At 76.9% G+C, this 54301-nt stretch carries 60 protein-coding genes (2 of these 60 only partly in view); 32 read left to right on the plus strand and 28 right to left on the minus strand.

Going from position 1 to position 54301, the window contains the following annotated elements:
* The 10 genes from OSB71_RS07785 to OSB71_RS07830 form a co-directional block, all read left to right on the plus strand.
* Positions 1–52, plus strand: the 3' portion of a protein-coding gene (locus OSB71_RS07785; protein WP_265945702.1) for a tape-measure protein. It extends 1265 nt beyond the left edge of the window; 52 of the gene's 1317 nt are visible here — the last part of the coding sequence; its start codon lies beyond the left edge, outside the window; its stop codon occupies positions 50–52.
* 22 nt (positions 53–74) lie between these two features.
* Positions 75–1013: a phage distal tail protein gene (locus OSB71_RS07790; protein ID WP_265945704.1), complete on the plus strand. Its 939-nt coding sequence runs from the start codon at positions 75–77 to the stop codon at positions 1011–1013.
* Positions 1014–1064: 51 nt separating this feature from the next.
* Positions 1065–2192, plus strand: coding sequence for a hypothetical protein (locus tag OSB71_RS07795; RefSeq protein WP_265945706.1), 1128 nt, complete (start codon positions 1065–1067; stop codon positions 2190–2192).
* Entirely contained in the window at positions 2189–3289 is a 1101-nt protein-coding gene (locus tag OSB71_RS07800; RefSeq protein ID WP_265945708.1) for a hypothetical protein, read from the plus strand. The genes OSB71_RS07795 and OSB71_RS07800 overlap by 4 nt, the downstream gene beginning before the upstream one ends.
* Before the next feature lie 3 nt (positions 3290–3292).
* Positions 3293–4006 carry a hypothetical protein gene (locus OSB71_RS07805; RefSeq protein ID WP_265945710.1) on the plus strand — a complete coding sequence of 238 codons (714 nt, stop codon included), beginning with the start codon at positions 3293–3295 and terminating at the stop codon, positions 4004–4006.
* An 89-nt stretch (positions 4007–4095) separates the two neighbouring features.
* Complete coding sequence (locus OSB71_RS07810; protein WP_265945712.1) at positions 4096–5553, plus strand: phage tail protein; 1458 nt, start codon at positions 4096–4098, stop codon at positions 5551–5553.
* A 115-nt stretch (positions 5554–5668) separates the two neighbouring features.
* Complete coding sequence (locus tag OSB71_RS07815) at positions 5669–6523, plus strand: peptidoglycan-binding protein (protein WP_265945714.1); 855 nt, start codon at positions 5669–5671, stop codon at positions 6521–6523.
* Between the two features lie 93 nt (positions 6524–6616).
* Complete coding sequence (locus OSB71_RS07820) at positions 6617–7522, plus strand: peptidoglycan-binding protein (RefSeq protein WP_265945716.1); 906 nt, start codon at positions 6617–6619, stop codon at positions 7520–7522.
* A 35-nt stretch (positions 7523–7557) separates the two neighbouring features.
* Positions 7558–7809 (plus strand): hypothetical protein, encoded by a 252-nt coding sequence (locus OSB71_RS07825; protein ID WP_265945719.1) that lies wholly within the window; start codon positions 7558–7560, stop codon positions 7807–7809.
* Positions 7802–8065, plus strand: a complete 264-nt coding sequence (locus tag OSB71_RS07830) for a hypothetical protein (protein ID WP_265945721.1) — start codon at positions 7802–7804, stop codon at positions 8063–8065. Before OSB71_RS07825 ends, OSB71_RS07830 begins: the two co-directional genes overlap by 8 nt.
* 66 nt (positions 8066–8131) lie before the next feature.
* Here OSB71_RS07830 and OSB71_RS07835 read toward each other — a convergent pair whose 3' ends face one another.
* Positions 8132–8968 (minus strand): DUF3027 domain-containing protein, encoded by an 837-nt coding sequence (locus OSB71_RS07835; RefSeq protein WP_265945723.1) that lies wholly within the window; start codon positions 8966–8968, stop codon positions 8132–8134.
* A gap of 394 nt (positions 8969–9362) precedes the next feature.
* On the opposite strand from OSB71_RS07835, the gene OSB71_RS07840 reads away from it, so the two are divergent.
* From OSB71_RS07840 to OSB71_RS07855, 4 genes are read left to right on the plus strand one after another with little or no spacing between them, the layout of a single operon-like run.
* Positions 9363–10706, plus strand: a complete 1344-nt coding sequence (locus tag OSB71_RS07840) for an MFS transporter (protein WP_265946069.1) — start codon at positions 9363–9365, stop codon at positions 10704–10706.
* 26 nt (positions 10707–10732) lie between these two features.
* Positions 10733–11245: a DUF2771 domain-containing protein gene (locus OSB71_RS07845; protein ID WP_265945726.1), complete on the plus strand. Its 513-nt coding sequence runs from the start codon at positions 10733–10735 to the stop codon at positions 11243–11245.
* Between the two features lie 7 nt (positions 11246–11252).
* Positions 11253–11954, plus strand: a complete 702-nt coding sequence (locus OSB71_RS07850; protein WP_265945728.1) for a futalosine hydrolase — start codon at positions 11253–11255, stop codon at positions 11952–11954.
* The gene (locus OSB71_RS07855; protein WP_265945730.1) at positions 11951–12832 is read left to right on the plus strand and encodes a 1,4-dihydroxy-6-naphtoate synthase; all 882 of its coding nucleotides are present in this window, start codon (positions 11951–11953) and stop codon (positions 12830–12832) included. Before OSB71_RS07850 ends, OSB71_RS07855 begins: the two co-directional genes overlap by 4 nt.
* Positions 12833–12895: 63 nt before the next feature.
* Here OSB71_RS07855 and OSB71_RS24460 read toward each other — a convergent pair whose 3' ends face one another.
* Positions 12896–13279: a cold-shock protein gene (locus tag OSB71_RS24460; protein ID WP_323055257.1), complete on the minus strand. Its 384-nt coding sequence runs from the start codon at positions 13277–13279 to the stop codon at positions 12896–12898.
* A 191-nt stretch (positions 13280–13470) separates the two neighbouring features.
* On the opposite strand from OSB71_RS24460, the gene OSB71_RS24595 reads away from it, so the two are divergent.
* Positions 13471–13842, plus strand: a complete 372-nt coding sequence (locus OSB71_RS24595; protein ID WP_416237216.1) for a hypothetical protein — start codon at positions 13471–13473, stop codon at positions 13840–13842.
* Here the strand turns inward: OSB71_RS24595 and OSB71_RS07870 are convergent.
* Together OSB71_RS07870 and OSB71_RS07875 are read right to left on the minus strand one after the other, a co-directional pair.
* Positions 13797–14453: an HAD family hydrolase gene (locus tag OSB71_RS07870; RefSeq protein ID WP_265945732.1), complete on the minus strand. Its 657-nt coding sequence runs from the start codon at positions 14451–14453 to the stop codon at positions 13797–13799. The genes OSB71_RS24595 and OSB71_RS07870 overlap by 46 nt on opposite strands.
* Before the next feature lie 96 nt (positions 14454–14549).
* Complete coding sequence (locus OSB71_RS07875) at positions 14550–16991, minus strand: helicase C-terminal domain-containing protein (protein WP_265945734.1); 2442 nt, start codon at positions 16989–16991, stop codon at positions 14550–14552.
* A gap of 44 nt (positions 16992–17035) precedes the next feature.
* On the opposite strand from OSB71_RS07875, the gene OSB71_RS07880 reads away from it, so the two are divergent.
* The gene (locus OSB71_RS07880; protein WP_265945736.1) at positions 17036–18070 is read left to right on the plus strand and encodes a hypothetical protein; all 1035 of its coding nucleotides are present in this window, start codon (positions 17036–17038) and stop codon (positions 18068–18070) included.
* 107 nt (positions 18071–18177) lie between these two features.
* Here the strand turns inward: OSB71_RS07880 and OSB71_RS07885 are convergent, their stop codons facing one another.
* From OSB71_RS07885 to OSB71_RS07910, 6 genes are all read right to left on the minus strand, one after another.
* Complete coding sequence (locus tag OSB71_RS07885; RefSeq protein ID WP_265945738.1) at positions 18178–19014, minus strand: hypothetical protein; 837 nt, start codon at positions 19012–19014, stop codon at positions 18178–18180.
* Between the two features lie 191 nt (positions 19015–19205).
* Positions 19206–20219, minus strand: a complete 1014-nt coding sequence (locus OSB71_RS07890) for a serine hydrolase domain-containing protein (RefSeq protein WP_265945740.1) — start codon at positions 20217–20219, stop codon at positions 19206–19208.
* Positions 20216–21136: a DUF6895 family protein gene (locus OSB71_RS07895; RefSeq protein ID WP_265945742.1), complete on the minus strand. Its 921-nt coding sequence runs from the start codon at positions 21134–21136 to the stop codon at positions 20216–20218. The genes OSB71_RS07890 and OSB71_RS07895 overlap by 4 nt, the downstream gene beginning before the upstream one ends.
* Positions 21133–22083, minus strand: a complete 951-nt coding sequence (locus tag OSB71_RS07900) for a DUF6895 family protein (protein ID WP_265945743.1) — start codon at positions 22081–22083, stop codon at positions 21133–21135. The genes OSB71_RS07895 and OSB71_RS07900 overlap by 4 nt, the downstream gene beginning before the upstream one ends.
* On the minus strand, positions 22080–22826 hold the full coding sequence (locus OSB71_RS07905) for a hypothetical protein (protein WP_265945745.1): 747 nt from the start codon (positions 22824–22826) through the stop codon (positions 22080–22082). Before OSB71_RS07905 ends, OSB71_RS07900 begins: the two co-directional genes overlap by 4 nt.
* Positions 22827–22836: 10 nt before the next feature.
* A complete protein-coding gene (locus OSB71_RS07910; RefSeq protein WP_265945747.1) occupies positions 22837–23025 on the minus strand; it encodes a hypothetical protein in 189 nt (62 codons plus the stop codon).
* Between the two features lie 150 nt (positions 23026–23175).
* On the opposite strand from OSB71_RS07910, the gene OSB71_RS07915 reads away from it, so the two are divergent.
* Positions 23176–24822, plus strand: coding sequence for a DNA repair helicase XPB (locus OSB71_RS07915; protein WP_265945749.1), 1647 nt, complete (start codon positions 23176–23178; stop codon positions 24820–24822).
* Between the two features lie 118 nt (positions 24823–24940).
* Here OSB71_RS07915 and OSB71_RS07920 read toward each other — a convergent pair whose 3' ends face one another.
* A complete protein-coding gene (locus tag OSB71_RS07920; RefSeq protein WP_265945751.1) occupies positions 24941–27043 on the minus strand; it encodes a HelD family protein in 2103 nt (700 codons plus the stop codon).
* Between the two features lie 340 nt (positions 27044–27383).
* A complete protein-coding gene (locus OSB71_RS07925) occupies positions 27384–27956 on the minus strand; it encodes a helix-turn-helix domain-containing protein (RefSeq protein ID WP_265945753.1) in 573 nt (190 codons plus the stop codon).
* 202 nt (positions 27957–28158) lie between these two features.
* Between OSB71_RS07925 and OSB71_RS07930 the strand changes: the two genes are divergently transcribed.
* The 4 genes from OSB71_RS07930 (at position 28159) to OSB71_RS07945 (ending at position 31148) form a co-directional block, all read left to right on the plus strand.
* Positions 28159–28965: an aldolase gene (locus tag OSB71_RS07930; protein WP_265945755.1), complete on the plus strand. Its 807-nt coding sequence runs from the start codon at positions 28159–28161 to the stop codon at positions 28963–28965.
* Entirely contained in the window at positions 28965–29903 is a 939-nt protein-coding gene (locus OSB71_RS07935; RefSeq protein WP_265945757.1) for a dihydrodipicolinate synthase family protein, read from the plus strand. The genes OSB71_RS07930 and OSB71_RS07935 overlap by 1 nt, the downstream gene beginning before the upstream one ends.
* 108 nt (positions 29904–30011) lie before the next feature.
* Complete coding sequence (locus tag OSB71_RS07940) at positions 30012–30539, plus strand: flavin reductase family protein (protein WP_265945759.1); 528 nt, start codon at positions 30012–30014, stop codon at positions 30537–30539.
* A 378-nt stretch (positions 30540–30917) separates the two neighbouring features.
* A complete protein-coding gene (locus OSB71_RS07945) occupies positions 30918–31148 on the plus strand; it encodes a hypothetical protein (RefSeq protein WP_265945761.1) in 231 nt (76 codons plus the stop codon).
* 95 nt (positions 31149–31243) lie between these two features.
* Here the strand turns inward: OSB71_RS07945 and OSB71_RS07950 are convergent, their stop codons facing one another.
* On the minus strand, positions 31244–31945 hold the full coding sequence (locus OSB71_RS07950; protein WP_265945763.1) for a copper homeostasis protein CutC: 702 nt from the start codon (positions 31943–31945) through the stop codon (positions 31244–31246).
* A gap of 58 nt (positions 31946–32003) precedes the next feature.
* Here OSB71_RS07950 and OSB71_RS07955 point away from each other — a divergent pair, with 58 nt between their 5' ends.
* Both OSB71_RS07955 and OSB71_RS07960 read left to right on the plus strand, forming a co-directional pair.
* Positions 32004–32666 carry an HD domain-containing protein gene (locus OSB71_RS07955; RefSeq protein WP_265945765.1) on the plus strand — a complete coding sequence of 221 codons (663 nt, stop codon included), beginning with the start codon at positions 32004–32006 and terminating at the stop codon, positions 32664–32666.
* A 95-nt stretch (positions 32667–32761) separates the two neighbouring features.
* The gene (locus tag OSB71_RS07960) at positions 32762–33325 is read left to right on the plus strand and encodes a TIGR03086 family metal-binding protein (RefSeq protein ID WP_265945766.1); all 564 of its coding nucleotides are present in this window, start codon (positions 32762–32764) and stop codon (positions 33323–33325) included.
* Positions 33326–33413: 88 nt separating this feature from the next.
* Here OSB71_RS07960 and OSB71_RS07965 read toward each other — a convergent pair whose 3' ends face one another.
* Positions 33414–34010, minus strand: a complete 597-nt coding sequence (locus OSB71_RS07965) for an HD domain-containing protein (protein ID WP_265945768.1) — start codon at positions 34008–34010, stop codon at positions 33414–33416.
* 413 nt (positions 34011–34423) lie between these two features.
* Here OSB71_RS07965 and OSB71_RS07970 point away from each other — a divergent pair, with 413 nt between their 5' ends.
* Positions 34424–35905, plus strand: a complete 1482-nt coding sequence (locus tag OSB71_RS07970; RefSeq protein WP_265945770.1) for an amidase — start codon at positions 34424–34426, stop codon at positions 35903–35905.
* Positions 35906–35909: 4 nt separating this feature from the next.
* Here the strand turns inward: OSB71_RS07970 and OSB71_RS07975 are convergent, their stop codons facing one another.
* On the minus strand, positions 35910–36185 hold the full coding sequence (locus OSB71_RS07975; RefSeq protein WP_265945772.1) for a DUF4031 domain-containing protein: 276 nt from the start codon (positions 36183–36185) through the stop codon (positions 35910–35912).
* A complete protein-coding gene (locus tag OSB71_RS07980; RefSeq protein WP_265946072.1) occupies positions 36182–36517 on the minus strand; it encodes a DUF8819 family protein in 336 nt (111 codons plus the stop codon). The genes OSB71_RS07975 and OSB71_RS07980 overlap by 4 nt, the downstream gene beginning before the upstream one ends.
* 286 nt (positions 36518–36803) lie before the next feature.
* Here OSB71_RS07980 and OSB71_RS07985 point away from each other — a divergent pair, with 286 nt between their 5' ends.
* Both OSB71_RS07985 and murQ read left to right on the plus strand, forming a co-directional pair.
* The gene (locus OSB71_RS07985; RefSeq protein ID WP_416237219.1) at positions 36804–37772 is read left to right on the plus strand and encodes a MurR/RpiR family transcriptional regulator; all 969 of its coding nucleotides are present in this window, start codon (positions 36804–36806) and stop codon (positions 37770–37772) included.
* 109 nt (positions 37773–37881) lie between these two features.
* Complete coding sequence (gene murQ, locus OSB71_RS07990) at positions 37882–38826, plus strand: N-acetylmuramic acid 6-phosphate etherase (protein WP_265945776.1); 945 nt, start codon at positions 37882–37884, stop codon at positions 38824–38826.
* A gap of 114 nt (positions 38827–38940) precedes the next feature.
* Here the strand turns inward: murQ and OSB71_RS07995 are convergent, their stop codons facing one another.
* A complete protein-coding gene (locus OSB71_RS07995) occupies positions 38941–39414 on the minus strand; it encodes an RICIN domain-containing protein (protein WP_265945778.1) in 474 nt (157 codons plus the stop codon).
* A 542-nt stretch (positions 39415–39956) separates the two neighbouring features.
* Here OSB71_RS07995 and OSB71_RS08000 point away from each other — a divergent pair.
* Positions 39957–40946, plus strand: coding sequence for a winged helix-turn-helix domain-containing protein (locus OSB71_RS08000; protein WP_265945780.1), 990 nt, complete (start codon positions 39957–39959; stop codon positions 40944–40946).
* Positions 40947–41106: 160 nt separating this feature from the next.
* Here the strand turns inward: OSB71_RS08000 and OSB71_RS08005 are convergent, their stop codons facing one another.
* The 4 genes from OSB71_RS08005 to OSB71_RS08020 form a co-directional block, all read right to left on the minus strand.
* A complete protein-coding gene (locus OSB71_RS08005; protein WP_265945782.1) occupies positions 41107–41484 on the minus strand; it encodes a hypothetical protein in 378 nt (125 codons plus the stop codon).
* A gap of 137 nt (positions 41485–41621) precedes the next feature.
* Positions 41622–41864 carry a hypothetical protein gene (locus tag OSB71_RS08010; protein WP_265945784.1) on the minus strand — a complete coding sequence of 81 codons (243 nt, stop codon included), beginning with the start codon at positions 41862–41864 and terminating at the stop codon, positions 41622–41624.
* Positions 41861–42403: an NUDIX domain-containing protein gene (locus OSB71_RS08015; RefSeq protein ID WP_265945786.1), complete on the minus strand. Its 543-nt coding sequence runs from the start codon at positions 42401–42403 to the stop codon at positions 41861–41863. Before OSB71_RS08015 ends, OSB71_RS08010 begins: the two co-directional genes overlap by 4 nt.
* 78 nt (positions 42404–42481) lie before the next feature.
* The gene (locus OSB71_RS08020) at positions 42482–43291 is read right to left on the minus strand and encodes an AAC(3) family N-acetyltransferase (RefSeq protein WP_265945788.1); all 810 of its coding nucleotides are present in this window, start codon (positions 43289–43291) and stop codon (positions 42482–42484) included.
* A 206-nt stretch (positions 43292–43497) separates the two neighbouring features.
* On the opposite strand from OSB71_RS08020, the gene OSB71_RS08025 reads away from it, so the two are divergent.
* Complete coding sequence (locus OSB71_RS08025; protein ID WP_265945790.1) at positions 43498–44181, plus strand: YqeB family protein; 684 nt, start codon at positions 43498–43500, stop codon at positions 44179–44181.
* 54 nt (positions 44182–44235) lie between these two features.
* On the opposite strand, the gene OSB71_RS08030 is transcribed toward OSB71_RS08025, so the two are convergent.
* Complete coding sequence (locus OSB71_RS08030; RefSeq protein WP_416237217.1) at positions 44236–45129, minus strand: RNA polymerase sigma factor SigF; 894 nt, start codon at positions 45127–45129, stop codon at positions 44236–44238.
* A gap of 150 nt (positions 45130–45279) precedes the next feature.
* Here OSB71_RS08030 and OSB71_RS08035 point away from each other — a divergent pair, with 150 nt between their 5' ends.
* Together OSB71_RS08035 and OSB71_RS08040 are read left to right on the plus strand one after the other, a co-directional pair.
* The gene (locus OSB71_RS08035; RefSeq protein WP_265945792.1) at positions 45280–45771 is read left to right on the plus strand and encodes a hemerythrin domain-containing protein; all 492 of its coding nucleotides are present in this window, start codon (positions 45280–45282) and stop codon (positions 45769–45771) included.
* Positions 45772–45972: 201 nt separating this feature from the next.
* Positions 45973–46482, plus strand: a complete 510-nt coding sequence (locus OSB71_RS08040) for a MarR family winged helix-turn-helix transcriptional regulator (protein WP_265945794.1) — start codon at positions 45973–45975, stop codon at positions 46480–46482.
* Positions 46483–46774: 292 nt separating this feature from the next.
* Here the strand turns inward: OSB71_RS08040 and OSB71_RS08045 are convergent, their stop codons facing one another.
* The 5 genes from OSB71_RS08045 to OSB71_RS08065 form a co-directional block, all read right to left on the minus strand.
* Complete coding sequence (locus tag OSB71_RS08045; protein ID WP_265945796.1) at positions 46775–47263, minus strand: MarR family winged helix-turn-helix transcriptional regulator; 489 nt, start codon at positions 47261–47263, stop codon at positions 46775–46777.
* 108 nt (positions 47264–47371) lie between these two features.
* Entirely contained in the window at positions 47372–48544 is a 1173-nt protein-coding gene (locus tag OSB71_RS08050; protein ID WP_265945798.1) for a PP2C family protein-serine/threonine phosphatase, read from the minus strand.
* 169 nt (positions 48545–48713) lie between these two features.
* A complete protein-coding gene (locus tag OSB71_RS08055; RefSeq protein ID WP_265945800.1) occupies positions 48714–49160 on the minus strand; it encodes a response regulator in 447 nt (148 codons plus the stop codon).
* Positions 49157–50953: a sensor histidine kinase gene (locus tag OSB71_RS08060; protein WP_265945803.1), complete on the minus strand. Its 1797-nt coding sequence runs from the start codon at positions 50951–50953 to the stop codon at positions 49157–49159. Before OSB71_RS08060 ends, OSB71_RS08055 begins: the two co-directional genes overlap by 4 nt.
* On the minus strand, positions 50950–52266 hold the full coding sequence (locus tag OSB71_RS08065; protein WP_265945805.1) for a PP2C family protein-serine/threonine phosphatase: 1317 nt from the start codon (positions 52264–52266) through the stop codon (positions 50950–50952). The genes OSB71_RS08060 and OSB71_RS08065 overlap by 4 nt, the downstream gene beginning before the upstream one ends.
* A 197-nt stretch (positions 52267–52463) precedes the next feature.
* On the opposite strand from OSB71_RS08065, the gene OSB71_RS08070 reads away from it, so the two are divergent.
* A complete protein-coding gene (locus OSB71_RS08070; protein ID WP_265945807.1) occupies positions 52464–52892 on the plus strand; it encodes an ATP-binding protein in 429 nt (142 codons plus the stop codon).
* A gap of 36 nt (positions 52893–52928) precedes the next feature.
* On the plus strand, positions 52929–53348 hold the full coding sequence (locus tag OSB71_RS08075; protein ID WP_265945809.1) for an STAS domain-containing protein: 420 nt from the start codon (positions 52929–52931) through the stop codon (positions 53346–53348).
* Between the two features lie 144 nt (positions 53349–53492).
* Here the strand turns inward: OSB71_RS08075 and OSB71_RS08080 are convergent, their stop codons facing one another.
* Positions 53493–54301, minus strand: partial view of a hypothetical protein gene (locus OSB71_RS08080; protein ID WP_265945811.1) — the 3' portion only. Its footprint extends 718 nt past the window's final position; only the last 809 of its 1527 coding nucleotides appear in the window; its start codon lies off the right edge, out of view — the gene reads right to left on this strand; its stop codon occupies positions 53493–53495.

Genomic DNA, 54301 nt, shown 5'->3' on the forward strand with positions numbered 1-54301 from the left:
CCGCGCGGAGCGGCAGCGCTGGGCGCCCACCCCGCTCGGAGCCGCCGTGTGAGAAGAAAGCGAGGGATCAGCCCGTGATCGACATCCAACAGAAGAACGCACCGGAAGCCACCCCCGGCTCACTGATCACCCAGGACGGGCAGATCCAGTGGGCCGGGGTTCTTTTCGGCCCCGGCACGCCCTACCAGGTGGACATGAAGGGCGTCACCGGCTGGGACGACCTGCCGGAGCTGGAGACCGGCGACGTGGCCCGGCCCGACCAGCACGGCGCCTGGCCGGGGGCCCGCTGGGCCAAGCCGCGCACCGTGTCGGCCACGGTGTGGCTGCTCCCGCCCGGCCGCGAGGAGGCGCGCGGCACCATGCGCGGCTTCCGGGCGGCCACCACGCCCGACGGCGGCGAACGGTGGCTCGCGGTGCGGCTGCACGGCGAGACGCTGGCCTGCCGCGCGCGGGTCAGCCGGCGCGTGGTCCCGCAGGACCGCAGCTACGTGCTCCAGGGCGCGGCCAAGGCCGAGGTGCAGTGGGTGGCCACCGACCCGCGGCGGTTCGGGACGCGCGAACAGCGGGCGACGGCCCGGCTGCCGCTGCCGGAGGACGGCCTGCGGTGGGCGGACGACCCCGGCGCCGGCGGGCTCGCCTGGCCCCTGGACTGGGGCACCGCGGGCTCCACCGGCGCGGTGACGGCCGTCAACGCCGGTGAGGCGGCGGCCCACCCGGTGCTGGAGTTCCGCGGCCCGCTGCGCCGCCCGGCGCTGACCCGGCTGGCGGACGGGCTGCGGCTGCAGTACGACATCGCGCTGGCCGCCGGGGACGTGCTCACCGTGGACACCCACTCGGGCACGGTCGTGCTCAACGGCACGGCCTCCCGGCTCTACACCGCCACCCCCCGCTCGGCGCCCGAGCAGCTCTTCCGCCTGGAGCCGGGCGCGACCGCGCTGGTGTTCCGCTCGGCGGACACCACCCCGTCGCCCGAGGCGTCCGTCACCGTCCGCTGGCGCGACGCGCACTGGTGACCCGCCCCGCCCGCACCCGATCCCACACCACACTTCCCAGGAGGACCTGACATGCCCATCCGCAGTGCATGGCTGCTCAACCGCACCGAGGACGGCCAGGGCCAGTCCCGCGTCGACACCCGGCTCGCCCCGGTCGGCACGATGACGCCGACGAGCCAGCTCGGCTCGCGCGGCGGCGTCATCCCCGGCTCCCCGGACGGCGCCTACGCCTTCTCCGGCCTGTACGTGTACGGGCAGAGCGCCGGGATGACCGCCACGGTCGCCTCCGGCCGCGCCGTGATCCAGAGCGACGAGTCGGCGGGCGCCTACCCGGTGGCCGTCACCGAGTACACCTCGCTCACCCTCGCCGACGGCGACCCGGACAACCCGCGCCTGGACCTGGTCGTGCTGCGGGTGTACGACGAGGCGCAGGACGCCTCCGGGCGCACCGAGGCGGCGCTGGAGGTCGTCCAGGGCGTCCCGGCCGCCTCGCCGGAGGTGCCCGCGACCCCGCGCGGCGCGCTGGAGCTGGCCTCCGTGCTCGTCCCGGCGGGCGCCTCGGAGGGCACCGGGGGCATCGCGTGGGACACGGCCGTCACCGACCTGCGCCGCCCGACGGTGGCCGTCGGCGGCATCCTGCCCGAAGACTGGGAGCGCGACCTGCCGGGGAGCTACCCGGGCCAGTACCGCGACGCCGGCGCGGCCGGGCTGCAGCGCTGGGACGGCCAGGCGTGGCGGCCCTACCCGCCGACGCCGCGCTGGCAGGACTGGACGCCGCAGTGGACCACCAGCACCGGCAACCGCACCCCCTCCTTCGGCAACGCCCACGTGCGGTGCCGGTACGTCCACACGGGCACGGTGGTGCACGCGACCCTGGAGATCACCTTCGGCTCCACGTCGCAGTTCGCGCCGGGCGACGGCAACGACAACTGGCGCTTCACGCTGCCGGTGCGGGCCGCGGGCGCGGTGCAGGCCACGGGCTTCGCGGGGTTGCAGAGCAACAGCCTCGGCGACCGCGCCGTCGGCCGCGTCCGCCTGACCACGCAGGACCACCTGGAGGTGGAGATCGCCTCCGGCCCGGTCAACGGCGCGGCCCTGGAACGGGGCGGCATCGTGGACGCGCTCAGCCCGTGGACCTGGGGCGCCGGCATGCGCATCCTGGCCGCCTTCACCTACGAGTCGGCAGAGGCGGCCGAGTGAGCGGCTACACCGCCGTCTACCGGGCCGTCTTCTGCGACCTGCGCACCGACCGCGTCGTCGACGTCCTCCCGCTGACGGAGGCGAAGTTCGACGACTACATCGGCAAGCCCGGGTCGCTGTCGGCGACCGTGCCGCTGCCGGACGCGGCGCTGGCCCGGCGGGCGCGGGCCGCGCTGCTGCCGGGCCGCACGGCCGTGTGGCTGGAGCGGGACGGCGACATCTGGTGGGGCGGCGTGCTGTGGACGTGCACGCCGCACTCCGACGAACAGGGGCGCCTGAAGGCGGAGTTCCAGGCGGCGACGTTCGACTCCTACCTCGACCACCGCGTCCTGTCGACCGACATGGTGGGCACGGCCACCGACCAGTTCGACATCGTGCGGATGCTCGTGGACCACGTGCAGGCGCAGCCCGGTGGCGACATCGGGCTGCGGTACGGCACCGAGGCGTCGGGCGTGCGGCGGGACTTCGCCTACGCGTACACCGACCTGGCCCGGGTGCGGGAGCTGCTGGACAAGCTCGCGCAGCTCGACGACGGCTTCGAGTGGCGCGTGCACTGCTACCGGGACGCCCAGGGGCGCCGCGTGAAGCGGTTGCAGGTCGGTCACCCGCGCATCGTCAGCGGGCACACCGACATCGTCCTGGACCACCCGGGCGGGGTGCTCACCTACAGCCTGCCCTCGGACGCCACCGTGCAGGCCAACGTGTGGGTGGCGCGCGGGGAGTCGGCCAACTCCGACCAGTCCCAGGAGTCGGTGCCGCTCACCGTGCGGCAGGTGCACGCCGAGGACATCGCGGGCGGCTGGCCCCGGCTGGAGTCCAGCTCCGACCACAGTTCGGTGCGCGACCCGGGGCTGCTGCGCTCGCTGGCTCGCGCCGAACTGGCCCGGCACCGGCGTCCGGAGACGATCCCGCAGCTCACGGTGCGCATGGACGGCCGGATCAGCCCGGCGCTGCTGGGCGCGCGGCTGCGGCTGCGCGTCCACGACCTGTGGCACCCCGAGGGCGCGGACAGCCGGTTCCGCATCGTCGGCCTCGCCGTCACGCCGCCGCAGCGCACCAAGGCGGAGACGGCGACGCTCTACCTGGAAGGAGTGTGAGCGGTGGCGATCATCCCCACCGACCTGCTGGATCGGCTGCGCGCGCTGGAGCGGCAGGTACGGGACCTGATGGGCAGCGCCAACACCGCGCCGCCGATGAACCGCATCAGCGGCGGCGACGTCGTCATCGGCGACGGGGGGCGGCTGCGGGTGCGCACGCCCGCGGGGGAGGACCTGCTCTACCTGGGCCGGGTCCAGCCCGACCGGCCCGGCGGCGAGCAGCAGCAGGGGCTGGTCGTCCGCCGCGACGACGGCTCGCTGGCGCTGACGGTGTGGACCGGCAGCCCGGACACGCTGCCCGACCAGCCGGTGCAGATCCTCGACCGCAAGGGCAACGTCGTCGTCGCCGACGACGCCAAGCGGCGCGGACTGGCCCGGCCGTACGTGCCCTACCCGCTGCCCGCGCCGGTGGCGCCCGCCCGCTGGGAGTCCACCGGCGCGACCGCGTGGACGACGCTGTTCCGCGGCCCCGGCATCGCCCAGCACCCGCGGCTGCACTGCCGGATCGCGGCGGAGGGCGACGCGGGCGCCGAGGTGCGGCTGCTGGCCGACGGCGAGCAGGTCGGCCCCGTCGGCGGCCCGGAGGGGCTGACGTTCACCGCCGTGCTGGCGGCGGAGTTCAGCGCCACCGTCACCTTCGAGGTGCAGGCCCGCGTCGCGGCGTCCGGGGACACCGTGCGCTGCCGCCCGCTGGCCCTGTACGGCGTCCAGTCCTGACCATCCCCGGGGCGTCCGCCCCCGTGCCACCGCGCGCGGGCGGGCGCCCCGGCGTTCGCTTCCCCACCCGACACACCAGGAGGCACTGCGTGCTGCCCGAGAACCTTCCCACCGTCGCCGTCACGGGGCGGTACCTCACACCGGACGGACGGCCGATGACCGGCACCGTCGAGTTCCGGCCCCCGGCCATGCTCACCCACGCGGAGTCCGACGTGATCCTCGGCGGGCCCACGGTCGCCCGGCTGGACGCCGAGGGCCGCGTCGAGGTGGTCCTGCCCGCCACCGACGGGCCGGGCTGGAACCCGACGGCGTGGACCTACACCGTCACCGAACAGCTCGCGGGGGTGACCCCGCGCCGCACCTACCAGATCGTGCTCCCTGCCGCGCAGCCGGAGGTGGACCTGGCCGACGTCTCCCCCGCCGACCCGGGCACGCCCAACTACGTCGCCGTGCCCGGGCCGGCGGGTCCGCCCGGTGAGCCGGGTCCGCGCGGCCCGGCGGGCGAGCCGGGCACGGTCAGCTCCGTCAACGGCCACACCGGCCCGGAGATCACGCTCGGCGCCGCCGACGTGGCGGCCGTGCCCGCGTCCTCGGTCGGCGCGGCCGGCGGGGTCGCGTCGCTGGACGCGCAGGGCCTCGTCCCGGCCGCCCAGTTGCCCACCGGCACCGGCGGCGCGGTCGCCTCGGTGAACGGGCTGACCGGCGAGGTGCAGCTCACCGCGGCCGACGTGGGCGCCCTGGACCAGACCACCGCCGACGGCCGCTACCTGGCCGCCGACGCGGCTCCGGTGCGCTCCGTCAACGGCCACCTGGGCGACGTGACCCTCACGGCGGCCGACGTGGGCTCCGTGCCGGCCGGCGAGGCGGTGCTGCTCGGCGGCGACCAGTCGGTCGGCGGCGCGAAGTCCTTCGCGGTGCCGCCCTCGGCCGCCGCCGACCCGGCCACCGGCGACCAGCTCGCGCGCCGCTCCTACGTGGACGCCGTCTCCGCGGCCGGCGCCTGGTCGCCCGCGGCCCTCGGCTTCGCCGGCTGGTCCTTCGACCCGGCGACGACGTCGGCGAACCGCCCGCAGTACTGCATCAACGGGTGGCTCTACCTGGTCGGCGTCCCGCTGCACGCCCCGCGCACCATCTCCGACCTGGTGTTCTTCACCGCCGGGTACGTGGGCGGCACGCTGAGCAGCAGCTCCTACGCCGGCCTGTACACCGACGGCGGCACCCGGGTCGGCGTCACCAAGCCGCTCACCCAGCTCATCCCGGCCAACGAGGGCCGCACGATCCTGTGTCCGCTGGAGACGCCGTACGCGGCGCAGCCGGGGAACTACTGGGTCGCGCTGCTGGTCAACGGTCCGGCGGTCAAGAGCGACGGGCCCGGCTTCGCGTGCGGGGCCGCCGTCGGCAACGCGCCGGCCGGCAGCGCCCGGATGCCCGGGGGCTTCGTCCGGCACGGGCGGCTGTCCAGCACGGGCCGCACCTCGCTGCCGTCCTCGTTCAACCTCACCTCGGTCGTCGCCGACTCCAACGCCATCTGGGCCGCGGTCGCCTGAGCCCCGCCGCCCCACCGGCACCAGCCCAGCACCTGCACCAGCACCGCCGGCACCACCGGCACCACCGCCCCGCGCCGCCCCCGGCGCGGGGCGTCCGCACGTCAGGAGAGTTGCCATGGCCACACCGCTCACCGCGGACGCCTTCCTCGCCGCGCTGCGGCGCGAGGGCGTCGCCGTCGTCGAAAGGGGCGACTGGCGCAACCACAACCGCGACCACATCGCGGACTTCGGCCCCGTCAACGGGGTGATGGTCCACCACACCGCCACCACCGGCACCGAGGAGTCGGTGCGGCTGTGCCGCGACGGCTGGCCGGAGCTGCCCGGCCCGCTGTGCCAGGGCGTCGTCGACAAGCTCGGCGGCGTCCACCTGATCGGCCACGGCCGCGCCAACCACGCGGGACTGGGTGACCCGGACGTGCTGGCCGCCGTCATCCGCGAGGACGCCGTCCTGCCCCCGCCCCAGCGGGACGCCACGGACGGCAACACCCGCTTCTACGGCTTCGAGGCGATCAACCTCGGCGACGGGCAGGACCCGTGGCCGCCGGAGCAGTTCGAGGCCCTCGCCCGCACGACGGCCGCCGTCTGCCGCGCGCACGGCTGGAACGAGCGCTCGGCCCTCGCCCACAAGGAGTGGACGCGCCGGAAGATCGACCCGCGCGGCTTCACGATGGCCGCGCTGCGGCAGCGCGTCGGGGAGCTCCTCGCCGCCGCGCCGCCCGCCCACACGCCCTTCCCCGGCGCGGACTGGTTCCGCGCGGAGCCGCACTCCCCGATCGTGACCGCGATGGCCGCCCGGCTGGTGGCCGAGGGCTGCTCGGCGTACGAGGGGGAGCCGGGGCCGCGCTGGGACGCCGACCACCAAGCCTCCTACGCGGCCTGGCAGCGCCGGCTGGGCTTCACCGGCGCCGACGCCGACGGCTGGCCCGGCGCCTACTCCTGGAACGCCCTGCGGGTGCCCACCCGCGACTGACCCCACCGCCGTCCCCGCCGGGGCCCGGACCGCGCGGCGGTCCGGGCCCCGCGCGTGCGGCACCCACCCCACCCAAGCGAGGAGGGCCGCCCCATGGCCACACCCCTCACGCCCGCGCGGCTCGCCGAGGCGCTGCGCGACGAAGGCGTCCGCGTCGTCGAACACCGCGACTGGCGCCGACACAGCCGCAACCACAAGGGCGCCTGGGGCCCGGTGAACGGGGTGATGGTGCACCACACCGTCACCCGCGGCACCGCCGCCTCCGTCGACCTCTGCTACGACGGGTACGCGGGCCTGCCCGGGCCGCTGTGCCACGGCGTCATCGACAAGTCGGGCACCGTCCACCTGGTGGGCGGCGGCCGGGCCAACCACGCCGGGCTCGGGGACAGCCGGGTGCTGCGGTCGGTCATCGCGGAGGTGGCCACCCCGCGGCCGCTGGCCGACACCACCGACGGCAACGCCCGCTTCTACGGCTTCGAGGCGATCAACCTCGGCGACGGGCGCGACCCGTGGCCCGAGGAGCAGGTCGAGGCCATCGTGCGCGCCTCGGCGGCGCTCTGCCGCGCGCACGGCTGGAACGAGCGCTCGGTCATCGCGCACAAGGAGTGGACGCGCACCAAGATCGATCCGCGCGGCGTGTCCATGCACGACCTGCGCGGGCGGATCGGCGGCCGGCTCGGCGAGCGGCCCGCGACGCGTCCGGGCACCTCCCGCCCGCGGCCGTCCCCCGGCGCGGGCGGCGGACGCGGGTACCAGCCGTTCCCCGGCGCCGCGTGGTTCCACCGCGCCCCGCGCTCGGCCGTCGTGACCGCCATGGGCGAACGCCTGGTGGCCGAGGGCTGCTCGGCCTACGCCGTGGGGCCCGGGCCGCAGTGGACGGACGCCGACCGGCGCTCGTACGCCGCCTGGCAGCGCAGGCTCGGCTACACCGGCCGCGACGCCGACGGCTGGCCGGGCGCGGTCTCCTGGCGGGCGCTGCGCGTGCCCCGGGTCTCCTGACCCGCCCCCACCCCCTACCGGAAGGAGACGATGTGATGTCCGAGTCGACCACGCTCTCGGAGGCGACCCGGCGCAGCCTGCGCACGGTGGTGCAGACCGCGGTCGGGCTGGCCCTGGTGCTGCCCGCCGTGGTGGAGGCCTCCGGCGTCCCCCGGACCCTGCCGTGGGTGGCGGGCGCGCTCGCCGTCGCCGGCGGGCTGGCCCGCGTCATGGCCCTGCCGGGCGTGCAGGCACTGCTGCCCGGCTGGCTGCGCACCGGGAAGGAGCACGGACCGGCAGATGAGTGAGCTCGACCCCGACCGCACCACCGCCGTCGCGGTCGAGCTGGAGCGGCTGCGCGGCACCGTCGAGGCCGGGTTCGCCCGGGTCGACGGCGCGCTCGCCCTGCTCGTCCAGCGCAGCGACCAGATCGACAAGCAGCTCGCCGACCACGAGACGCGGCTGGACTCCCTGGAGCGCTCCCGGTGGCCCCTGGCGAGCGTCACCGCCCTGGCCGCCGTGGGCGGCACCGCCGTCGCGCTGTGGCAGCTCACCGGGAACTGACGCCGCTGCCCGGGGCTCGCCGCGAGCCCCGGGCACCCGCGCCGGGCGCCCCCGCGCGGCGGGTGGTCACGCTCCGGTCTCGCCGTGCTCGGTGTCGGCGGGCTCGGCGCCGGCGTCGCGCAGCGCGAGGTCGTCCACCCGCGTCTCGTCGATCACCGGGGCCGGGGGCTTCGGCGGCCGGGGCATGACGGCCGCCTCCGAGTGGCCGCCGCAGCCGTAGCCGAAGGAGACGACGCTCCCGTCGGCCGGGGCGTACTCGTTGGCGCAGACGCCGAAGGCCTGGCGCAGCGACCCGGCCAGGGGGACGAGGAAACCGCAGGTCTGACAGGAGGCCGGGGCGGCCTGGGCCATCGGCGTGCGCGGACCGAAGCGGTCCTCCCAGCGCTCGGCGGCCAGGTGCAGGCCGAGCCGGGAGAGCACCCGCGCCCGCCCCATGCCCAGCTCGTCGGCGACGGCGCCGATCCGCGCCGGGTCCGTCGCGGTGGGTTCGTCCCCGGCGAGGGCGGAGTTCGGCGGGGGCTCGTCCTCGCCGGAGTACCCCGGCTCCAGGCGCAGGTCGTCGGCCTCGGTGGGCAGCAGGTCGCCGGTGCCCAGGTCGCCGGGGCGCAGCCGCTCGCTCCAGGGCACCCACTCCGGGGCGAGCACCGCGTCGGGCCCGGGCAGCAGCACCGTCTCGTCCAGGGTGACGACGCGGGCCCGCGAGGCGCGGGCCACGGTGACGGCCCAGCGCCAGCCGCGGTAGCCGGGCTCCTGGCACTCGAAGAGGTGGGTGACGACCCGGTCGGCGTCGGCGACGGCGCCCAGGTAGTCACCGACGGTGCCGGGGCGGGCGGCCTCCACCGCGGCGTCCCTGGCGAGCTCCACTGCCTCGGCGCACAGCCGGTCGGGGGTACGGCTTCGCATCGCAGCACTCACAAGAATCGTCTCTTCCTTGGCAGGTCACGCCTGCGCGTACGGCAGGAGACCGGACGTCGGCCACGGGGGACGGAGCGGACCGGTGGACCGCTGCGACGTCCCCGCGCGGGTGACGCACGGGGGACGATGCCGTACGGGGCGCGCTGTGCTCCCACGCTACCCCACGGCCGTGCCGCGCCCACCCTGCCCCGCCCCGGCGCAGCTCCCGTTCACCGGAGGCTTCCTGGGGCACACTGACGAGGTGACTGACGACGTGGGGGGCACGAGGCTCACGGACACCAGGCCCTACGGCGCCGGGTCGCCCGGCGGAGCGGGGCCCCCCGCCGGGGGACCGGGCGGACGCCGCGGCGTCCGCCCGGCCGCCCGGCGGCTCGCGCGCGGTCTGGGCCGGACGGTGCGCCGACCGCCCGCCGCCGTGGGCCGGGGCATCCGCAGGGCCACCCACGCGCAGGGCGCCGGCGAGTCGGGCCTGGGCAAGCTGACCGAGCTGCACATGATCAACTCGGCCGGCGACATGCTCATCACCGTGGCGCTGGCCTCCACCATCTTCTTCTCCGTGCCCACCGGAGAGGCGCGCGGCCGGGTGGCGCTGTACCTGGCGGTCACGCTCGCCCCCTTCATCCTCCTCGCGCCGGTCATCGGCCCGCTGCTGGACCGCATCCCGCACGGCCGCCGCGCGGCGATGGCCGCCGCGATGCTGGGCCGCGCGCTGCTGGCGCTGGCCCTGTCCGGCGCGGTGGCCGACGGCGGGCTGGAGCTGTACCCGGCGGCGCTGGGCGTGCTGGTGGCGTCCAAGGCGTACAACATCGTGCGCTCGGCGGTGGTGCCGCGGCTGCTGCCGCCGCGGGTGTCGCTGGTGAAGGCGAACTCCCGGGTGACGCTGGCCGGGCTGCTGGCCACCGGCGCGGCGGCCCCGGTGGGCGCCGGGCTGCACCAGTTCGGGCCGCAGTGGCCGCTGTACGGGGCGTTCGCCGTGTTCGTCGTCGGCCTCTTCCTGGCGTTCACCCTGCCGCACCAGGTCGACTCGGCCAGGGGCGAGCACCGGGCGCGGCTGGCGGCCGGGCGCGGGGAGCCCGAGCCGTGGCTGGCCAAGCACAGCCCCGGGCACGACCAGCGCGCGGCGCGCCGCCCCGGGCTGCGCACGGTCGGCGCGTCGGTGCTCAACGCGCTGATCGCGAACTCGGCGGTGCGGGCGCTGTCGGGGTTCCTCACCTTCTTCCTGGCGTTCCTGCTGCGCGAGCACCCGCTGGCCGGGTTCGACGCGATGGTCTCGCTCGGGCTGGTCGCGGTCGCGGCGGGCGGCGGCAACGCGCTGGGCACGACGCTCGGCGCGTGGCTGCGGGCGCGCGGCCCGGAGGTGATCATCGCCTCGGTGCTCGCGCTGGCGCTGGCCGCGACGGTGGTGGCCGCGGTGCGCTACCAGGTGGTGACGGTGACCGCGGTGGCCGCGTGCGCGGGGGCGTGCCAGGCGCTGGCGAAGCTGTCCCTGGACGCGCTGATCCAGCGCGACGTGCCCGAGGAGGTGCGCACGTCGGCCTTCGCGCGCTCCGAGACGCTGGTGCAGATGTCGTGGGTGGCCGGGGGCGCGGTGGGGATCGTGCTGCCGCTGCACGCGACGCTGGGCATGGGCGTCGGTGCGGGCCTGGTCGGCGCCGGTGGGGTGCTGGCGCTGCGCGGCCTGCTGACGGCCGCGCGCCGCGGCACGCCGCACCCCCGCGTCACCTGACGCGGCCGGGGCGATAGCCTGCCCCCATGACCAGCATGCTCTCCCGGGCCCGGGGCCGTCGCACCCGGACCGCCGCGGCCGCAGGCGCCGCCTGCCTCGCGCTCGTCGCGCTGTCCGCGTGTGAGAAGCCGACTCCCATGACGACGATCACCGTCGGCTCGGACAGCGTCCACTCCGAGGCCTCCTGCTACAACGGCGGCGAGAAGCTCGGCCAGGAGGACTTCGCCCGGTGCCTGAGCGAAGGCGACGGGCCGACCGAGTCGATCACGGTCACGCAGGGGGACACCCTGCGCCTGGGCGTGGAGCCGGAGATCGCCGAGCGCGGCTGGCAGGTGTGGCTGGAAGGCCAGCAGCCGGTCGCCGCCTACTCCGACTCCACCTACGAGACCATCGAGGCCGGACCGCTCATCAACGCCGTGGCCCAGACCACGGGCCAGGCGCCGGAGGAACTGCGGCTGGCCATCGTCGAGTCGGGCTCGGCCACCGACCCGGAGGCCGGCAGCTACGGCGTCTGGCAGTACACGCTGAACGTGAAGTAAGGGCGGCGTGCGGGCCCTGGTCGTCACCGCCGTCCCGCCCGAGCGGGACGCGGTGACCCGTGCCGCGGCGGCGCCGCCGGAGGTGGTGGAGCTGCCCGGCGGCGGGGTGCTGCACCGCGTGTCCCTGGGCGGTTGCGCGCTGGACGCGCTCGCCGCCGGGGTCGGCCCGGCGGCCGCGGCGGCCGGGACCGCCGTCGCGCTGACGGCGGCCGAGCTGGCCGGCGCCCCCTACGGCGCGGTGGTCTGCGCGGGCATCGGCGGGGGCTTCGGCGTCCCGCCCGGGCGCCCGGTGGTGGCCTCCGCGATCGTCGCCGCCGACCTCGGCGCCGAGACGGCCGAGGGCTTCCTGCCCGTGACGGAGCTGGGCTTCGGCGTGTGCGAGCACCGGCCGCCCCCGGCGCGGGCCCGCGCGCTGGCCGACGCGGTCGGCGCCGCGCTCGGCTCCGTGCTGACCGTCTCCACCGTCACCGGCACGGCGGCGGGCGCCGCCGAGCTGGTCCGGCGGCACCCGGACGCCGTCGCCGAGGCGATGGAGGGGTTCGGTGTGGCACAGGCCGCCGCCGGGTACGGCACCCCGGTGTTCGAACTGCGCGCCGTCTCCAACGCGGTCGGCCCCCGCGACCGCGCGGCGTGGCGCGTCCCGGAGGCGCTGACCGCGCTCACCGGGGCCTTCCGCGCCGCCATCCCCGTGCTGGAGGGCTGGACATGACCTCACCGCGTCCCGGCGGGCAGCCGCTGGCCGCCGCCTACTCCCCCTGCCCCAACGACACGTTCGTCTTCCACGCCTGGGCGCACGGCCTGGTGCCCGGGGCCCCGCCGCTCCAGGTGACGTTCGCGGACATCGACGTCACCAACGGCCTGGCCGAGCGCGGCGCCGACTGCCCCTTCGACGTCCTGAAGATCTCCTACGCCCAGCTCCCCTACGTCCTGGACGAGTTCGCCCTGCTGCCCGCGGGCGGGGCGCTGGGCCGGGGCTGCGGCCCGCTGGTGCTGACCCGCGAACCGGGCGCCGGGGCGGACCTGCGCGGCCGCACCGTCGCCGTGCCGAGCGAGCGCTCCACCGCCTACCTGCTGTTCCGGCTGTGGGCGGCGGCCGAGGTGCCCGGCGGGGTCGGCGAGATCGTGGTGCTGCCGTTCCACGAGATCATGCCCGCCGTGCGCGACGGCGAGGTCGACGCCGGGCTGGTCATCCACGAGGCCCGCTTCACCTACCCGCGCTACGGGCTGCACCAGCTCGCGGACATGGGCGAGCACTGGGAGCGCACGACGGGCCTGCCCATCCCGCTGGGCGCCATCGTCGCGCGCCGCTCGCTGGGCGCCGCGCGGCTGGCCGCGCTGGCCGGGGCGGCCGGTGCCTCGGTGCGGGCGGCCTGGGCCGACCCGGCCGCCTCGCGGTCCTACGTGCTGGAGCACGCGCAGGAGCTGGACCCGGACGTGGCGGACCGGCACATCGGGCTCTACGTCAACGAGTTCACCGCCGAGCTGGGCCTGGACGGGTACGCGGCCGTGGACGGGCTGCTGACACGGGCGGCGGCCGAGGGGCTCGTACCGCCGCTCGCACCGGACGCGCTGCAACTCCCGGGGTAGGCGCCCGCCCGGGCTCCCGGGCGGGCGGGGCGGCGTCAGAGCCCGGGGCGCGGCGGGGCGGCGTCAGACGTCCAGTTGGTCGGCCACGGCGCGCAGCATGCCCGCGATCTTGGCGCCGTGGGCCCGGTCCGGGTAGCGGCCGCGCTCGAGCTGCTGGGAGACGCCGTCGAGCAGCGTGGTGAGGTCCTGCACGATGGACGCCAGCTCGTCCGGCCTGCGGCGCTGCGCGGCGGCCACGGACGGGGCCGGGTCCAGCACGGTCAACGACAGCGCCTGGTCGCCGCGCTGCCCGGCGACGACGCCGAACTCCACCCGCTGCCCCGGCTTCAGCGCCGCGACCCCGTCGGGCAGCACCGAGGAGTGCACGAAGACGTCGCCGCCGTCGTCCCGGGAGAGGAAGCCGAAGCCCTTCTCGCTGTTGAACCACTTGACCTTGCCGGTAGGCACGTGACCGTCCTCGTCCTCGCACTCGTGGGGGCAGCCGAACGCGGCTCCCGGCTCTGCACACAGCACTCCGGCGGGCCGGGAGGGGCCCGCACGTCACAAGATTAATCTCCCCGCGCCCGGTGACAAGATGCCAGCGGACGGTGAGCGACGGCCGGGGCCGTGCACTGACCCACGCGTCCTACCCTGGACGGGTGAGCACTACACCAGTACCGCGCGGCTCCTCCGGCACCGCCGCCCCCGCGCCCGCGTCCGACACCGCGCCCGGCGGCCCCGCGCCCGGCGCCGCCTCAGGCCCGGGCGACGGCCGGCGGCCCGGCGACGCGCTGGTGCGCGTCGGTGGCGTCGTCTTCGCCGCCGGGGCGCTGGCCACCCTCGTCACCTTCGTCCCGTTCTTCCTGGGCACCGACCCCTTCCCGTCCTACGCCTACGCGCTGTCCATGCTGATGGGCGTCGGCTTCGCGCTGGCCGGCGCCGGGTTCTGGCGCGGGGTGCGGGCGCAGCGGCACGGGGTGCGCGCTCAGGCGGTGGCGGCGTCCGGCTCGCCCGGGTCGTCCGGCTCGTAGCCCGCCAGCCACCCGGCGAACGCGGTGAGGTCGTCCAGCACCACGTCGGCCCCGGCCGCCCGCAGCTCCTGGGGCGGGCACGGCCCGGTGGCCACGGCCACCGCGAGCGCTCCGGCCGCGTGCGCCCCGCGCACGTCCGCGGTGTGGTCGCCGACGTAGACGCCCGCCCGGTGCTCGCGCAGCGCCGTCGCCTTGGCCTCGGCCCACAGCCCGCCGTGCAGCGCGTCCGGCGCCAGCCCCAGGTGCGCCAGGTGCAGCTTGGCGTTCCCCTCGTGCTTGGCGGTGACGACCAGTGAGCGGCCCGCCCGCTCCCGCACCGCCGCGAGCGCCGCGTGCGCGCCGGGCAGCGCGGGCGTCGGCGCGATCGCGTGCTCGACGTACAGCGCCCGGTAGCGGTCGGCGACGGCCGGGACCTTGGGGGCCGGGAACCAGTGGGCCAGCTCGTGCTCCAGCGGCGGTCCGAGCCGGCTGACGGCCAGCGCGCTGTCGACGAAGACCCCGGTCTCGGCGGCGAGCGCGTCGTAGGTGACCTTGATCCCGGGCCGGGAGTCGATCAGCGTCATGTCGAGGTCGAAGCCGACGACGACCGGCCGGCGGGGTGTCTCGGGCATGCCTCCATTGTGGCACCGCGGCGTCGTGGCCCCGCGGCGTTGGCCGCCGCCCGCCGCGCCCGCCGCGCCCGGTGAGCCGCCCGGCGGGCGCCCCGGCTACGCCTCCTCCGCGAGTTCCGCGACGCCGGTGACGCGGTGGAGGGCGAAGGTGCGGACCTCGTCGGCGGTGTGGTCGTAGGCGGTCACGAACCCGCCCTCGACCCGGACCGGGTCGATGACGCGCTGGCTGGCGGCCCCCTCGGCGTTGACGTACCCCATCCACACCGGGGAGCCGGTGAGCACCGCCGACTGCATCGTGGCCAGCGTGTCCGCCGCCCCCGTCCGCGGCAGCCCGCCGGGCGGGGCGCCCCGGGCGCCTTGGGCGCCGGGGCGGGCCGCGGCGTGCGGGGCGGTGGCGGCCAGGTCGCCCGCGCGGACGGCGCGGACGGCGGCGGCCAGCAGCGTGTCGTCGGGCCGGGGCGGCCCCTCGGACACCGGCTCGGGGGCGGTGCGCGGCGGGGTGCGGTGGGCGGCGGCGCGCGCGATGAGCACGTCGCCGTCGGCGGACTCGGCGGCCGGAGCGTAGCCCATGGCGCGCAGGGTGGCCAGCAGCTCGGCCGGGTCCGCCTCGGCGGCCAGCACGGTGGGCGCGAGCAGGCGCGGGCGCAGCGGGGCGGAGCGCTTGTCGGCCAGGATCTCCGCGAGCAGCGCGTCGTCGTCGCACCGCACGTAGCTGGACGCCGCGCCCACCCGCAGCCTGCCGTGCCGCCGGGCGACGTCGTCCACCAGGTACGTCAGCGGCTGCGGCACCGGGGTGCGGGAGTGGGCGGCGAGGAAGGCGTGCACGTCGGCGGCGCTCTGCCCGGCGTCCAGGGCGCGCCGCACCGAGTCGGGCGTGAACCGGTACACGGTCGCGCCGCCCTTGGACTCGACGTCGGCGAGCATGCCGAGGGTGTCCGCCAGCGGGCGCCGCAGCGGGCCCGGGGCGACGGCGGTGAGGTCGGCCTGGAGCAGTACGTCGTCCAGGGGTTCGGGCAGCAGCGGCGCCAGCCCGTCCGCGGCGGACTCCACCGCGGCGGCGCGCTCCGCCCCCGTCCGGGCGGCGGGCAGCGGGCGCGCGTACGCGGCGAGCGCGCCGCGTCCGGTCACGCCCAGCAGCTCGGCCTCGCGCACGGTGGCCGCGCACAGCGCCGCGCGCAGCTCCTCGGAGGTGCGCAGCGGGCGCTCCCAGCGCAGCCGGGCCAGCAGGTCCGGCTCGTGCGGCGCGCCCCCGGCCGGGAGCGCGGCGAGCAGTTCGAGCACGTGGCGGCGCAGCACGGGCGCGGCGGTGCGGTCCAGACCGGGGCCGAGGGCGGCCAGGGTGCGCCCCCTGCCGTCGCGCGCACCGGCCAGGCCGGGGACGCGGGTGGCGGTCAGCCAGGCGGCGACCAGCGCGGCCCAGCGGTCCTGGGGCGGCTGGTCGAGCCAGGCGTCGGCGGCCGGGGTGGGCGCGTACCGCTCGTCGGTCTCGCCGTCGGAGGCCACCAGGCCGGCCGCGTAGGCCAGTTCGATCCAGAAGGCGGCGACGGGCTCGGGCAGGTCCAGCGCGGCGGCGGTGCGCTTGAGGTCGCGCACCCCGAGTCCGCCGGCGCGCAGCACGGGCGGCGGCGCGGCGCCCCAGGCGTCCAGCAGTTCGGCGACGGTGCCCAGGGCGGTGAACGCCTGCCCGGCCGCCGAGGCGTCCACGGTGGCGGGCCGGTGCTCGGCGCGGACGGGCACCGGCGGCGGGTCCGGCTCCAGCGCGCGGTGCGCGCGGCCGCCGCGCAGGTGCAGGGCCACCTCGCGGGGCAGCACGACGGTGGGCCCGCCGGCCGGCAGGAGCAGACCGCGGTCCAGCAGCCAGCGCACCGGGGGCGAGGGCGCCGCGCCGTCGCTCTCCGCGCCGAGGGTGCCGTAGGGCGGGCCCCAGACCAGCTTGGCGAGCACCTCGTGGGCGGCCCGCGGCGCCCGCGCGAGCAGGTCGGCCAGCCGCTCGCCGTCGGTGAACAGCTCGGTGAGGGCGGTCAGCGCGCTCACCGGGTCGTGCGTGGTGGGCAGGCCCGCGCTGGTCAGCAGCTCCTGGAGGCGGCCGGGGGAGGTGCCGGCCGCCGCCTCCGCCAGCGTCGGCCCGAGCCCCGTCGGGGAGGGGGCGGAGGGCCCGGCGGCGAGCAGTTCCCGCGCCGTGCGCACCAGGCGCGGCCGGTCCTTGGGGCCCCACACCAGCGCGCGGTCGCGCAGGGCGGCCAGCGCGCGGGGCAGCGCCCGCTCACCGCCGGGCAGCAGCGCGGCCAGCTCGGCGTACGGGCACGGATCGGGGGCGACGGCCAGCGCCTGCGCCGTCTGCAGGGTGAAGCGGTCCAGCCGCTCGACGGCGCGGGCCACGGAGGCGCGCGTCGCGGCGCGGGTGGCCAACTGCGTGAGGTCGCCGGGCACGGGCGTGAGCAGGTCGGGCCGGGCGAGCAGCAGCGTGCCCAGCGCGTCGTCGGGCCTGCCGCGCAGCTCCTCGGCCAGGGTGCGGGGCGCGCCGGTCTCACGGGTCATCCTTCAAACGGTACCGGGGCCGGGCGGCGGGGTACGGTCTTCGGGTGGGGATCGAAAGCGAGAAACTCGTCTTCGACTATCTGAGCCGGGTGGGTGACCTGGCGCAGCACACGACGCTGACGGCTGCCGAGAAGGCCCGCCTGGTCGGTGAGTTGCGGGCCGGCATCGAGCGGGCGCGGGCCGAGGGGAGCGCCGAGTCGGCCGCGGAGGTGCGGCGTCTGCTGCGGCGTTTCGGGCGGCCGGAGGAGGTCGTCGCGGCGGCCGACGCCGGGGAGGGGGTGCCGCGACCGCGGCCCGCCGAACCGGAGGGCCCGGGCGTGGGGCGGCTGCGCCGGCGCCGGGCGGGGCCGCCGCCTCCCGAGCCCGCGGCGCCGAGCGGTCCGACGCCGCCGCACCTGGTGGGCATGGACGAGCTGCCGCCGGAGGCCGCCGACCCGGAGTGGTGGCGCGGGGACCCCGCGCCGACGGTGCGGGCCAGCGGCGGGCACGTCGACGGGTTCGTCGGCGGGATCGAGATTCCGGAGATGCTGCTGCCGCCCTCCGGGGACGGCGAGTCGCCCACCCTCGTCCCGGACCAGGTCGCGCGCGGGGACGGGCCGGCGCCCGCGGTGGAGGCCGCGCCCGCGCTGGAGGCGGCGGCCGGGGACGCGCAGGCGCCCGCGGGACGGTTCGCCCGGCTGCGGAAGGCGGCGCTGGCGCGCGCGCTCCCGGGCCGGGGCGCGGCGCCCGGGGTGGTCCGGGTGGGCGGACCGGTGGAACTGCTGGCGGCGCTCGCGCTGGTGGCCGGTGCCGTGCTCGGCTCGCTGCCCGCGCTGGCCGCCGGGTGGCTGCTGGCGTGGTGGTCGCCCCGGCTGCCGGTGGCGGAGCGCAAGTGGGCGGTGCTGGGTATGCCGGGGCTGGTGGCGGGCGCGGTGCTGGTGTGGCTGTGGGGGCGGGCGGGCGGACGCTGGGGCGAGCCGATCGCCGAGGGCGGGATGCGCGAGGTGCTCGACGGGACGTACCCGTGGGTGGTGCGCGTCGCGGCCGTCGCCTCGGCGGCGTTCCTCCTGTGGCGCGCCCGCCGCCCGACCGGCGACTGACCCGGCCCGCCCCCGGACCGGAGCCGCGCGCCGGGCCCCGGGCGCGGACGCAGAGCCGCGGGGCCGGGCCGGTGGGCCGGGGCCGGTGGGTGCGGGCGGAGGCGGGGTCAGCCGTTGTCGCCGGCCCAGGCCAGTTCGTCGGAGTCTCCGGTGCCGTCCCAGGTGAGCGTGAGGCTCTCGCCGCCGCCGGACTTCTCCGCCGTCGCGGAGAACAGCTCCTCCGACCCCTCCTCGCCGCAGGACAGCGCGATGCGGAACGACGTTCCGTCGGCGTAGCCGAGTCCGCCGCACACGCCCTTGTCGCCGAAGTCGAGGTAGGCGACGGTGTTCTTGCCCGCGCCCTCGCCCGTGGTCAGCTCCTCGCCCACGGACATGGTCTTGATGTCCTCGGACTGCCAGGTGCCCATCCACTCGTCGGCGGCGGGCGCGGGGCCGGGGTCGGCGCCGTAGTCCTCGTCGTCCTGCGGGTCCCGGCCGTAGTCGAGGTCGTCGTCGATGTCCAGCGGCGACTCGCTGGGGGTGGGCTCCAGGTCGGGCCACGACCCGCCGGACCCGCTCGGCTCGGGGCCGGGGTCGGGGCTGCCCTCGGCGGCCACGTCCCCGCGCTCGCCGTCGGCCCCGCTGTTCAGCGCGATGACGACGCCGCCGCCCGCGAGGAGCACGACGGCCGCCGCCCCGCCGATGATCGCCGCCAGCTTGCCCTTCGACCTGCGCGGCGGCCCCGGCGGGGGCGGGAAGCCGCCGTAGGGGCCGGGCGCGGAGTAGGGGCCGGGGACGGCGTACGGGCCCGCCTGCTGCCCGCCGGGCTGCCCGGGGTAGCCGTACTGCGGCGCGCCCGGGGGCGGCTGGTAGGGCCCCGGCGGGGGCGGTTGCGCGGGCGGGCCGTACGGCGGCTGCTGCGCGCCCGGGCCGTCCTGCGGGGGCTGGCCGGGAGGCTGGGTCATCGGGTCACCTCGTGCGGGCCCGGCGGCAACACGGCCTCTCCCGCTCCCCGGTGTCCACGTCCCCCCGGAAAGGCCCCCGCAACCGCGGACCCGCCGCGTTGTTCGGTCCGTCTTCGGTCCACGGCGTGCGAGCGGGTGTCCCCTCATCATCCCCCACCGGGGGCGCCGCACTCCACTGGGCCGCCCGCGCCTCAGTCCAGCAGCGCCAGCGCCGCCGGGCCGAGTGCGCTGGCGCGGGTCCACCGGCGGGTGGCCAGGGCGACGACGGCGGTGCGGGTGGCCGGGCGGAAGCCGAGGAACGCCTCGTGGCCCAGCGTGCCGCCGGCGTGGCAGCGCACGGCGTCGGCGCCGTCGCCGTGGTGGTACCAGGTCAGCGTGTGCGTCTGGCGGCGGGTGACGCCGCGCACGAGCACGGGGCGGGACACGGCGCGCAGGGCGCCGGCCAGCGGGGCGGGGGCGCGCGCGGGGTCGAGGTGGGCCTCCAGGTAGCCCAGGAGGTCGTCCGGGGTGGCGCGGACGGCACCCGCGGGGGCGAATCCGGCCATGCGCAGCGGGGGCGCCGGGGTGCCGTCGCGGCGGTGCCCGGTGGCGTCCCGCCCGGCGGTGCCGGGGTGGAGCCCGGTGCCCCCCAGGCCCAGCGGGGCCAGGACGCGGTCGGTGAGCAGGTCGGCGTAGGCGGTGCCGCAGGTGTGGGCGAGCGCCTGGCCGAGCAGCGCGACGCCGAAGTTGGAGTACCACCAGCGGGTGCCGGGCCGGTGCCGGGGGCGGGCGCGGGCGAAGGCGGCCAGCAGCGCACCGGCGCCGTAGCGGGCGTAGGGGTTGGTGTGCCAGGCGGGGAGCGCCTGGCGCCAGAACGCGGCGTCGTGGGGCAGCCGGGGCAGCCCGGCGGTGTGGGTGGCCAGGTGGGCCAGGGTGATGGCGGCGCGGTGCCGGTGGGGGGCCGGGGGCCCGGGGAGGTGCGCGGTCACCGGGTCGCGCAGGCGCACGTGCCCGGCGTGCGCGAGGGCGGCCAGCAGCAGCACGGTGAAGGTCTTGGACGCCGAGCCGATCTCGTACCGCTGGTGCGCGCGGCCCTCGGGCGGCTCGGGCCCGGACCCGCCGGTGTGCGCGTACCGCTCGCCGTCCCGGCTGACGGCGAGGACGACGTCGGGCCCGTCCACCGCGCGGGCCGCCTCCCGCACCCGCGCGGCCCAGGCCGGGGTCATCCGGGGTCCGCCGACAGCGCCGACAGGGAGCGGGAGGTGGCCATCGCGGAGGCGAACGCGGCGACGAGGGTGGGGTGGTGGACGAGGTCGAACAGCCGCCCGGCGTCGTCGCAGGCGGGCAGCGCGCCCTCGGCGGGCATGGCCCCGCCGGCGTCCTGAGCGGCCGCGTACCGCTGCCACAGCCCCTCGTCCAGCGCCGGCTCGGGCAGGCAGGCGTCGACGACGAGGAGTTCGCCGAGGAGGTCCCAGTGGCCCAGGTCGGCCCAGTCGTGCAGCCAGGCCGGGAGCCACCGGGCGAGGTAGGCGGCCAGCTCGGGCGGCAGCCCGTCCGGGCGGGCGCCCCAGCGGGTGAGGTGGAAGACGGTGTGGGTGACGTCGTAGGTGATGTGGAAGCCGGCCGTCCACGGTTCGGGGGTGCGGCCGAGCCAGGTGCGCGCGGTGGCCTCGGCGATGTCGACGGACGGCGCGAGCCCGGCGCGCTGCTCGGTGACGGCCAGGCCGAGCCGTCGCACCGGGTGCATCTCCAGCGCCTGCCAGCCGGCGAGCCGGTGGGTGAGCGCGGCGGCCCGTTCGACCTGCGGGTTGCGGTGGCCCAGCTCCCGGAAGGGGGCGTAGAGCTCCAGCGGCATGGGGCTCAGCGGCTCGTCGCGCTGCATGCGCGCGAGCACGGTGCCGCCTTCGAGCACCTCGCCCCAGGCGAAGTCGACGAGCTGCCGCACGAGGGCGGCCTGCCGGCTGCCGGCGACGCCCTCGCGCAGCAGGGTGGCGCCGATCGTGGCCAGCTCGCCGACGGGCTTGAGCCGCGTGCGGTCCTCGGCGTCGCCCGGCCGGTCCTTCAGCCGGAACCCGTCGCGGTGGGCGGCCAGCCACTCCAGGGCGGCGACGCCGACCTCGTGCAGCAGGCGGGTGCGGTTCACCGGGCGCCTCCCACGGTGGCCCCGGCTCGCGGCGCGGGGTCGCCGCCCTCGCCGCCCGAGCCGCCGCGGGCGAGCGCGGCGGCGAAGGCGGCGACGAGGGTGGGGTGGCAGCACAGCCGGAACTCCGCCGCGTCGTCGGCGGGCGCGGGCGGGGCCTCGCCGTGTGGGACGAAGCGGCCGTCGGGTCCCTGCGCGGCGGCGTAGGCCCGCCACTCGGCGTGGGCGTGCAGCGGCTCGGGCAGGCAGGCGGCGACGGCCAGGAGCTCCCCGGCCAGGTCCCACAGCCGCTCCTCCAGGCAGGTGCCGAGCCAGGCGGGCAGCCACGCGGTGAGGTAGGCGGCGAGGTCCGCGGGCAGCGCCTCGGGCCGCGCGCCCCAGGCGGTGACGTGGAAGACGTGGTGGGTGGCGGCGTACCCGGCGGCCTGTTCGAAGGCCCACGGCTCGGGCAGCCCGCCGAGCCAGGTCCGCGCGGTGACCGGTGCGACCGGGTGGTCCGGGGCCAGGCCGAGCCGGTGCTCGGCGCGCAGCACGGCCAGCGCGCGGGTGGGTTCGCGCTCCCCGGCGCGCCAGCTCCGGGTGCCGGTGGTGACGCGCGCGAGGTCCTCGAACGCGGCGTGGCGGAAACCGGCGTCGGCGAACCCGGCGTACAGCTCCAGCGGGTAGCTGGCGTGCGGCTCGGCACTGGCCAGCGCGTGGAACAGGGCGCCGTCGCCGCTGGCCGCCCAGGCGTGGTCGAGCAGTCCGCGCGCGGTGGCGTGCGCGGGGTCGGCGGGGTCGGTGCGGCGCAGCACGGCGGCCATGAGCTGCGCGAGCTCGCCCAGCGGCTTGACGGCGGTGTTCGGGTCGGCGCGGTCGGCGGCGTCGGGGGGCGGGCGGAAGTGTTCGCGGTGCGCGTCCAGCCAGGCCAGCGCGGCGCGCAGCACGCCGGGGGCGGGGTGCGCGGTCACGGGGCGGCCTCCAGCAGCGTCCGCGCGGCGCGCACGTGCAGCCCGACGCGGGCGTCGCTCGCGCCGCCGAGGTGGTGCACGAAGGCGAGCCCGTTCGGCAGGCCCAGGGACGGCGGCACCCCGGGGACCAGCGCGAGCCAGCGGCCGAGCCCGGCGGCCTGCGCCCAGTCGCGGCGGCGCACGGCGCGCACGAAGCCCCGGGCCAGGTCGACGGGGCGCTTGACGGCGGCGGTGGCCAGCGCGGAGTCCACGCCGGGCAGCGCGAGGGAGGCGAGCTGGGAGAGGCGGAACGCGAGCCGGGGCCACGGCTCGTCCGCCGTCCACCCGGCGTCGGGCGCGGTGCCGGGCAGGCCGTCGCCGGTGAGGGTGCGCAGCGCGGCGTCCAGGCCCCAGTGGCTCCAGGCGGTGACGGCGGTGGCGTCCGCGCCGGGCGGGTAGGCGTCGCGGGCGGCGGTGGCCAGGGCCACGTCGTCGGGGTCGGGCGGGGTGCCGAGCAGCAGGGCGGGGGCGAGCACGTCGGCGCCCAGGACGCGGGCGGCGGCGACGAGCACCGGGTCGTCCGGCGTCCGCTCGACGGCGGCGGCCAGCGGGCCGGAGACCGCAGCCGCGGTCTCGGGGGCGGCCTCCGGCCCGGGGGACGCGGACGAGCGGCTGCCCCCGCCCGCGAGGGCGGAGGCAACCACTGCGGCGATGTTCTGGACCGCGTCCGGCAGCACGGAAGCGGCCCCGCTGGCATCACTCACGAGCCTGGAGTCACCCCTTCTTCGGCTTCGGTTCCGGGGGCGCGAGCAGCAGCAGCCCGGCGAGCAGCAGCAGGCCGCCGCACTCGCGGGAGTCGCGGTACACGCCCTCGGCCTCGGCCGAATTCAGCAGTGCGTCCACATCCGGGGTCAGCGCCTCGCGCGTGACGGGGGCCGTGGTCGGTTCGTTCAGGGGAAGCATAGGTTCAACTCCTTCACATATGCCCCTTTTGTTCCTACCGTTCCATTGAAGGCGCTTTCGTCACATGCGCAACACGGGGGCGGGATGCGGGACCATGGGGTGCGGCGGGCGGGGAGCCGGCGTCCGCCGCCGAGGAACCTGGAGGCCCGTGTGTCCTGCCTGATCGTCCAGAGCGACAAGACGCTGCTGCTCGAAGTCGACCACGAGGGAGCGGAGGCGTGCCGCCGCGCCATCGCGCCGTTCGCGGAGCTGGAGCGGGCGCCCGAGCACATCCACACCTACCGGGTCACGCCGCTGGGCCTGTGGAACGCGCGGGCGGCCGGACACGACGCGGAGCAGGTCGTGGACGCCCTGGTGACGTACTCGCGCTACCCGGTGCCGCACTCGCTGCTCGTGGACGTCGCCGAGACCATGGACCGCTACGGGCGCCTCACCCTCTCCCGGGACCCGGCGCACGGACTGGTGCTGCGGACCACCGACCGGCCGGTGCTGGAGGAGGTGCTGCGCGCCAAGCGGATCATGCCGCTGGTGGGCGCGCGGATCGACGAGGACACCGTCGTCGTCCACCCCTCCGAGCGGGGCCAGATCAAGCAGGCGCTGCTCAAGCTCGGCTGGCCCGCCGAGGACCTGGCCGGCTACATCGACGGCGAGGCCCACCCCATCGCGCTGCGCGAGGACGACTGGGCGCTGCGCCCGTACCAGCGGCAGGCCGTCGAGGGGTTCTGGCACGGCGGCTCCGGCGTCGTCGTCCTGCCCTGCGGCGCGGGCAAGACGCTGGTGGGCGCGGGCGCGATGGCGCGGGCCGAGGCGACGACGCTGATCCTGGTCACCAACACCGTCTCCGCGCGGCAGTGGAAGAGCGAGCTGGTGCGCCGCACCTCGCTGACCGAGGACGAGATCGGCGAGTACAGCGGGACGAAGAAGGAGATCCGCCCGGTCACCATCGCCACCTACCAGGTCCTCACGACGAAGCGGAAGGGCGTCTACCCGCACCTGGAGCTGTTCGACTCCCGGGACTGGGGCCTGATCGTCTACGACGAGGTGCACCTGCTGCCCGCGCCCGTCTTCAAGTTCACCGCCGACCTCCAGGCGCGCCGCCGCCTCGGCCTGACGGCCACCCTGGTGCGCGAGGACGGCCGCGAGTCCGACGTCTTCTCCCTCATCGGCCCCAAGCGGTTCGACGCGCCGTGGAAGGAGATCGAGGCCCAGGGGTACATCGCCCCGGCCGACTGCGTGGAGGTCCGCGTCAGCCTCACCGACTCCGAGCGGCTGGCCTACGCCACCGCGGAGCCGGAGGAGAAGTACCGCTTCTGCGCCACCACGCCGTCCAAACTGGCGGTGACCGAGTCCCTGGTGCGCCGCCACTCCGGCGACCAGACCCTGGTCATCGGCCAGTACATCGACCAGCTCGACGAGCTCGGCGAACGGCTGGGCGCCCCCGTGATCAAGGGCGAGACGAGCAACACCCAGCGCGAGAAGCTGTTCGACGCCTTCCGCTCCGGGGAGCTGTCGGTCCTCGTCGTCTCCAAGGTCGCCAACTTCTCCATCGATCTGCCGGAGGCGACGGTCGCCATCCAGGTCTCCGGCACGTTCGGCTCCCGCCAGGAGGAGGCCCAGCGCCTGGGCCGGGTGCTGCGCCCCAAGGCCGACGGGCACGAGGCGCGCTTCTACTCCGTCGTCGCCCGCGACACCGTCGACCAGGACTTCGCCGCCCACCGCCAGCGCTTCCTGGCCGAGCAGGGGTACGCGTACCGCATCGTCGACGCGACGGATCTGCCGGAGGAGGAGGCGGCGTAGTCCGCGGCCCGCGGGCGGCGCGCTTCCCGGGGCGCCGGGGCGGCCGGCCCCTCCGCGCGCCCGCACCGCCCAGCGACCGCCCACCCGGCGCGCGGGGAGGCGCACGCCGGGGGCGGCCTCACCCCGCGAGCGCCGTCGGCAGCGGGGCGGCGTGGACGACCGTCAGGGCGGAGACCGCGCGGGTGAGGCAGACGTACAGGCGGCGCAGGCCCGTGCGGTCGTCCGGCTCGCCGTCGACGACGGCCGCCGGCTCGTCCAGCACCACCGCGTCGTACTCCAGGCCCTTGGCCAGCGAGGCGGGCACGAGGGTGAGACGGACCTCGGCGGTCGTCTCCTCGCCGGGGGCCAGGAACGGCAGCCCCGCGGCGTTCAGGGCGGCCGTCAGCTCCGGCAGGCGGGCGTCGGCGGCGATGAGGCCGACGGAGCCCTCGCGGGCGAGCGCGGCCCGGCACGCGGCCACCGCCCCGGCCGTCGGCTCCGGCACCCGGCGCACCGCGAAGTCGCCCGGCGAGGTGCGCACCGACGTCGCCGGGGCCAGCTCCGGCGCGATGGCCGGCAGCAGGCGTGCGGCGTAGGCGATGACCTCGCGCGGCACGCGGAAGCCCCGGGTCAGCTCCGCCACCACCGCCTCCGGCTTGCCCAGGTGGCGCAGGGCCTCCGCCCAGGACGCGGTGGCCCACGGCGTCGTGCCCTGGGCGAGATCGCCGAGCACCGTCGCCGACCCGGTGGCGCAGCGGCGGCCCACCGCGCGGTACTGCATCGGCGAGAGGTCCTGCGCCTCGTCCAGCACGACGTGGCCCAGCGAGGGCGTGCGCGTCACCAGGTCCATGGCCTCGTCCACGAGCACCGTGTCGGCCACCGTCCAGGGCGCCGTGCGCACGCCGCGCGCGGGCCGGTCCCACAGCACGGCCTTCTGTTCCTCGGCGGTCAGCAGTCCGGCGGCGTGCGCGGCGAGGAAGTCGGCGTCGGACAGCAGGCGCAGCACCAGCTTCGCCGGGTCCACCGGCGGCCAGCACGCCTTCACCGCGGCCTTGACGGCGGCGCTGCGGGCGACGGCGTCCTGCACCCGGTCGTCCGGGGCCTCGCCGGAGCGCTCCATGCGCACCAGCACCGCGTGCGCGATGCGCTGCGGCAGGGCCTCGCGCGCGGCGCCGTACCGCAGGCCGCGCGCCAGCAGCTCCTCGACGAGCTCGGCGAGCTCGTGCGCCGGGACGCGCCAGCGCCGGGAGCCGCGCACGACGACGCACGGCTCGGTGGGCGCCGACACCTGGGCCCGCAGCGCGCGGCGCAGCACCCGGGCCATGCGCGCGTCGCCCTTGAGCGCCGCCGCCCCGGCGTCGTCGGTCCCGCGCACCGGCACGTGGGCGGTCAGCTCGTCCACCGTCGCCTGGCGCACGTGCAGCTCACCGAGGGCGGGCAGCACCTGCTCGATGTAGCGCAGGAACGAGGCGTTCGGACCGAGCACCAGCGTCCCCGACCGGGCCAGCCGCTCGCGGTGCGCGTACAGCAGGTAGGCCACCCGGTGCAGGCCGACCGCCGTCTTCCCGGTGCCGGGCGCGCCCTGCACGCACACGGTGCCCTCGACGCCGGCGCGCACGATCTCGTCCTGCTCGGGCTGGATGGTGGCGACGATGTCGCGCATCGGGCCGACGCGGGGGCGTTCGATCTCCCGCTGGAGCAGCGCGCTGTCGCTCCCGCGGGCCGCCTCGCGCGGGTCGGCCAGGTGCTCGTCCTCGTACGCGGTCAGCTCGCCGCCGGTGTAGCCGAAGCGGCGGCGCAGCGCGACGCCCCGCGGGTCGCGGGGCGAGGCGCGGTAGAACGGCTGGGAGACGGGGGCGCGCCAGTCGACGACCATGGGCTCGCCCGTGGCGTCGTGCACGTGGCGGCGGCCGATGTAGTACCGGCTGCCGGCGTACCGGCCGGGACCGGAGCCCGCCGCGGCCCGGCCGTCCGTGGGGTGCGCGGGGCCCGGGCTCTCCGCCGGGCCGGGATCGTCCGCGTAGTCGAGGCGGCCGAAGAACAGCGGGGTGCCGGCCAGGTCGGCGAGCGCGGTGACGCGCGCCTCCATCTCGGCCTCCAGCACGGACGCGTTGACCCAGTTGGCGGCGACGTCGGTGAGGTCGAGGGCCTGGACGTCCTCGCGCATCGTGCGCAGCGCGGCGCGGGACGCGGCGAGGTGGGCCCGCTCGCGGTCGAGCGGGCCGTGGGCAGGGGCGGGCACGGCGGGTCCTTCCGGGGGTCTGCTGCGGGGCCGCGCGGGGCGGCACGGAACGGGCGGCCGGTGCCGACCGGCCGCGGTCCTCCCCGGAGCGACGCCGGGAGGCGGCAAGGCGCGCGAGTGTACCCGCGCCGACTCCTCGGCGGCGACCGGATTTCTCCGCCCCGTCACCCGCGCGGCGGGCGGACGTCCCCCGCCCCGCCGGACGGCCCGTCCCGGCCGTGCGGACGCGCGCGGTCGCGGGGCGCGCGGTCGCGGGGCGTACGGACCGGCCCCGCGGACCGGGCACGCGGGCCCGGGCGAGCGCCCGGCGGGTCAGGGCAGGCGGGTCAGGGCAGGTGGGTCAGGGCAGGTGGGCGTGGGGGGCGCCGGGGTCGGCGCCGTCGTCGCAGACCAGCAGGAGGAGCGCGGCCCGCTCCTCACTCAGTGAGCGGACCTTGTGCGGCGTCGTGGCCTTGAAGTAGACGGAGTCACCCGGCCCGAGCTCGATGGCGCGGTTGCCCAGGAGCAGTTCGGCGCGCCCGGCGTGGACGAAGAGGAACTCCTCGCCGGGGTGGTCGCGGAAGGGCGTGGAGTCGTTGGTGTGCGGCGGGTGGAGCATGAACGGGGTCATCCGCTTGGTGCTGGCCTGGAGGGCGATGCCCTCGTAGCGCGAGCCGGGCTCGTGCTCGCTCGTCAGCGGCTGCCGCTCCCCCGCCCGCGTCACGGTGACGTCCGCGAGCTGTTCGGAGTCGACGAACAGGGTGTCCAGCGGGACCCCGAGGGCGCGGGCCAGGGCGGCGCTGACGGCGATCGACGGCGTGCTCTGCCCCCGTTCGACCTTGGACAGATAGCTCTTGGTCACTCCGGCGCGCACGGCGAGGACCTCCAGCGTCATCAACCGCTCCTTGCGCAACTGCCGTACCCGACTGATCACCGCTCGTGCCCCTTCACGCCGCCCCGCCGCCCGTGGCAGCGGACTGGGAATCCTAGTACCCGCTCCCCGCGCTCCGGCCGGGTGCTCCGCGCGCCCCCTTCCACTCGGGAAACCTTGTGTCATATAGTGCACAGTGTTTCCCGGCGGTGCACCCGCACCGCCGACCGGAACGTGCCGGAACCACCGGACGGAGAGAGCGGACATGGCGACCACGCCCACGACACTCGACGACACGAAGGACGCGCTGTACGGCCGCGCCGAGCGGCAGATGCGCGAGCACTTCGGCGACTCGGAGCTGACCACCCGACAGAAGCTGGCCCTCACCTGCCGCAGCCTGTTCGACGGCGGTCACGACTCCGGGCTCGCCGGACAGATCACCGCCCGGGCGCAGCGGCCGGGCACCTACTACACCCAGCGGCTGGGCCTGGGGTTCGACGAGATCACCGAGGACAACCTGCTCCTGGTGGACGAGGACCTGAACGTGCTGGAGGGGGACGGCATGGCCAACCCCGCCAACCGCTTCCACACCTGGATCTACCGGGCGCGCGAGGACGTCAACTGCATCATCCACACGCACTCGCTGCACACGGCGGCGCTCGCCATGCTGGAGGTGCCCCTCGTCGTCTCCCAGATGGACACCACGCCCCTGTACGACGACTGCGCCTTCCTCAAGGACTGGCCCGGGGTCCCCGTCGGCAACGAGGAGGGCGAGATCATCTCGGCGGCGCTCGGCGACAAGCGGGCGATCCTGCTCGCCCACCACGGCCAGCTCGTCACCGGCGGCACCGTGGAGGAGGCGTGCCACCTGGCCCACCTCATCGAGCGGGCCGCCCGGCTGCAACTCCTGGCCATGGCGGCGGGCACGCTCCAGCCCCTGCCGCCGGAGCTGGCGCGCGAGGCCCACGACTGGACCTCCAGCGACCGCCGCAACAAGGCGAACTTCGCCTACCACGCGCGCCGGGCCCTGCGCGCGCACCCCGACTGCGTGGCCGAAGGGACGACCGTCTGATGTCCACTCCTCCCCTGGCAGGCATCATCGCCTACCCCGTCACCCCCTTCTCGCCGGACTCCGGCGAGCTCGACCTGGCCGCGCTGCACCGGCTCACCGACGACCTGACGCGCGCGGGCAGCCACGCCGTCGCCCCCCTGGGCAGCACGGGCGAGAGCGCCTACCTGCGCGAGACCGAGTGGGACGCCGTCTGCGAGACCGTGCTGAACAGCGTGGCCGGACGCGTGCCGACGCTCGTCGGCGTCTCGCACTGGAGCACGGAGACCACCGTGCGGCGGGCCCGCTACGCCGCCCGGCACGGGGCCCGCGCGATCATGGTGCTGGCGCAGACCTACTGGAAGCTGACCGGCCCGGAGCTGGAGCGGCACTTCGCCACCGTGGCCGCCGCGACCGACCTGCCCGTGATGCTCTACAACAACCCCGGGACCAGCGGCGTCGACCTGGTGCCGGAGACCGTCGTCGCCCTGGCCCGGAAGATCCCCAACCTGACGATGGTCAAGGAGAGCTCCGGGGACGTCGCGCGGTTCCCCGCCCTGATCGAGCGGTCCGAGGGGGCGCTGTCGGTCTACAACGGCAACAACCCCGTCGCGCTCGACGCGTTCCGGGCCGGGGCGGCCGGCTGGTGCACCGCGGCCCCCTGCCTGCTGCCCCGCTGGTGCCTGGAGCTGTACGCCGCCGTGCGCGGCGGCGCGGACCAGCGGGCCGACACCCTGCTGGCGGAGCTGCTGCCCTTCCTGCGGCTCATCGTCGACCACGGCCTGCCCCGGGCCGTCAAGGCGGGCCTGGAACTGCAGGGCAGGCCCGTCGGCCCGCCCCGGCCCCCGCTGCTGCCGCTGCCGGACGCCGAGACCCGGCGCCTGGCCGAGCTGCTGCGGAAGCTGGAGTCCCACCCGCTGCTGGACGACCCGGCCCCCGGCGCCCCGTCCGGCGGGCGCTGAGGGCACACCGCCCGGCGGCCCGGGGCGCGGCGTGGCCGCGCCCCGGGCCCCACCCCCGCACGTCCGCCGGCGAAACCCGAGAAGCCCGAGGAGCCCGAGGAGCCCGCCATGCCACCGCCCGCCCCGCCCCGCGACCGCGCTCCGGCCCCCACCGACGGGGGTCTGCTGCTGCGCCGGACGCTGCGGCGCCACGCCTCCGGGGTCACGATCGTCACCGTGCCCGGCCCCGCGGGGTTCACCGCCACCTCGTTCACCTCGCTGTCCCTGCGGCCGCCCCTGGTCTCCTTCTGCGTGGCCTCGGCGTCCTCGGCGGCCGAGGCCGTCGCGTCGGCGGACCGCTTCGCCGTCCACCTCCTGGGGGCGGACGACGCCGAGCTGGCCGAGCGCTTCGCCCGCGGCGGGGCCGACCGGTTCGCGGGCACGGGCGTCCGGGAGACCGACGGCCTGCCCGTCCTCACCGGGGTCCCGGCCTGGCTCACCGCGCACGTCGTCGGCCGGCGGCGGGCGGGCGACCACTGCCTGGTCATCGGCGAGGTCCGCGCCGGCGGCGTCCGGGAGGAGGCGCCCGCGCTGGTGCGCACCGCCGGCGCCTACGCCACGACGGCCCCGCTGCCGCCCGCCCCGCCCCGGCCCTGACCCCAGCGTGCCGCGCACCCGGTCGGCCCCCGCGCCCGCCGGGCCCCCCGTGGCCCCACCCACGCCGCACCGCGCCCGCCGGGCCCCGCCCGGCGAGCGCACACCGTGGACTCCGCGTCCCACGTCCCCCACCCCGCAGACCCACGCCTCGCAGACCGCGCCTCGCAGACCCGCGCACCCAGCTCCCGCGCCCAGGACCGCGCGCCGGGCCCCGCGCACGGCAACCCCGCGCACGGCAACCCCGCGCACGCCCCGACGCCGCGCGCGCGGTCCGGAGAGGCGTCGGGGCGTCTACTACCCCGGGGAGCGTGGGGGCGCACGTCGGGTTGGGGCCCTTTGGCCCATGCGCGCGGGACGAGCGCCGCGCATGCTGGAGTCATGAACACCGCACCCGTCTCCCCGACCACGGGCGGACCGGGTGGCGGCGGACCGCAGCCGGGCACGGAACGCCTCCCGGGCGCCACCGCCGCGAGCCCCGGCCACGCCCACCCCCGGCACCGCCTGGGCAACGCCCTGCGCGCCGCCCGCGTCTTCGCCGAAGCGGCCTTCGACGTGGCCGTGCTCGGCGACCCGGCCGCGACCCCGACGACCCACCGCCGCGCGGCCTGATCCGGCGCCGGACCCGGCCGCCCGCCGCGCCGACACCGGGCGCGTGACACCCCGCCCGCCGCCTCACCCCCCGCCCCGGCGCGCGGCCGTGCGCGCTACGCGTCGAGGCTGGCGCGCCAGCGCTCGACCGCGGGCGCGGACACCGGCGTCGACCAGCCGTTCAGCCGCGCCGCGCCTCCGATGTGGAAGGCGTCCAGGCCCGCCTGACGCAGCGCCGGGACGTGGCCCAGGTTCAGCCCGCCGCCGGCCATGATGCGGGCCTCGTACCCCACGTCGCCCGCCGCGGCCCGGGCCGCCTCGCCGCACAGCACGTGCAGCCCGGCGCCGACGCCCTCGGCCGTCCCGGCCGTCAGCACCGTGTCCAGGCCGGGCAGCTCCGCGATCGCCTTGCGCAGTGCGGTGCGGTCGGTGGCGTGGTCCAGGGCGCGGTGGAACGTCCACGTGCAGCCGTCCAGCTCCCGCAGGAGCGCGTCCAGCGCGGCCAGGTCGGGGCCGCCGCTCGGGTCGAGGAAGCCGAGGACGAACTCCGTCGCCCCCGCCGCCCGCAGCTCCCGGGCCCGCGCGCACAGGGCGGCCAGCGCCTCCGGGTCCCCCGCGGCGAAGCCGCTCGTGGCGCGCAGCATCACCCGCACCGGCAGGTCCACCGCCGCGCGCACGGCGCTGAAGGTCTCCACCGACGGCGTGAGTCCGTCCGCCGACATGTCGGTGACCAGTTCGAGGCGGTCCGCCCCGCCCGCCTCCGCCGCCACGGCGTCCTCCGCGTCGAGCGCGATCACCTCAAGAATTGGTCTAGACATATGGCTCAGGGTGCCACACCCGCACAGGTCCCGGTACCCCGCGCCCCACAATGGGGGTATGGCCGCCCCAGACCCGTCCGAAAACGCTCTCCTCCAGCGCTGGCACGCCGCGCTCACCCGCGCCCGCGGCCACGCGCCGGGGCCCGATCCGGAGCCCTACGGCCGCGACCTGCTCGCCCGCTGGGCCGAGCCGCACCGCCGCTACCACACCACCGGCCACCTGCTGGCCGTCCTGGACCGCGTGGACGCGCTCGCCCGCCACGCGGCCGACCCCGACGCCGTCCGGCTCGCCGCCTGGTTCCACGACGCGGTCTACCGCCCCGACCGCAGCGAGAACGAGGAGCGCAGCGCGGCGCTGGCGCAGCGCGCGCTGCCCGAGGCCGGGGTCGGCGCGCGGCGCACCGCCGAGGTCGTGCGCCTGGTCCGCCTCACCGCCACCCACGACCCGGCCGACGGCGACACCGACGGCGCGACCCTGTGCGACGCCGACCTCGCCGTGCTGGCCGGGTCCCCCGAGGAGTACGCCGCCTACGCCGCCGCGGTCCGCGCCGAGTACGCCTTCGTCCCCGAGGACGCCTTCGCCGTCGGCCGCGCCGCCGTCCTGCGCCACCTCCTGGACCTGCCCCGCCTCTTCCACACCCCGCACGGCACCGCCGCCTGGGAGCGGCCGGCGCGGCACAACCTCCGCACCGAACTGGCCCTGCTCGCCGGGCGCGGCTGACGCCCGGCTCCCGGCCCGGGCGGCGCGGCGCACGTTCCCGAAAGGGCGCGTTTCGGCCACGCGAAAACGGCATTCCGGGTGGCACCCTCGAACGTATGGATCTTCTCGACGCGTTTGACCGGGCTCACCGGACGTTCGACCAGCGGGTGCACCAGGTGGGGGACGACCAGTGGTCGGCGGCCACGCCGTGCGGGGAGTGGGACGTGCGGGACGTCGTCAACCACGTGACCAGCGAGCACCTGTGGGCCCCGTGGCTGCTGCGCGGCGCGACGCTGGCGGAGGTCGGCGACCGGTTCGACGGCGACGTGCTCGGCTCCGACCCGGTGGGCGCGTGGGCGCAGGCCGCGTCCGCGTCCCGGCCCGCGTTCCACCGGCCGGGCGCGCTGGCGGGCACGGTGAACACCTCCGGCGGGCCCTCCCCGGCCGAGGAGTACGCGTGGCAGATGACGCTGGACCTGGCCGTGCACGGCTGGGACGTCGCCCGGGGCACCGGCTCCGGCGACCGCTTCGACCCGGAGCTGGCGGAGGCCCTCCACGCGCGCTTCCGCGACCGCATCCCGCAGTGGCAGGACGCGGGCGTCTTCGCCCCGCCCGTCGACACCCCCGCCAACGCCCCGGCCCAGGACCGCCTGATCGCCCTCACCGGCCGCCGCCCGTGACCGGGCCCGCAGGGCCGCGCCGCGACGCCTCCGGGTCGACGCGCCCCCGCGGGGCCGTCGATCCCACCGGGACGCCGGACCCGGCGCGTCAGGGGTGGTCGAGGGGGTGGGCCAGGGCGCGGTCGGCCAGGCCGGCGCGGACGGCGGCGGCGGCCGTGCTGGCGGGTTTGCGGTGCGCCTGGGCGCGGAAACAGGCGAGGAACTCCTCGGGGAACCCCGGGCGCGGGTGGCGCGCCAGCACGTCGGCGGTGAGGGCGGCGGGCAGCGCGTCCAGCCCGTGCCCGGTGACGTCCACGGAGGTGCCGCGCTCCAGCAGGTGGCCCTCGACGTCCCGGGCCGGGTCGACGGCGTCCGCCATGTGCCGCTCGATGACCTCGGCGAGCCGCCTGCGCCGCTCCGGCGGCCACCCGGCGCCCGCGGCGAAGACCCAGGCGACGTGTCCGCCGGTCTCGGCGAAGTCCACCGTGTGGCTGTCGAACTCCGGGACGAGCCCGAGGTCGTGCAGCAGGGCGGCGACGTAGAGGAGTTCGGCGTCGAAGGCCAGCCCCTCGGCGCTGCCCAGCGCCGCCGCCCACAGGTAGGACCGCTCGCAGTGGCCCAGCAGGGCCGCGGAGCAGTAGGCCCGGGCCACCTCGCGCGCGGCCACGCACGGCGCGGTGTGGGGGACGACGAGCGTGTCGGGCATCTGCCTGCCTATCCGGAGTCCAGCGGGGCGCGGACGCGCCGTGGCAGAAGCGTAACGCCGCGTTCCGCTCCGCCCCGCCGTGACCTGCCGTGCCCGGCCGTGCCCGGCCGTGACCCGCCGCGTACGGCCACCGCGTCCGCCCTGCCGGACAGCGGCAGCCCGACGACGCCACCCGCCACGCCTGCCACCCCCGGCCCCACCGGGCGGGCCGGGATGGCCGGGGTGGCAGCCGCCGGGGCTGCGCCCACCGCGCACGGTGTCGCAGCGGTGGGCACCCGCGACGCCCTGCGCGCTCGTCGGCGCGGCGCGCGTCGGTGGGCCGGGGAGACCCGGGCGGACCCCTCGCCGTGCTACCGGTCGGTAGGCCATGATGGCCGGGCGGAACCGGCGAAGCGGCGAGCGCGGAGGTACGGATGACCGGCACCACCAGGCCCGACGGGCCCAGCGACCCCAGCGACCCCACCAGGTCCACCAGGCCCACCCGGCCCACCCGGCCCACCACGGTGCACGTGTTCGGGGACGACGCGCTGGGCGAGCACGACGCCGTCGGGCTGGCGGAGGCGCTGCGGAAGGGGGAGGTCGGCGCGCGGGAGGTGGCACGGGCGGCGGCCGAGCGGCTCCGGGCGGCCGACGCGCACCTGCACGCGGTGCGCGGGCCCGTGGGGCAGGCGGCGCCCGGCGGTCCCGGGGCGTTCGCGGGCGTGCCCACGCTGGTCAAGGACAACACCGACCTCCAGGGCCTGCCCACCGGGCACGGCAGCGCCGCGTTCGTGCCGCGCCCGGCCCGACGGCACGCGGCGTTCACCCGGCAGCTCCTGAGCACCGGCGTCACCGTGCTGGGCAAGACCCGGCTCCCGGAGTTCGGGTTCAACGCCACCACGGAGTTCGAACACGAGGAACCGGTGCGCAACCCGTGGAACACCGCGTTCTCGGCCGGGGGCTCCTCCGGCGGCAGCGCGGCACTGGTGGCCGCGGGCGCGGTCCCGCTGGCGCACGCCAACGACGGCGGCGGCTCCATCCGCATCCCGGCCGCGTGCTGCGGTCTGGTCGGGCTGAAGCCGACCCGGGGGCGGCTGGTGCCGAACGCGCTGGGCCGCAAGCTGCCGATCGACCTCGTCACCGACGGCGTCGTCAGCCGCACGGTGCGGGACACCGCCGCCTTCCTCGCCGCCGCGGAGGCGCACTGGCGCAACCCGAAGTTGCCGCCGCTGGGCCTGGTGGAAGGCCCGGACACCCGGCGCAGGCTGCGCGTGGGCCTGCTGCTGGACTCACCCGCGCAGGTGACGACGGACGCGGCCACCCGGGCGGCCGTCGCGGACACCGCGGCCACCCTGGAGAAGCTCGGCCACACCGTCGAGCCCGTGCGCGTCCCCCTGGACGAGCGGTTCACCGAGGACTTCCTCACCTACTGGGGCCTGCTCGCCTTCCTGGCCGGCGCGACGGGCAGGACGCTGTCGCGGGACTTCGACCGGCACCGGATGGACGGGCTGAGCCGGGGCCTGCGCGCGCACTACCTCCAGCGCGTCCGGCACACCCCGGGCGTGCTGCGCAGGCTGCGCCGCGCCCGGTTCCCGCTGGCCGCCGCGTTCCGCGGTCTGGACGTCGTCCTCTCCCCCGTGCTGGCGACGACGACGCCGCTCCTGGGCCACCTCAGCCCGGCGGTGCCGTACGGCACGCTGATGGAGCGCACCCTGCGGTACGTCGCCTTCACGCCGCTGAACAACGTCGTCGGTACCCCGGCGGTGTCCGTACCGGCCCGGACGACGACGGACGACGGGCTGCCCATCGGCGTCATGTTCTCCGGCCGCCCGGGCGACGAGCGCACCCTGCTGGAGGTGGCGTTCGCGCTGGAGGCGGAGGGGGGTTGGCCGCGCGTGCGGGAGGCGGGGGCGTGAGCCCCTACGGGCGCGGCGCCGGGCGGCCCTTGGGCCGGCGCAGCCCGGTGGCGGTCAGCAGGCGCACGAGTTCGCGGCTGCTGACGGCCACCGCGCCCAGCCGGACGGCGTCGGCGTACCGGGTGGCCGGCAGGTCGTAGTGGTCGCGGTCGAACGCGCGCGGCGGAGCGCCCAGCTCCGCGGCGAAGGCGTGCAGCTCCGCGAAGGAGACGTCGCTGATCAGGTGCGACCACAGCCGACCGTGGCCGGGCCAGGTCGGCGGGTCGATGTAGAGCGTCACGCCCGGTCCCCGAGCCCGCCGACGGGTGCGACGACCGTGGCCGTCCGGCCGCAGACCCAGTGCGGGTCCTCACCGAGTTCCGGCTCGACGGCCAGCGCGTGCGGTTCGGTGTCCGGGCACAGGGGGCACAGCGGCCAGCGTCCGCTGCGCTCCAGCAGGCCGTCCTGCACGTCCTGGGCGACGAGGCCCGGCAGGAACGCGGCGCCCTGCGGCCACTGGCCGGCCCACCAGCGGCGGTGCGTGACCGCCTCCTCGACCAGCGAGACGTTCTCCGGTCCGGCCACGTCGAGGGCGGTGAGGTCGGCGAGGATCAGCGCCCGCGCGGTGTGCAGCGCGGCCTCGACGCCGTCCTCGGACCACCCGCCCCCGCCGCCGCGCGGGCCGCCCGGGGTGTTCGGTCCGTCCGGGGTGTCCGGGGTGTCCGCACGGCGCGGGCCCTGGGGGTTCTGGGAGTTCTGCGGGTTCTGGGGACTCTGCGGGTCCTGCGGGTCCTGCGGGTTCCCGGAGGCGTGCGGTTCGTGGGGTTCGTGCGGGTCCATGCCCCCATTGCACCGCATCGGCCGGGAACCCTTGACGCACCGGGTGGCCGAAAATATCTTCCGCCGCATGAGGAGTGTGATGAAGGAAACCGCCGAAGGCGGCCCCGCCGCCGCCCGACCCGCCCGCCACCCCGCGGCCCACCCTCGGCCGGGGCCACCGCCGAAGCGCGGCACGCCCGACCCCGCCGGACTCGCGGCCAAGGTCCGCACGCTCGTGCCGACCATGACGCGCTCCATGCAGCGCGTGGCCGAGACCGTGGCGCAGGACCCGGCCGGGTGCGCCGCGCTCACCGTCACCGGGCTCGCGGAGCGCACCGGGACGAGCGAGGCCACCGTCGTGCGCACCTCCCGCGTGCTGGGCTACCCCGGCTACCGGGACCTGCGGCTGGCGCTCGCCGGGCTGGCCGCGCAGCAGGCGTCCGGGGCCGCGCCCGCCCTCACCTCCGACATCGCCGTCGACGACGCGGTCGGTGACGTCATCGCCAAGCTGGCGCGCGACGAGCGGCAGGCGCTCGGCGACACCGCCGCCGTGCTGGACCCGGCGCAGGTCGAGGCCGCCGTCACCGCGCTCGCCGCCGCCCGCCGCATCGACGTCTACGGCAGCGGCGCGTCCGCCCTGGTGGGGCAGGACCTCGCGCAGAAGCTGCTGCGCATCGGCCTCATCGCCCACGCCCACGCCGACCCGCACCTGGCCGTCACCGGGGCCGTGCAGCTCAGGACCGGCGACGTGGCGGTGGCGGTCACCCACTCCGGGCGCACGGTGGACGTAATCGAGCCGCTGCGCGTCGCCTTCGAGCGCGGCGCGACGACGGTGGCCGTCACCGGGCGTCCGGACGGCGAGGTGACGCAGTACGCGGACCACGTGCTGACGACCTCCACCGCACGGGAGTCCGAGCTGCGCCCGGCGGCCATGTCGAGCCGCACCGGCCAGCTCCTCGTGGTGGACTGCCTGTTCGTGGGCGTCGCCCAGCGCACCTACGAGGCGGCCGCCCCCGCGCTCTCCGCCTCCTACGAGGCGCTCGCCCACCGCCACGACCCGGGCCGCTGACGACGCGCCCGACGCCGCCCGGACCCCGGCGCACCCACCGCGCCACCGCCACGACGCCGACAGCGACACAGCGACACAGCGACACGACGACACGGAGAACCCCCGCAGCATGACCGCGCCCCGCGAGCCGCAGCCCCGGCTCGACGCCCTCACCACCGAGGCGTACCGGCCGGAGCTGGCCGAGATCGACCGGCTGCCGACGCTGGAGCTCGCCACCCTGATGAACGCCGAGGACGCCACCGTCCCCGCCGCCGTCGCCGCGCGGCTGCCGCAGCTCGCCGCCGCCATCGACGCCGCGGCGGAGCGCATGGCGCGCGGCGGGCGGCTCGTCTACGCGGGCGCCGGCACGGCCGGACGGCTCGGCGTGCTCGACGCCAGCGAGTGCCCGCCCACCTTCAACACGGCGCCTGGCCAGGTGGTGGGGTTGATCGCGGGCGGGCGGCGCGCGCTGGTGACGGCGGTCGAAGGGGCCGAGGACGACGCCGGGCTGGCCGCCGCCGACCTCGACGAGCTGGGCCTCACGGCCACCGACACGGTCCTCGGCGTCTCCGCCTCGGGCCGCACCCCGTACGCCGTCGGCGCCGTCGAGCACGCCCGCCGGCTGGGCGCGCTGACCGTCGGCCTCTCCGGCAACGCCGGCTCCCCGCTCGGCGCGGCGGCCGAGCACGGGATCGAGATCGTCACGGGGCCGGAGGTCGTCGCCGGCTCCACGCGCCTGAAGGCGGGCACGGCGCAGAAGCTGGCGCTGAACATGTTCTCGACGATCACGATGATCCGGCTGGGCAAGACCTACGGGAACCTGATGGTCGACGTGCGCGCCTCCAACGCGAAGCTGCACGCCCGTTCGCGGCGCATCGTCGCGCTGGCGACCGGCGCGGACCCGGCCGAGGTCGAGGCGGCGCTCCGGGCCACCGGCGGGGAGGTCAAGCCCGCCATCCTCACCCTCCTCGCCCCGGTCGACGCCGACCGCGCCGCCCGTCTGCTGGCCGACGCCGACGGCCACCTGCGCCGCGCCCTGGAGCGCGCGAACGGCCGCCCTGTCGCGCCGCGCTGACGCTCCGGCGGGCGGCGCGCGGGCGCGGCACGTCACCGCGCCGCGCCCGCGCCCCGGCACGCCGTCCACCGCGCGCGGTCACGGCCGGGCGGCGGTCAGCGTGCGCCGTCCGGCTCAGTACCAGCTCTGCCACTCGGTGGTGTTGCAGATGTAGGTCCGCAGCCCGTAGGAGTTGCTGTGGTCCAGGCACCTGCCCGTGGCCTGGTTCCGGAAGCGGATGGTGCCGTCGTTCCACCGGTCCACGAACCAGCTCTGCTGCCGGGACTTGTCACAGGTGTACGTCTGGGCATCGTTGTTGGAGGTGTTGACGAGGCACTGCCCGGTGGCGCGGCTCTTCAACTGCCGTGTGTTGTCCCCCCACCGAGTCACCTCCCACTCCTGCCAGATGCCGCCGTTGCAGGTGTAGCCACGCGTCCCGTACTGGTGGCTGTCGTCGAGGCACTTCCCGGTCGCCTCGTTGCGGAACGTCTGCACCGCCGCGGCGGACACGTCCCCTTCCCCCTGCCCCGGTGCGGGGGCCGCCGCCGCCACGGACAGGCCGCCCAGCAGCACGGTGGCCATGCTCAGGCCGATTGCGCCACGTTTCATGTCTGCCTCCCTCGCTCCCCGACGGTGCCTCCGCCGCGGAGTCGCTCGTCCGTCACTCTCCGCCGCGAGGCGATGCCCGGCAATCCTTTCGAGCAGGGTCGAATGCGGACATACGTGCGGCACGCTCCGTAGGTGGCCGGCAGGCGGCCCCCGCGGGCGAGGAGCGCGGGGCGGGGCGCGGCCGGGGGACGCGGGCGAGGCGCTTCCGGCTCCGCCGAGGGCGACGCGGCGCCCCGGGGCGGGCGACGGTGCGGCGGCAGCGGGGCTCCTCGCCACGCGCCGCGTGCCCCACCCCCCACGCCGCACCGCGCCCCACGCCACACCCCGCCGCGCGGCGGACGCCGCCCGGTGCGGCCCCACGGCGGTCGGACCAGCCGCCCGACGGGGGCCACGCGCCCGGGCCCGGGGAGCGCCGAGCGGCCACGGGGTCGGCCGCGTTCGTCGTTTGTTTGTTAACCGCGGACGGTCCGACGTCGAACATCCGCCGTCCGATATCCGTGGCGCTGTACCGCGTGAACCGTTCCTGTCCACGGGGGTTGGATATGCCGTCGCGCATCCACTTCAGCGCAGATGACCACACCCGCATCAGACTGGCGCGGGCGCCGGACCCCATGTGGGAGGCGCGGCTGAGCATGCAGGTGTTGCAGTCGACCGACGCGGGGCTGGTGTTCGGCCGCTGGCGGCGGGCCGTGTGGAGTCGGCTCGGCCCCTCGGCGCGCGCCGTGCTGGCCCTGGCCCCGCCCCTGGGCGACCCCCCGGACTTCCTGACGCCGGCGGCGGGCGAGGGCGGGCTGGAGGCGGGCATCGCGGCCGTGCTCGCGACCCCGCGCCCGCGGCTGCGCCAGGACATGGCGCGCCTCGCGCGGCGACAGCCCCTGCCACCGTGGGCGCGGCCGCTGGCGGAGGGCGACGCCGGGACGCTGCACCGGCTGGCGGACGGGCTGGCCGCGTACCACCGCGTCGCCCTGGCCCCGTACTGGGCGCGGGTGTGCGACCTGTTCGAAGCCGAGCGCACGGCGAACGTCCGCCGCCTGGCCTGTGCGGACTTCTCCGAGCTGCTGGGGGGCCTGCACGGCGACCTCGTCTGGCGCCCCCCGGTCCTCACCGTGCACGACGGACGCGGCGACCGGGACGTGCACCTCGGCGGGCGCGGCATCCTGGTGCTGCCGTCCTTCTTCTGCCGGGGCCGCCCCAGGCTGCTGAGCGACCCCGGGCTCCCGCAGGTGCTGGTGTACCCGATGCCCCGGGCGGCCGACGGCCTGTCCTGGAGCGCGGGCCACGGCGTGCGCGGCCCCTCCCTGGGGTGCCTGCTCGGCCGGACCAGGGCCGCGATCCTGGAGAGCCTGACCGCCGAGCGGACGACCACGGAAGTGGCGCACCGCGCCGGCGTCTCCCTGGCCACGGCCAGCCATCACGCCGCCGTGCTGCGGGAAGCGGGCCTGATCGCCTCCCGGCGCGCGGGACCGTGCGTGCTGCACACCGCCACGCCGCTCGGCCACGCGCTGCTCGGCGGAGCCCCCGTGGCAACGTGACGGGCGTGGCTCACGGTCGGCCCGGGCGGCGGTGCCGGCGGTGCCCCGCCGCAGCCGCCCCCCGGGCCGCCCCCGTCCCCCGGGCCCGTCCCCGCTCCCCGGGCCGCCGCCCCCGGGCCCGGCCCCCCGCAGGCCCCGGGCCCGGGGGCGGGCGCCGGGGTCAGCCGCAGACGTACCGGTCGACCGACCGGGCCCGGCCGGTCCCACTCGCGCTCGGGTTTCCGCGTGCGGCGAGCGGGCCGGCGCGGTGCCCGATGCGGCCGAACCGGTCGTACAGCGCCCGGGCCGGGCTCGGCATCCGGTTCCGGCGGGAGCCGACGCGCCGGTCCGGGCCCCGCTGCCGCAGGTCCGGGGTGCCGTAGCGGAACCAGGCCACGGGGCCCGTACCGTCGTGCCCGTCGACGACACGCAGGTGGCCGCTGGGGCAGCGGTCGTCCCCCCGGGCCGCGGGCGCCGCAGCCCGGGCCGCGGCGCCGGTCGGCGAGGCCGGGGCCGGCGTGGCGGCCGGGCCCAGCGCCGCGAACGTCGTGCGTCGCACCGCTCTCCTCCTCGGTGGAAAGATCGTGGCCTGACGCTAGGCGGGGCGCGACGGCGCCGGGAAGACCTTTCGAGCGACGTCGAAGCACTCCGCGCCCCACGGCCCGGCACGGTGGGGGAGTCGGCCGCGGGCGCCGCTCACGCGCGCGGGTCGGGGCCCGGGTCGCGGTAGTCGTCGAGCGACGGGTCGAGGTCGGCGTCGTAGGCGCCGGTGCCCAGGCAGTGTTTGCACTGGCCCGAGCGCAGCACCGTCTCGGCCGGGGCCGAGAACGGGTCGGGGCCGGCGGCGTAGGCCCAGGCGCGCGGGGTGAGGCCGCCGCCGAGGCAGAAGCGGCACGTCACCCCCGGGGGGTCGGACGCGGGCTGCTCGTCGTCCGTCACCGGCCCTCGCCCCGGCCGGGCTCGCTGACCAGCAGGCCGGTGCGGCCGGTGCGCCGCGCCTCGGCCATCGCCGCGAGGCGCCGGTAGTCCTCCGGACCCAGCAGCCGCTCCCACGTCGGCCAGTCCTCGACGGCCCAGCGGTCGTGCTCCTCGGGGTCGAGGCGGAGGGCGGCGAGCCGGTCGTCGGTCAGCGTGCCCCCGTCGAAGCAGAAGCCGACCTTGGCCGTGGGCGCCTGCGCGTCGTCCCCGCGCACGTAGTGGACCAGCAGCAGGGGGCGCGGGCCGGTCACGCGCAGCCCCGTCTCCTCGTACGTCTCGCGCACGGCCGTCTGGAACGGGTCCTCCCCCGCGTCCATGTTGCCGCCCGGGAGCTGCCACGCCCGCTTGGTGAACACCGAGCGCAGGCCGAGGGCGCGCCCGTGGACGTCGGTGAAGTAGCAGCACGCGTACACGGTGGCCTTCGGCAGCGTGGCCAGGTAGTCGGCTCGCGGCAGGGGGAACGGCCGCCCGAGGGCGGCCTCGTCACGCATGGTGGTCATACCCCAGTCGTACCCCGGATCACCGTCCGGCGGGGCCCACTTTCCCGTGTGGGCTACCCCGTCCACCGGCCGTGGCCCTCACCCGGGTGAGGGCCGCGGCCGGTGGACGGGGAGCCAGTCGGTGGCGTAGGCGACGGCGTCCGCCAGCGGGAACAGGCGGGCGTCGGCGGCGCCCACGGCGCCGCGCCGCACCGGGTGCGCCGCCTCGAAGGCCGCGCCCAGGTCGGCGAAGCGCTCGTCGCTGACCGAGGTGTCGCGGACGGTGTGCCAGCGCCGCCCGGCCGGCGTGGTGACGGCGAAGGACACGTCCACCCGGCTCCCGGGCACGCGGTACTCGGCCAGGTGGAACGCGGTGCAGGAGGCGTAGCCCGCGCCGAGCAGGAGGACCCGGGCGTCGGCCTCCTCCAGCCGGGCCAGCGGGCTGCGTTCGCCCAGGCGGCAGTCGAGCGCGTGGCCGTCGGTGATGGCGGTCGCCAGGGGGCCGACGGCGGCGAAGGACGTCTGCGGGTGGGCGCTGCGCAGGGCGCCGGGCCAGGAGCGGACGGTCTCGGGGACGACGCCCACGCCGCGGGTGGGCGTGGTGCGCGGGTCGTAGGCGGGCAGGGAGGCGCGGACCCGGGGCCACCACGGCTCGGGCACGGGCGGGTTCCGCCAGCACGCGGGGTCGGAGTTGTCCCCGGAGTGGGTGGGGACGACGAGCGTGCCGTGCGGGCCGAGCACGTCGAGCAGCGCCTGCACGACGGCGACCGCGGCGCCGCTGACCCAGCCCAGCGCGCTGAGCGAGGAGTGCGCCAGCAGCGTTTCGCCCGGGCGGACGCCGAGGGCGCGCAGGTCGGTGGCGAGTGAGTCGCGCGTGCACAGTGGGTCGCGGGGGCCTGGTGTGGTCATCGGTGTGAGTGTGACGCACGGAGACGCCCGGGGTGAACCGAGACCGCGGCCCCGGGCCGGGGCGTGGACACCGGGCCGGGGCGCCGGAGCGGTCGCGCCGCGACGACCGGCGGGCACGGGCGCCGGTCCCGGGCCGGGGAACCCGGCCGCGCGCCCCGGATCGTCCGGCGACAGCCGGGCCGCCGCCCGTCGCCTACGCTGACGCCATGGAGGCGACGCACGACAACACCACGGTGGTGGCTCAACCGCCCTGGCTCACACCCGCGTTCACGGCGGTCGGCGCGGCGGGCGGCTGGCTGGTGAGGCTGCTCGCGCAGTGGCTCGTGGGCCTGCCGTGGGCGCCGTTGCAGGGGCCCGCGGAGCTGCTGACGTCCGTCCCCGAGCCGTGGCTGACGGTCGGCACGGTGGTGGTGGGCGCGCTGCTGGGGCTGACGCTGAGCCTCGTCGCCCACCACGAGTCGCTGCGCGTGGCGGTCTCGGGGGACGGCGTCCGCCTCACGCTCAAGGGCGAGAGCGAGGACTTCCCGCGCGAGGCGGTGGGCGGCGTCTTCCGGGACGGCGAGCGGCTGGTGCTGCTGGACCGGGACGGCGGCGAACTGGCCCGCGAGGAGTGCGACCTCGCCGCCCACCGCCTGGCCGCCGCGTTCACCGCCCACGGCTACCCGTGGACGGAGGGCGACCCGCACGCGGCGGAGTTCCGCCGCTGGGTGCCGGAGTCGCCCGGGCTGCCCGAGGGGGCCGACGCGCTGCTGAGGGCGCGCGAGCGGGCGCTCAAGGCCAAGGACGGCGCCGACACCCGCGAGCTGCGCCGGGAGCTGGCCCGGCTCGGCGTCGTCGTCCGCGAGGAGCGCCACCGCCAGTACTGGCGCACGGCGCCTCCGCGGCGGTAGGCGCCGCTCGGCCCGGAGCGGTGCGGCTCCGGGCGGGGCGGGCGGGTGCCGGGGTCACGCCAGCATCTGGCGGCGGAGTTTGGCCAGCATGCGCGACAGCAGCCGGGAGACGTGCATCTGCGAGATGCCCAGTTCGGCGCCGATCTCGGCCTGGGTCATCTCCGCGCCGAAGCGCAGGTTCACCAGCGTCCGTTCGCGCTCGTCCAGTTGTTCCAGCAGGGGGGCGAGGGTGTGCAGGTTCTCGACGGCCTCCAGCGCCGGGTCCTCGTCGCCGACGCGCTCCGCGATGGGCTGCGGGGCTCCGGAGTCGCCCTCGGTGGCCGGGGTGTCCAGGGAGCCGGCCGCGTAGCCGTTGCTGGCGATGATGCCCTCGATGACCTCGTCGACGCCGAGCCCGAGTTCCTCGGCCAGCTCCTGCGGCGTCGGCGCGCGGTGCAGCGCGGTGGAGAGCTTGTCGGTGGCCCGGGCCAGGTCGATCCGCAGCTCCTGGAGCCGCCGCGGGACGTGGACGGCCCAGCTCGTGTCGCGGAAGAACCGCTTGATCTCACCGACGATGTAGGGCACGGCGAAGGTGGGGAACTCCACCCCGCGCTCCAGGTCGAACCGGTCGATCGCCTTGATCAGACCGATCGTGCCGACCTGGACGATGTCCTCCATGGAGTCGCCGCGGCTGCGGAAGCGGCCGGCGGCGAACCGGACCAGGGAGAGGTTGAGCTCTATCAGGGTGTTGCGCACGTACTGGTACTCGTGCGTGCCTTCCTCCAGCTCCCGGAGGCGGACGAAGAAGTGCTTCGACAGCTCGCGCGCGTCGCCGGGGCTCACCGCGCTCGGGTCCGCCACGTGGGGCAGCGGCTCGGCGGCGGGTTCGGCGATCGCCGTGTCGGACGCCTCGACGGCCGGGGCGGACTCCTCGATGGTCGTGGCCTCGTTTTTCGTTGCCGTGTACACGAGTCCTCCTAGCGTTGGGCTGACCGGACGCTTCCTTCCTATCCACAATTGTTGTCGTTACGCAAGTGTGACGCTGCGGGAGTCGCCAGGTCTGCGGCGCCGGAAGCGGGGTAGCAGTCGCAGCGTACCCAAGGACCGGGAGGAGCCAGCGTGTCATCCAGCACCGATGTCGTCGAACTGATCCTGCGCGACCACCGCAGGATGGAGGAGCTGTTCCGCACCATGCGGGACGTGGAGAGCGACCGGGCCGGGGCGCTCAGGGAGTTCGCCGGGCTGCTCATCGCGCACGCCGAGGCGGAGGAGCGGAAGGTCTACCCCGCGCTGCGCCGCTACAAGAAGGTCGACGACGACGAGGTCGAGCACGGCGTGGAGGAGCACGAGGAGGGGAACGAGGCGCTGCTCGCCCTGCTGGAGGTCGCGGAGGTCGGCTCCGCGGAGTGGGACGAGAGGCTGGAGGCGCTCGTCACCGCCGTCAGCCACCACCTCGACGAGGAGGAGCGCACCCTGCTCAACGACGCCCGGCTGCACGTGGCCGACGACCGCAGGGCCCAGCTCGGCGAGGCGTTCGCCACGGTGCGCGCGGAGCGGTTGGCCGCCGACTGCGGCAGCGTGGAGAACGTCCGCGCGCTCGTCTCCTCCTAGGCGGACCCGGGGCGGCCCGCGGGCCCGGTGCGCGTCCGCGCGGGGCCCTGGGCCACGGCGCCGAAGCGACCGGAGCGAAGAATTCCGCTCACGGCCTGGCGACGCCGGTGACGGTGGTCGCCGTTAGGGTGGTAGGGCAGGCCGGGCGGCAAGCGCGAGAGACAGGTCGGCTCGGGTATCGCTGATCGGAGTGTCGCACTGATGACCGTGAATTCCGTTCCCCCGCACCGCGAGGCATGCGCGGCCGCCGAGGCGGCGTGCGAGGTCATCGAGCTGTTGGAACTGCTGTGGGAACGCGGGCGCGACGCCGTCTCCTCCGCCCCGGTCTCCGCCTCGCAGCTACGGGTGCTCTACATCCTCGAACGCGAGGAGGGCATCAACCTGCGCACGCTGGCCTCGCAGTTGGGGTCGGCGCCCTCCTCGGTGAGCCGGCTGTGCGACCGGCTGGAGGCGGTCGGCTTCGTCGAGCGTGCGCCGAGCCCGGTGAGCCGCCGCGAGCTGGAACTGCGGCTCACCCCGCCCGCCCGCGACTACCTGCACGACCTGCGGGCGCAGCGCGAGGAGGTGCTCGTGCAGGTCATCTCCGCGATGAAGCCCTCGGCGCGCAAGGCGCTGGCCGCCGGTCTGACGGGTTTCCGCACGGCCGCGGGCTACGGCTCCGCCGCGCAGGGCGGCCCCCGGTCCGACGGCACGGCGGTCCGCTCCGCCTGACGCTCTCTCCCCCACGCGCCGCGGCCGCCGCCACCTCCTGCGGCACCGTGCCCACCGCACCCACCGCGCCACCGCATCCGCCCCGCACACCACGCCGCCTCCCCGTGCCCGCACCGCGCCCGCCGCCGCGCTCACCGCGCCACCGCACACGGCACGCCGCCGCCCAGCCCGCGCGGCGCACCCGGCGCCGCGGTCGGCCCGCGTACGGCATGCCGTCCCGCCAACTCGCCCGCGCCACGGCCGGTTCCGCGCGCGAGCGGCGCCGCGCCGGCCGGGCGCCGCGCCGGGGTCGTCAGGGTGGGCAGTGGTCGGGGTGGGAGGGTGGCGGCTCGCGCGTCACAGCGGCGGTGAGCGCCTCGCGCAGCTCCCGGAAGGCCGCCGCGAGCTGCCGGCGCCGGGCCGGGTCGCCGCCGCGCAGGGCGTGTCCGAGCACCGCCAGGCGGCGGGCCCTGGTCTGCCCCAGCATCCGCCGGCCGGCCGCCGTCAGGACGTAGGCGGTGCGCCGCTGGTCGCCGGGGGGAGGCGAGCGGGCCAGCAGCCCGGCCGACTCCAGCCGTCCGCACAGGCGGCTCACCGACGGCGCCGCCGCGCCCAGCCGCGCCCCCAGCAGCCCCGGCGTGGCGCGGCCGACCGTGCCGACCACCGCGAGCGTGCGCCGCTGCGCTCTGGAGAGGGGTTCGTCGGAGGCCGTCTCGGTTCGTTCCCAGAGCCGGACCAGGACGGCCGCCACCTCCCGGGCATCCGGCTCGGACTCGGTCCCGCTCTCCTGTCGCCTCTCCACCCAGAGGCCCCCTCGTGATCGCGGACACGCTCGCTCCCTGCGCATGCCCCGTCGGGCGCGAGGAATGCGGCCGCGTGCCGTCAGCCGCGCGAGGTCACCCGGACGGCCTCACCCGGAGGCGCGGCCGTACCAGTCCAGGCACACCACGAGCGCGTCGTCGTCCAGCGGCTGCTCCCCCCGGTGGGCGGCCAGTTCGCGCAGGAGGGCGCTGGGCACCTGGGTGGGCGGCAGCAGCCGGGCGGCGGTCAGCGCGCGGGCGAGGGCGCGTTCGCCGTAGCACTCGCCGCCCGGGGCCGCGGTGTTGTAGACGCCGTCGCTGCCGAACAGCAGGCGGTCGCCGGGTTCGACGCGGAAGCGCTCGGCCCGGTAGTCGGTGTCCTCGAACATGCCCAGCGGGAGTTGGGCGTCGAAGTCGACCCGCTCGACGGCGGCCTCGCGCTGGCGCCACAGGCGCGGGGAGCCCGCGTCGACGGCCTCCACCTCACCGGTGGCCAGGTCGAAGCGGAGCAGGAGCACCGAGACGTAGGCGGCGCCCCGGTACTGGGCGTAGACGGCCTGGTCGGCCAGGGCGGCCTGGTCGGCCAGCGAGGTCCCGGCGCGGCGGGCGTTGCGCAGCGCGTTGACGGCGAGGTTGGTGAGCAGCGCGGCCTCTATGCCGGTGCCCATGCCGTTGGTGACGGTCAGCGTCAGGTGGTCGGCGGAGCAGGACCAGTCGTAGTTGTCGCCGAATATGGCGTACGCGGGCTCCAGGTGGGCGCCGAGGGCGAACTCCTCGCGGGAGAAGGAGCGGCCGGGCAGCAACTGCCACTGCATCTCGGCGGCCAGCGTGAGCCGGGCGGCGCGGCGGGCGAGCCGGTAGAGGTCGGTGTCGCGCTCGGCGACCAGGATCTCGTGGCCCAGTGCCGCGCAGACGTGCGCGATCTCCGGGAGCACGGTCTGGTCGAAGCGGTCCGCGGGCATCGTGACGGAGAGCACGCCCATGCGGTCGCCGCGGGCGGTGACCGGCAGGTGCGCCGTGACGGCCGGGGTGTCCGGCGCGCTGACCACGTGCGGCTCCTGCGAGCCGAAGGCGCGGCCCTGCGGGCTGTCGTGGATGCGGACCGAGTCGACCTCCAGCGGCACGCCGCGCACCGACTGCAGGGAGGTCAGACCGTAGTCGGCCAGGCGCAGCTCGACGTGGTCGGCGCCGTACTGCTCGCGGAGCGCGGCGGCGACGACGTCGAGCAGCCGGTGCGGTGCGGCGGCGCGCAGCGCGCGTTCCACGGCGAGGTATCGGTCCACTGTGTGCTCCCGTCCGGGCCGACCGGCGAGCCGGGGCTTCCGGAGGGGCGGTCGATGTGGCAATGATCTTACACCGCACGACAACAGTTGCTGCCAGTCAACCAATGGGTACGGCTCGCGGTGCGCACGCCCCGGTCCGGCGGCGGACCCGGAGCGTCGTACGGCGTGCTCAGCCGCGCGGCAGGCGGACCACGGTGACGAAGAACTCGTCGATCTTGCGGATCGCGGCGATGAACTGCTCCAGGTCCACCGGCTTGGTGACGTAGGCGCTGGCGTGGAGCTGGTAGCTGCGCAGGATGTCCTCCTCCGCCGAGGACGTGGTGAGCACCACCACGGGGATGTGGGTGAGCTCGCGGTCCTCCTTGATCTTCTCCAGCACCTGCCGCCCGTCGTACTTGGGCAGGTTCAGGTCGAGCAGGATCAGGTCGGGACGCGGCGCGGTGTCGTACCGGCCGCGCCGGTAGAGGAAGTCCAGCGCCTCCTCGCCGTCCCGCACGACGTGCAGAACGTTGCCGATCTTGTTGTCCTCGAACGCCTCGCGGGTCATCAGCTCGTCGCCCGGGTCGTCCTCGACGAGCAGGACCTCGATGGGCTTGTGGCCGGGAGTGCTGTTCATGTGGTGGCTCCTGGGGAGGGGGAGGGCTCGCCGGCCTCGGTCGCGGAGGCGGCGGGCGTGCCGTCGGAGGCGACGGCTTCGGTGCGGGCGCCGGCGGGGGCGGCGGCACCGCCGGCCGGGGCGGCGCCGGTACCGGCATCGGCACCGGCGTCGGTGGCAGCGCCGTCGGCCGCGTCGGCGTCCGTCAGCGCGGCGGGGCCGGTGCCGGGGGGTGCCGGGAGGGTGAAGCACACCCGCGTGCCGCCGGTGTGCGCGGTGTCGAGCCAGATCGTGCCGCCGTGGTGCTCGACGATCTTCTTGCACAGCGCCAGTCCGATACCGGTGCCCGCGTACGCGTCCCGGCCGTGCAGCCGCTGGAAGATCACGAACACCTTCTGGGCGAACTCCGCCGGCACCCCGATGCCGTTGTCGGTGACGCACAGCAGCCAGCCCGGCCCCGCGTCGGCCCCGGGGCCGACGCCCCCCTCGCACGCCTCCACGGTGACCCGTACCCGCGGCGGCCGCTCCGGGTGGCGGAACTTCACCGCGTTGCCGAGAAGGTTCTGCCACAGCATCGTCAGCAGGTTCGGGTCCCCGGTGATCGCCGGGAGCCGCTCCGGCCGCTCCACGGCGGCGCCGCTCTCCTCGACCGCGGAGCCGAGGTTGGCGAGCGCCCGGTCCAGCGCGTCGCCCAGCGGCACGTGCTCGCGGGCGTCGTGCAGCCGGCCGACGCGGGAGAAGGTCAGCAGGTCGTTGATGAGCCCCTGCATGCGCTTGGCGCCGTCCACGGCGAAGTCGATGTACTGCTTGCCCCGCTCGTCCAGCTCGCCGCCGTACCGCTTCTCCAGGAGTTGGCAGAAGGAGGCCACCTTGCGCAGCGGCTCCTGGAGGTCGTGCGAGGCGACGTAGGCGAACTGCTCCAGCTCGGCGTTGGAGCGCTCCAGCTCGGTGGTGTGCCGGTCCAGCTCCTCGGCCTGCCGCTGCAGCAGCGCCTCGCGCCCGCGGGCGGCGTCCAGCTCGGCGACGATGTGCTCGCGCATCGCCTCCACCGACTCGGCCACCGCGCGCAGGTCCGCAGGACCGCTCGCCGGGATGCGGCGCGCGACCTCGCCGCCCGCCACGTGCTGGACGCTCACGCGCAGCGCGCGCAGCGGGCGCAGCACGGCCAGGTGCAGCAGGAAGGACAGGGCCACGGCGACCGCGACGAAGGCCACCAGCATGCCCGCCAGCAGCCAGGTGTGCGTGGTGTCCGCGGCCTCCATCTCGGCCTGCGCGTCCAGGCGGGCCTGGAGCAGATGCTCCTCCTGGACGTCGAAGGCGTCCCGCAGCCGGTCGAAGGCCTGCTTGCTGGCGCGCATCTCCGGGTCCGACTCGGTGTAGACCTCGCCCGCCCCGACCTGGTCGATCATCGGCTCGGCGTGCTCGCGGCGCCACTGGCCGGCCAGGCGCTCGACTGCGGCGAGGTCCCCGGCCAGGGTGTCGTCGCCCGCGAGCGCCGGGCGCAGCCGCCGCAGCGCGTCGGCCTCGTCGGAAACCCCGGCGGTGTAGGGCTCCAGCCACGCCTCGTCGCGGCCGATGACGTAGCCGCGCAGCCCCGTCTCCTGGTCCAGCAGCGCCTTCTGCAGCCGGTAGGCGTCGGTGCGGGCGGGCTGCACGCGCTCCACCAGGTCGTCGGTGTGCGCCGCGCCGCGGGCCAGCAGCGCGGCGCCGCCGACCGCGCACCCCACGACGAACAGCAGGATCACGGCGACGACCAGGTGCAGCCACCCGCGCACCGTCAGTCGGGGCCCGGGCGGGCGGGACATCGTGCTCATCGGCTCTGCTCCCATGCCAGGTGGACGACGGCCACGTCGTCGCTGTGTCCGCCGTGCCGCTCCGAGAGCGACCGCGTCTGGGCGATCAGCGCGGGGACGAAATCGGCGCCCGACCGGTCGGCGTGTCCGCGGGCGAGCTCCAGCAGCCCGTCCTCGCCCAGCCGCTCGCCCCGCTCCCCGCAGCGGCCCTCGAACAGACCGTCGGTGAAGAGCACCAGGGCTCCGGCGGACGGCAGCGCCACCTCCTCCTCGGGCCACCGCGCCAGCCCCTCGGGCAGCAGGCCGAGCGCGGGGCCGGTCGCCGGGTCCAGCAGTCCGACGGCCGGGCGTGCCGCGTCCCGCAGGAACAGCGGCGGGTGCCCGGCGCGGATCACCCGGGCCGTGCCGCGCGCGGGCGCCAGCTCGACGGTGGTGACCGTGGCGAAGATCTCCGGCCGGGTCCGCTCGGCCACCAGCAGCTCCTGCATCAGCCGCAGCGCCGCGGGCCCGCTCTCCCCGGCCAGCGTGAACGAGCGCCAGGCGACGCGCAGGCACACCCCGAGCGCCGCCTCGTCCGGGCCGTGCCCGGAGACGTCGCCGATGACCGCGTGCACGGTGCCGTCCTCGGTGGCCACGACGTCGTAGAAGTCCCCGCCCAGCAGCGCCTGTTCGCGCCCCGGCTCGTACTGGGCCACCACGTCCACGACGCGGCTGCGCAGCAGGGGCGACGGGAGCAGTCCGCGCTCCAGCCGCCGGTTCTCCTGCGCCCGGAGCTGGCTGGCCTGGAGTGCCGCCGTCGCCTGCTCTATCTGGCGCCGCTGGATGGCGTACCGGATGGCCCGCCCCAGCAGCGCGGGCTCGAACAGGCCCTTGACCAGATAGTCCTGGGCTCCCGCCGAGACGGCCGCCAGGCCCGCGTCCTCCTCGGCCAGACCGGTGAGCACCACCACGGCGGCGCGCGGCGCGAGGCCGAGCATCTGCTGCACCACGTCCACGCCCTGCCCGTCCGGCAGGTGCAGGTCCAGCAGCACGCAGTGCGGGGCCGGGGCCTCGGCGAGCGCGGCCTTGGCGTCGGCCAGCGAGCGGGCCCGGGTGAGCTCCACGGTGACGCCGCTGTCCAGCAGCAGCTCCTCCACCAGCAGCGCGTCCCCGTCGTCGTCCTCGACCAGCAGCACCTCCGGCACCGCCGTCTCGGCGGTCCGGCGCGGGCGCGGGGTGCGGGCCCCGGCGGGGTCCGCGTCCGCGGTGCCGGACACTTCCCCGGTCGCGGCCGTGGACCCGGGGACATCCGCCGCGAGGTCGTCCGGGCCGGGCACACCGACGGCGCTCGCCACTGCCCCACCTCCGATATCCTTCGGTCGCCGGTTCGCCGACGCGTGCGGCAAGTGAGGATACTTGCCGCTTACGAATAATTGCACCGACCCAAAGGAGTCGGCGCACGGCCCCCGGTTCACGCCCGCGGCCGTTTGCCACCCCCCGCGCCGGGAATCCGCACGAGCAGCACACTCCACGCGGAAGGGGGTTACGGCGGATGACCGTGACCGGAGCACCCACCCTCATCTGGAACGTGCCCAGGGCACCCGGCGCCTTCGCCCGCGCTCGCGACCTTACCCGGTCGACGCTGCGCCGGTGGGGCTGTGATGCGGACGGCACCGACGTCGTCGTCCTCCTCGTCTCCGAGATGGTGACCAACGCCCACCGCCACGCGGACAGCGACGCCGCCCTGTGCCTGTCCCCCTCGCCTGACGGCGTGCAGGTGTCGGTCCAGGACGCCAGCCCGCGCCGGCCGGTGCGCCGGGCGCCCGACCTCACCTCGGGCACGGGCGGACTGGGCCTGCAGATCCTGGAGCGCCTGGCCAGCCGCTGGGGCGTCGAGCCGCACGGCCCCGGCAAGCGGGTGTGGGCCGACGTGCCGTGCCGCACGGGGCTCGCGGCGGCGACGGCCACGGCGGCGGGTTAGCTTGGAGGTACGAACACGTATCCAGCAACGGAGCCGATGGTGCTGAGCGACCCGGACCGACTCACTCTCACGGACGTCGTCCGTACCGAGGGGTGCGCCATGCTGCGCGTCGCGGGCAAGCTGGACGTCTCCACCGAACAGCAGCTCCTGCGCCGCGCCGGTGACCTCGTCGACGACGGCCGCCACCACCTCGTGCTGGACCTCACGGCGCTGTCCTTCTGCGACTCGCGCGGCCTGAACTGCCTGCTGTCGCTGAACTGGCTGTGCCGCCGGCTGAACGGCTCGCTGCTGCTGGCCGGCGTCGGCAGCCGCATCATGGAGCTGTTCGCCCTCACCGGCACCCGTCACCTCTTCCGCTGCTTCCCCACCCCGGGCGAGGCCGTCGGCGCCGTCCCGCTGGACCTGCGCCCGGCCTGGCCGCCGTCCGACGGCCGGCTCAGCCCCTCCGGCGTCTGAGCCCCGCCGCACCCTCGCCCACCGCGCCCCGCGCCACCGCGCCGCGTCCACCGCTCACCGCGCGCCCGGCCGGCGCGGCCCCGCCCACCGCGCGACCGCACGCCGCGCCCCCACCCGTCGTCCCCTCGCCCACCCCGCGACCGCTCACCGCGCCGAGGGGGAGACGTACGCCACGTACGACGGCGAGGAGGACCACGACGGCAGCGGCACGGCCCGCCAGCCGCGCGCGTGCCGGGGCGGCTCCCCGCCGTCGGCGACCAGCACCGCCACCGGTCGCCGCTCGGCGAGCGCCCGCAGCCCGGCGGCCGTGATGCTCTCGTCGTGCCCGGCGGGCTGCCGGGAGGCGCACCCGGCCCGGTAGGCCACCCGCACCGCGTCGTGCCCGGACACCACGCACGGCGGCCGCACCCCCGCCCGGTTCAGCTCGGCGGCCACCGCGGCCACGGCCTCCCCCGCCGCCCCGCTCCGCGCCGCCGCCCCGTGGGCGACGCCCGCCTGCACCGCCAGGTGCCCCGCCAGCACCAGCGCCAGCGCGCCCGCGACCACCGGCCGCACGCCGCGCCGTCCGCCGCAGGCCAGCCGCACCAGCCCGAACGCCACCGGCAGCATCAGCAGGGCATAGGCGGGCAGCAGGAACCGGGGCGCCGCGTAGTCGATCAGCAGCAGGTAGGGCACCGCCAGCGTCAGCCCGGTCGCCGTCGCCAGGACGACCGGCGTCCGCCGCCGGCGCCGCACCCCGCGGACGCGCCACACCGCGACGACGCCGAGGGCCACCGCCACCGGCAGCGCCAGCCACCACAGGCCGGTGACGGGGTGCTCCCAGCCGACGGTGCACGGGCGGCACAGGGAGCGGCCCGCCTGGGCGACGAGCTGGTCGTCGAAGGCCAGGTGCCACCCCATGCCGCCCTGGATCTCGCTGGCCCGCTCCAGCCGCGCGAACAGCCCCCCGTAGG

Source organism: Streptomyces marinisediminis, assembly GCF_026262575.1.
Taxonomy (GTDB): domain Bacteria; phylum Actinomycetota; class Actinomycetes; order Streptomycetales; family Streptomycetaceae; genus Streptomyces; species Streptomyces marinisediminis.

What these genes read in the sequence shown, in the direction of transcription:
- OSB71_RS07795 (WP_265945706.1), top strand. Translation starts at nt 1,065, where the DNA reads ATGCCCATCCGCAGTGCATGGCTGCTCAACCGCACCGAGGACGGCCAG.
- OSB71_RS07815 (WP_265945714.1), top strand. Translation starts at nt 5,669, where the DNA reads ATGGCCACACCGCTCACCGCGGACGCCTTCCTCGCCGCGCTGCGGCGC.
- OSB71_RS07820 (WP_265945716.1), top strand. Translation starts at nt 6,617, where the DNA reads ATGGCCACACCCCTCACGCCCGCGCGGCTCGCCGAGGCGCTGCGCGAC.
- OSB71_RS07825 (WP_265945719.1), top strand. Translation starts at nt 7,558, where the DNA reads ATGTCCGAGTCGACCACGCTCTCGGAGGCGACCCGGCGCAGCCTGCGC.
- OSB71_RS07830 (WP_265945721.1), top strand. Translation starts at nt 7,802, where the DNA reads ATGAGTGAGCTCGACCCCGACCGCACCACCGCCGTCGCGGTCGAGCTG.
- OSB71_RS07835 (WP_265945723.1), bottom strand. Translation starts at nt 8,968, where the DNA reads ATGCGAAGCCGTACCCCCGACCGGCTGTGCGCCGAGGCAGTGGAGCTC.
- OSB71_RS07845 (WP_265945726.1), top strand. Translation starts at nt 10,733, where the DNA reads ATGACCAGCATGCTCTCCCGGGCCCGGGGCCGTCGCACCCGGACCGCC.
- OSB71_RS07855 (WP_265945730.1), top strand. Translation starts at nt 11,951, where the DNA reads ATGACCTCACCGCGTCCCGGCGGGCAGCCGCTGGCCGCCGCCTACTCC.
- OSB71_RS07870 (WP_265945732.1), bottom strand. Translation starts at nt 14,453, where the DNA reads ATGCCCGAGACACCCCGCCGGCCGGTCGTCGTCGGCTTCGACCTCGAC.
- OSB71_RS07875 (WP_265945734.1), bottom strand. Translation starts at nt 16,991, where the DNA reads ATGACCCGTGAGACCGGCGCGCCCCGCACCCTGGCCGAGGAGCTGCGC.
- OSB71_RS07885 (WP_265945738.1), bottom strand. Translation starts at nt 19,014, where the DNA reads ATGACCCAGCCTCCCGGCCAGCCCCCGCAGGACGGCCCGGGCGCGCAG.
- OSB71_RS07890 (WP_265945740.1), bottom strand. Translation starts at nt 20,219, where the DNA reads ATGACCCCGGCCTGGGCCGCGCGGGTGCGGGAGGCGGCCCGCGCGGTG.
- OSB71_RS07910 (WP_265945747.1), bottom strand. Translation starts at nt 23,025, where the DNA reads ATGCTTCCCCTGAACGAACCGACCACGGCCCCCGTCACGCGCGAGGCG.
- OSB71_RS07930 (WP_265945755.1), top strand. Translation starts at nt 28,159, where the DNA reads ATGGCGACCACGCCCACGACACTCGACGACACGAAGGACGCGCTGTAC.
- OSB71_RS07935 (WP_265945757.1), top strand. Translation starts at nt 28,965, where the DNA reads ATGTCCACTCCTCCCCTGGCAGGCATCATCGCCTACCCCGTCACCCCC.
- OSB71_RS07940 (WP_265945759.1), top strand. Translation starts at nt 30,012, where the DNA reads ATGCCACCGCCCGCCCCGCCCCGCGACCGCGCTCCGGCCCCCACCGAC.
- OSB71_RS07945 (WP_265945761.1), top strand. Translation starts at nt 30,918, where the DNA reads ATGAACACCGCACCCGTCTCCCCGACCACGGGCGGACCGGGTGGCGGC.
- OSB71_RS07950 (WP_265945763.1), bottom strand. Translation starts at nt 31,945, where the DNA reads ATGTCTAGACCAATTCTTGAGGTGATCGCGCTCGACGCGGAGGACGCC.
- OSB71_RS07955 (WP_265945765.1), top strand. Translation starts at nt 32,004, where the DNA reads ATGGCCGCCCCAGACCCGTCCGAAAACGCTCTCCTCCAGCGCTGGCAC.
- OSB71_RS07960 (WP_265945766.1), top strand. Translation starts at nt 32,762, where the DNA reads ATGGATCTTCTCGACGCGTTTGACCGGGCTCACCGGACGTTCGACCAG.
- OSB71_RS07965 (WP_265945768.1), bottom strand. Translation starts at nt 34,010, where the DNA reads ATGCCCGACACGCTCGTCGTCCCCCACACCGCGCCGTGCGTGGCCGCG.
- OSB71_RS07970 (WP_265945770.1), top strand. Translation starts at nt 34,424, where the DNA reads ATGACCGGCACCACCAGGCCCGACGGGCCCAGCGACCCCAGCGACCCC.
- OSB71_RS07985 (WP_416237219.1), top strand. Translation starts at nt 36,804, where the DNA reads ATGAAGGAAACCGCCGAAGGCGGCCCCGCCGCCGCCCGACCCGCCCGC.
- murQ (WP_265945776.1), top strand. Translation starts at nt 37,882, where the DNA reads ATGACCGCGCCCCGCGAGCCGCAGCCCCGGCTCGACGCCCTCACCACC.
- OSB71_RS07995 (WP_265945778.1), bottom strand. Translation starts at nt 39,414, where the DNA reads ATGAAACGTGGCGCAATCGGCCTGAGCATGGCCACCGTGCTGCTGGGC.
- OSB71_RS08000 (WP_265945780.1), top strand. Translation starts at nt 39,957, where the DNA reads ATGCCGTCGCGCATCCACTTCAGCGCAGATGACCACACCCGCATCAGA.
- OSB71_RS08015 (WP_265945786.1), bottom strand. Translation starts at nt 42,403, where the DNA reads ATGACCACCATGCGTGACGAGGCCGCCCTCGGGCGGCCGTTCCCCCTG.
- OSB71_RS08020 (WP_265945788.1), bottom strand. Translation starts at nt 43,291, where the DNA reads ATGACCACACCAGGCCCCCGCGACCCACTGTGCACGCGCGACTCACTC.
- OSB71_RS08025 (WP_265945790.1), top strand. Translation starts at nt 43,498, where the DNA reads ATGGAGGCGACGCACGACAACACCACGGTGGTGGCTCAACCGCCCTGG.
- OSB71_RS08040 (WP_265945794.1), top strand. Translation starts at nt 45,973, where the DNA reads ATGACCGTGAATTCCGTTCCCCCGCACCGCGAGGCATGCGCGGCCGCC.
- OSB71_RS08055 (WP_265945800.1), bottom strand. Translation starts at nt 49,160, where the DNA reads ATGAACAGCACTCCCGGCCACAAGCCCATCGAGGTCCTGCTCGTCGAG.
- OSB71_RS08060 (WP_265945803.1), bottom strand. Translation starts at nt 50,953, where the DNA reads ATGAGCACGATGTCCCGCCCGCCCGGGCCCCGACTGACGGTGCGCGGG.
- OSB71_RS08070 (WP_265945807.1), top strand. Translation starts at nt 52,464, where the DNA reads ATGACCGTGACCGGAGCACCCACCCTCATCTGGAACGTGCCCAGGGCA.
- OSB71_RS08075 (WP_265945809.1), top strand. Translation starts at nt 52,929, where the DNA reads ATGGTGCTGAGCGACCCGGACCGACTCACTCTCACGGACGTCGTCCGT.